This is a genomic window from Roseovarius sp., from assembly GCF_040223625.1.
GTDB lineage: Bacteria > Pseudomonadota > Alphaproteobacteria > Rhodobacterales > Rhodobacteraceae > Roseovarius.
On sequence record NZ_JAVKFX010000048.1, the window covers coordinates 55135 to 108219 of the forward strand.

General features: G+C 67.8%; 61 protein-coding genes and 1 tRNA gene (2 of these 62 cut by a window edge). 30 read left to right on the forward strand and 32 right to left on the reverse strand.

Features of this window, described 5'->3' with window-relative positions; genetic code table 11:
- On the forward strand, positions 1-592 hold the 3' portion of the coding sequence (gene rlmB / locus RLN94_RS14555; RefSeq protein WP_350132787.1) for a 23S rRNA (guanosine(2251)-2'-O)-methyltransferase RlmB. The gene continues 200 nt to the left of window position 1, outside the view; the window shows 592 of its 792 coding nt (coding positions 201-792); its start codon lies off the left edge, out of view; it ends in the stop codon at positions 590-592.
- On the opposite strand, the gene RLN94_RS14560 is transcribed toward rlmB, so the two are convergent.
- Positions 589-1482, reverse strand: coding sequence for a hypothetical protein (locus RLN94_RS14560; protein WP_350132785.1), 894 nt, complete (start codon positions 1480-1482; stop codon positions 589-591). The genes rlmB and RLN94_RS14560 overlap by 4 nt on opposite strands.
- A 129-nt stretch (positions 1483-1611) precedes the next feature.
- On the opposite strand from RLN94_RS14560, the gene RLN94_RS14565 reads away from it, so the two are divergent.
- The gene (locus RLN94_RS14565) at positions 1612-1959 is read left to right on the forward strand and encodes a hypothetical protein (RefSeq protein WP_350132783.1); all 348 of its coding nucleotides are present in this window, start codon (positions 1612-1614) and stop codon (positions 1957-1959) included.
- A gap of 231 nt (positions 1960-2190) precedes the next feature.
- Positions 2191-2664, forward strand: coding sequence for a CoA-binding protein (locus RLN94_RS14570; protein WP_350132835.1), 474 nt, complete (start codon positions 2191-2193; stop codon positions 2662-2664).
- Positions 2665-2746: 82 nt separating this feature from the next.
- Here RLN94_RS14570 and RLN94_RS14575 read toward each other — a convergent pair whose 3' ends face one another.
- The 4 genes from RLN94_RS14575 to RLN94_RS14590 all read right to left on the reverse strand — a co-directional run bounded on the left by RLN94_RS14575 (position 2747) and on the right by RLN94_RS14590 (position 4529).
- A complete protein-coding gene (locus RLN94_RS14575) occupies positions 2747-3043 on the reverse strand; it encodes a Dabb family protein (protein WP_350132781.1) in 297 nt (98 codons plus the stop codon).
- Entirely contained in the window at positions 3040-3351 is a 312-nt protein-coding gene (locus RLN94_RS14580; protein ID WP_350132779.1) for a phosphoribosyl-ATP diphosphatase, read from the reverse strand. The genes RLN94_RS14575 and RLN94_RS14580 overlap by 4 nt, the downstream gene beginning before the upstream one ends.
- A complete protein-coding gene (gene hisF / locus RLN94_RS14585) occupies positions 3348-4112 on the reverse strand; it encodes an imidazole glycerol phosphate synthase subunit HisF (RefSeq protein WP_350132777.1) in 765 nt (254 codons plus the stop codon). The genes RLN94_RS14580 and hisF overlap by 4 nt, the downstream gene beginning before the upstream one ends.
- A gap of 69 nt (positions 4113-4181) precedes the next feature.
- Positions 4182-4529 (reverse strand): hypothetical protein, encoded by a 348-nt coding sequence (locus tag RLN94_RS14590; protein ID WP_350132775.1) that lies wholly within the window; start codon positions 4527-4529, stop codon positions 4182-4184.
- Between the two features lie 181 nt (positions 4530-4710).
- Between RLN94_RS14590 and RLN94_RS14595 the strand changes: the two genes are divergently transcribed.
- Positions 4711-5172 carry a DUF302 domain-containing protein gene (locus tag RLN94_RS14595; protein ID WP_502949420.1) on the forward strand — a complete coding sequence of 154 codons (462 nt, stop codon included), beginning with the start codon at positions 4711-4713 and terminating at the stop codon, positions 5170-5172.
- On the opposite strand, the gene RLN94_RS14600 is transcribed toward RLN94_RS14595, so the two are convergent.
- From RLN94_RS14600 to RLN94_RS14620, 5 genes are read right to left on the reverse strand one after another with little or no spacing between them, the layout of a single operon-like run.
- Entirely contained in the window at positions 5173-5469 is a 297-nt protein-coding gene (locus RLN94_RS14600) for a hypothetical protein (protein ID WP_350132773.1), read from the reverse strand. It abuts the gene before it with no gap.
- A gap of 40 nt (positions 5470-5509) precedes the next feature.
- The gene (locus RLN94_RS14605) at positions 5510-6223 is read right to left on the reverse strand and encodes a proteasome-type protease (protein ID WP_350132831.1); all 714 of its coding nucleotides are present in this window, start codon (positions 6221-6223) and stop codon (positions 5510-5512) included.
- Positions 6224-6251: 28 nt separating this feature from the next.
- Positions 6252-7049 (reverse strand): transglutaminase family protein, encoded by a 798-nt coding sequence (locus RLN94_RS14610; protein ID WP_350132771.1) that lies wholly within the window; start codon positions 7047-7049, stop codon positions 6252-6254.
- 4 nt (positions 7050-7053) lie between these two features.
- Positions 7054-7995, reverse strand: a complete 942-nt coding sequence (locus tag RLN94_RS14615; RefSeq protein WP_350132769.1) for an alpha-E domain-containing protein — start codon at positions 7993-7995, stop codon at positions 7054-7056.
- 2 nt (positions 7996-7997) lie between these two features.
- The gene (locus RLN94_RS14620; protein ID WP_350132767.1) at positions 7998-9422 is read right to left on the reverse strand and encodes a circularly permuted type 2 ATP-grasp protein; all 1425 of its coding nucleotides are present in this window, start codon (positions 9420-9422) and stop codon (positions 7998-8000) included.
- Positions 9423-10026: 604 nt separating this feature from the next.
- Between RLN94_RS14620 and RLN94_RS14625 the strand changes: the two genes are divergently transcribed.
- The 5 genes from RLN94_RS14625 to RLN94_RS14645 all read left to right on the forward strand — a co-directional run bounded on the left by RLN94_RS14625 (position 10027) and on the right by RLN94_RS14645 (position 14573).
- The gene (locus tag RLN94_RS14625; RefSeq protein ID WP_350132765.1) at positions 10027-10686 is read left to right on the forward strand and encodes an NAD(P)H-binding protein; all 660 of its coding nucleotides are present in this window, start codon (positions 10027-10029) and stop codon (positions 10684-10686) included.
- Positions 10687-10873: 187 nt separating this feature from the next.
- On the forward strand, positions 10874-11335 hold the full coding sequence (locus RLN94_RS14630) for a (2Fe-2S)-binding protein (protein ID WP_350132763.1): 462 nt from the start codon (positions 10874-10876) through the stop codon (positions 11333-11335).
- Between the two features lies 1 nt (position 11336).
- Positions 11337-13577, forward strand: a complete 2241-nt coding sequence (locus tag RLN94_RS14635) for a xanthine dehydrogenase family protein molybdopterin-binding subunit (RefSeq protein WP_350132761.1) — start codon at positions 11337-11339, stop codon at positions 13575-13577.
- A gap of 20 nt (positions 13578-13597) precedes the next feature.
- Complete coding sequence (locus tag RLN94_RS14640) at positions 13598-14209, forward strand: hypothetical protein (protein WP_350132759.1); 612 nt, start codon at positions 13598-13600, stop codon at positions 14207-14209.
- A complete protein-coding gene (locus tag RLN94_RS14645) occupies positions 14202-14573 on the forward strand; it encodes a hypothetical protein (RefSeq protein ID WP_350132757.1) in 372 nt (123 codons plus the stop codon). Before RLN94_RS14640 ends, RLN94_RS14645 begins: the two co-directional genes overlap by 8 nt.
- Here RLN94_RS14645 and RLN94_RS14650 read toward each other — a convergent pair.
- The 3 genes from RLN94_RS14650 to RLN94_RS14660 form a co-directional block, all read right to left on the reverse strand.
- Positions 14547-16073 carry a methyl-accepting chemotaxis protein gene (locus RLN94_RS14650; protein WP_350169169.1) on the reverse strand — a complete coding sequence of 509 codons (1527 nt, stop codon included), beginning with the start codon at positions 16071-16073 and terminating at the stop codon, positions 14547-14549. The two genes, RLN94_RS14645 and RLN94_RS14650, sit on opposite strands and share 27 nt — an antisense overlap.
- An 89-nt stretch (positions 16074-16162) precedes the next feature.
- Positions 16163-16699 carry a chemotaxis protein CheD gene (locus RLN94_RS14655; protein WP_350132753.1) on the reverse strand — a complete coding sequence of 179 codons (537 nt, stop codon included), beginning with the start codon at positions 16697-16699 and terminating at the stop codon, positions 16163-16165.
- On the reverse strand, positions 16692-17690 hold the full coding sequence (locus RLN94_RS14660; RefSeq protein WP_350132751.1) for a chemotaxis protein CheB: 999 nt from the start codon (positions 17688-17690) through the stop codon (positions 16692-16694). The genes RLN94_RS14655 and RLN94_RS14660 overlap by 8 nt, the downstream gene beginning before the upstream one ends.
- Before the next feature lie 234 nt (positions 17691-17924).
- Between RLN94_RS14660 and RLN94_RS14665 the strand changes: the two genes are divergently transcribed.
- From RLN94_RS14665 to RLN94_RS14700, 8 genes are all read left to right on the forward strand, one after another.
- Entirely contained in the window at positions 17925-19382 is a 1458-nt protein-coding gene (locus RLN94_RS14665; RefSeq protein WP_350132749.1) for a methyl-accepting chemotaxis protein, read from the forward strand.
- A gap of 80 nt (positions 19383-19462) precedes the next feature.
- A complete protein-coding gene (locus tag RLN94_RS14670) occupies positions 19463-19753 on the forward strand; it encodes an STAS domain-containing protein (RefSeq protein ID WP_350132747.1) in 291 nt (96 codons plus the stop codon).
- Positions 19750-20130 (forward strand): response regulator, encoded by a 381-nt coding sequence (locus tag RLN94_RS14675; protein WP_350132745.1) that lies wholly within the window; start codon positions 19750-19752, stop codon positions 20128-20130. Before RLN94_RS14670 ends, RLN94_RS14675 begins: the two co-directional genes overlap by 4 nt.
- Positions 20127-22217 carry a chemotaxis protein CheA gene (locus RLN94_RS14680; RefSeq protein WP_350132743.1) on the forward strand — a complete coding sequence of 697 codons (2091 nt, stop codon included), beginning with the start codon at positions 20127-20129 and terminating at the stop codon, positions 22215-22217. Before RLN94_RS14675 ends, RLN94_RS14680 begins: the two co-directional genes overlap by 4 nt.
- On the forward strand, positions 22214-22687 hold the full coding sequence (locus RLN94_RS14685) for a chemotaxis protein CheW (RefSeq protein ID WP_502949419.1): 474 nt from the start codon (positions 22214-22216) through the stop codon (positions 22685-22687). The genes RLN94_RS14680 and RLN94_RS14685 overlap by 4 nt, the downstream gene beginning before the upstream one ends.
- Before the next feature lies 1 nt (position 22688).
- Positions 22689-23546, forward strand: coding sequence for a CheR family methyltransferase (locus tag RLN94_RS14690; protein ID WP_350132739.1), 858 nt, complete (start codon positions 22689-22691; stop codon positions 23544-23546).
- A 39-nt stretch (positions 23547-23585) separates the two neighbouring features.
- Positions 23586-23972, forward strand: coding sequence for a response regulator (locus tag RLN94_RS14695; protein ID WP_300892125.1), 387 nt, complete (start codon positions 23586-23588; stop codon positions 23970-23972).
- Complete coding sequence (locus RLN94_RS14700) at positions 23969-24283, forward strand: hypothetical protein (protein WP_350132737.1); 315 nt, start codon at positions 23969-23971, stop codon at positions 24281-24283. Before RLN94_RS14695 ends, RLN94_RS14700 begins: the two co-directional genes overlap by 4 nt.
- A 138-nt stretch (positions 24284-24421) precedes the next feature.
- Here the strand turns inward: RLN94_RS14700 and RLN94_RS14705 are convergent, their stop codons facing one another.
- The 5 genes from RLN94_RS14705 to RLN94_RS14725 form a co-directional block, all read right to left on the reverse strand.
- On the reverse strand, positions 24422-26152 hold the full coding sequence (locus RLN94_RS14705; RefSeq protein WP_350132736.1) for a methyl-accepting chemotaxis protein: 1731 nt from the start codon (positions 26150-26152) through the stop codon (positions 24422-24424).
- A 36-nt stretch (positions 26153-26188) separates the two neighbouring features.
- A complete protein-coding gene (locus RLN94_RS14710; RefSeq protein WP_350132734.1) occupies positions 26189-26770 on the reverse strand; it encodes a hypothetical protein in 582 nt (193 codons plus the stop codon).
- A gap of 138 nt (positions 26771-26908) precedes the next feature.
- Positions 26909-28099 (reverse strand): kynureninase, encoded by a 1191-nt coding sequence (gene kynU, locus RLN94_RS14715; RefSeq protein WP_350132732.1) that lies wholly within the window; start codon positions 28097-28099, stop codon positions 26909-26911.
- Entirely contained in the window at positions 28099-28929 is an 831-nt protein-coding gene (locus tag RLN94_RS14720) for a tryptophan 2,3-dioxygenase (protein WP_350132731.1), read from the reverse strand. The genes kynU and RLN94_RS14720 overlap by 1 nt, the downstream gene beginning before the upstream one ends.
- Complete coding sequence (locus RLN94_RS14725) at positions 28926-29750, reverse strand: hormone-sensitive lipase (RefSeq protein ID WP_350158796.1); 825 nt, start codon at positions 29748-29750, stop codon at positions 28926-28928. Before RLN94_RS14725 ends, RLN94_RS14720 begins: the two co-directional genes overlap by 4 nt.
- Positions 29751-29879: 129 nt before the next feature.
- Here RLN94_RS14725 and RLN94_RS14730 point away from each other — a divergent pair, with 129 nt between their 5' ends.
- From RLN94_RS14730 to RLN94_RS14780, 11 genes are all read left to right on the forward strand, one after another.
- Complete coding sequence (locus RLN94_RS14730) at positions 29880-32168, forward strand: bifunctional salicylyl-CoA 5-hydroxylase/oxidoreductase (RefSeq protein ID WP_350132727.1); 2289 nt, start codon at positions 29880-29882, stop codon at positions 32166-32168.
- On the forward strand, positions 32165-32920 hold the full coding sequence (locus tag RLN94_RS14735) for an SDR family NAD(P)-dependent oxidoreductase (protein ID WP_350132725.1): 756 nt from the start codon (positions 32165-32167) through the stop codon (positions 32918-32920). The genes RLN94_RS14730 and RLN94_RS14735 overlap by 4 nt, the downstream gene beginning before the upstream one ends.
- Complete coding sequence (locus RLN94_RS14740; protein ID WP_350132723.1) at positions 32917-33393, forward strand: MarR family winged helix-turn-helix transcriptional regulator; 477 nt, start codon at positions 32917-32919, stop codon at positions 33391-33393. The genes RLN94_RS14735 and RLN94_RS14740 overlap by 4 nt, the downstream gene beginning before the upstream one ends.
- Positions 33383-34183: an enoyl-CoA hydratase family protein gene (locus tag RLN94_RS14745; protein WP_350132721.1), complete on the forward strand. Its 801-nt coding sequence runs from the start codon at positions 33383-33385 to the stop codon at positions 34181-34183. Before RLN94_RS14740 ends, RLN94_RS14745 begins: the two co-directional genes overlap by 11 nt.
- Positions 34183-35334 (forward strand): acyl-CoA dehydrogenase family protein, encoded by a 1152-nt coding sequence (locus RLN94_RS14750; RefSeq protein ID WP_350132719.1) that lies wholly within the window; start codon positions 34183-34185, stop codon positions 35332-35334. The genes RLN94_RS14745 and RLN94_RS14750 overlap by 1 nt, the downstream gene beginning before the upstream one ends.
- A gap of 2 nt (positions 35335-35336) precedes the next feature.
- Positions 35337-36959 (forward strand): AMP-binding protein, encoded by a 1623-nt coding sequence (locus RLN94_RS14755; protein ID WP_350169175.1) that lies wholly within the window; start codon positions 35337-35339, stop codon positions 36957-36959.
- The gene (locus RLN94_RS14760; RefSeq protein WP_350132717.1) at positions 36956-37378 is read left to right on the forward strand and encodes an acyl-CoA thioesterase; all 423 of its coding nucleotides are present in this window, start codon (positions 36956-36958) and stop codon (positions 37376-37378) included. The genes RLN94_RS14755 and RLN94_RS14760 overlap by 4 nt, the downstream gene beginning before the upstream one ends.
- Entirely contained in the window at positions 37375-37770 is a 396-nt protein-coding gene (locus RLN94_RS14765; RefSeq protein WP_350132715.1) for a RidA family protein, read from the forward strand. The genes RLN94_RS14760 and RLN94_RS14765 overlap by 4 nt, the downstream gene beginning before the upstream one ends.
- Positions 37771-37787: 17 nt before the next feature.
- Positions 37788-39014 (forward strand): flavin-dependent oxidoreductase, encoded by a 1227-nt coding sequence (locus RLN94_RS14770; protein WP_350132714.1) that lies wholly within the window; start codon positions 37788-37790, stop codon positions 39012-39014.
- 127 nt (positions 39015-39141) lie between these two features.
- Positions 39142-39372: a type II toxin-antitoxin system CcdA family antitoxin gene (locus tag RLN94_RS14775; protein ID WP_350132712.1), complete on the forward strand. Its 231-nt coding sequence runs from the start codon at positions 39142-39144 to the stop codon at positions 39370-39372.
- Between the two features lie 3 nt (positions 39373-39375).
- Positions 39376-39675, forward strand: a complete 300-nt coding sequence (locus RLN94_RS14780) for a CcdB family protein (RefSeq protein WP_350132710.1) — start codon at positions 39376-39378, stop codon at positions 39673-39675.
- Positions 39676-39689: 14 nt separating this feature from the next.
- Here the strand turns inward: RLN94_RS14780 and RLN94_RS14785 are convergent, their stop codons facing one another.
- The 13 genes from RLN94_RS14785 to RLN94_RS14845 form a co-directional block, all read right to left on the reverse strand.
- Complete coding sequence (locus RLN94_RS14785) at positions 39690-40172, reverse strand: GNAT family N-acetyltransferase (protein ID WP_350132708.1); 483 nt, start codon at positions 40170-40172, stop codon at positions 39690-39692.
- A gap of 121 nt (positions 40173-40293) precedes the next feature.
- Positions 40294-40734, reverse strand: coding sequence for a cupin domain-containing protein (locus tag RLN94_RS14790; protein WP_350132706.1), 441 nt, complete (start codon positions 40732-40734; stop codon positions 40294-40296).
- Positions 40735-40762: 28 nt separating this feature from the next.
- The gene (locus tag RLN94_RS14795) at positions 40763-41470 is read right to left on the reverse strand and encodes an ABC transporter ATP-binding protein (protein WP_350132704.1); all 708 of its coding nucleotides are present in this window, start codon (positions 41468-41470) and stop codon (positions 40763-40765) included.
- On the reverse strand, positions 41467-42231 hold the full coding sequence (locus RLN94_RS14800) for an ABC transporter ATP-binding protein (RefSeq protein ID WP_350132702.1): 765 nt from the start codon (positions 42229-42231) through the stop codon (positions 41467-41469). The genes RLN94_RS14795 and RLN94_RS14800 overlap by 4 nt, the downstream gene beginning before the upstream one ends.
- Positions 42228-43208, reverse strand: a complete 981-nt coding sequence (locus tag RLN94_RS14805) for a branched-chain amino acid ABC transporter permease (protein WP_350132700.1) — start codon at positions 43206-43208, stop codon at positions 42228-42230. Before RLN94_RS14805 ends, RLN94_RS14800 begins: the two co-directional genes overlap by 4 nt.
- Positions 43205-44131: a branched-chain amino acid ABC transporter permease gene (locus RLN94_RS14810; protein ID WP_350132698.1), complete on the reverse strand. Its 927-nt coding sequence runs from the start codon at positions 44129-44131 to the stop codon at positions 43205-43207. Before RLN94_RS14810 ends, RLN94_RS14805 begins: the two co-directional genes overlap by 4 nt.
- A gap of 62 nt (positions 44132-44193) precedes the next feature.
- Positions 44194-45348 (reverse strand): ABC transporter substrate-binding protein, encoded by a 1155-nt coding sequence (locus RLN94_RS14815; protein ID WP_350132696.1) that lies wholly within the window; start codon positions 45346-45348, stop codon positions 44194-44196.
- A gap of 298 nt (positions 45349-45646) precedes the next feature.
- Positions 45647-45721, reverse strand: a tRNA-Glu gene (locus RLN94_RS14820).
- 213 nt (positions 45722-45934) lie between these two features.
- Complete coding sequence (recJ, locus tag RLN94_RS14825; RefSeq protein WP_350132694.1) at positions 45935-47677, reverse strand: single-stranded-DNA-specific exonuclease RecJ; 1743 nt, start codon at positions 47675-47677, stop codon at positions 45935-45937.
- On the reverse strand, positions 47674-48237 hold the full coding sequence (locus RLN94_RS14830) for a cysteine hydrolase family protein (protein WP_350132692.1): 564 nt from the start codon (positions 48235-48237) through the stop codon (positions 47674-47676). The genes recJ and RLN94_RS14830 overlap by 4 nt, the downstream gene beginning before the upstream one ends.
- A gap of 7 nt (positions 48238-48244) precedes the next feature.
- A complete protein-coding gene (gene glpX, locus RLN94_RS14835) occupies positions 48245-49207 on the reverse strand; it encodes a class II fructose-bisphosphatase (protein WP_350132690.1) in 963 nt (320 codons plus the stop codon).
- 97 nt (positions 49208-49304) lie between these two features.
- The gene (locus RLN94_RS14840) at positions 49305-50591 is read right to left on the reverse strand and encodes a homoserine dehydrogenase (RefSeq protein WP_350132688.1); all 1287 of its coding nucleotides are present in this window, start codon (positions 50589-50591) and stop codon (positions 49305-49307) included.
- 347 nt (positions 50592-50938) lie between these two features.
- Positions 50939-51268 carry a hypothetical protein gene (locus RLN94_RS14845; protein WP_350132686.1) on the reverse strand — a complete coding sequence of 110 codons (330 nt, stop codon included), beginning with the start codon at positions 51266-51268 and terminating at the stop codon, positions 50939-50941.
- Between the two features lie 104 nt (positions 51269-51372).
- Between RLN94_RS14845 and RLN94_RS14850 the strand changes: the two genes are divergently transcribed.
- Positions 51373-51960: a TetR/AcrR family transcriptional regulator gene (locus RLN94_RS14850; RefSeq protein ID WP_350132684.1), complete on the forward strand. Its 588-nt coding sequence runs from the start codon at positions 51373-51375 to the stop codon at positions 51958-51960.
- Between the two features lie 272 nt (positions 51961-52232).
- Positions 52233-52436, forward strand: coding sequence for a dodecin family protein (locus RLN94_RS14855; protein WP_350132682.1), 204 nt, complete (start codon positions 52233-52235; stop codon positions 52434-52436).
- Between the two features lie 79 nt (positions 52437-52515).
- Here RLN94_RS14855 and RLN94_RS14860 read toward each other — a convergent pair whose 3' ends face one another.
- On the reverse strand, positions 52516-53085 hold the 3' portion of the coding sequence (locus RLN94_RS14860; protein WP_350132680.1) for an NAD(P)H-dependent oxidoreductase. 327 nt of this gene lie beyond the right edge of the window; 570 of the gene's 897 nt are visible here — the last part of the coding sequence; its start codon lies beyond the right edge, outside the window — the gene reads right to left on this strand; its stop codon occupies positions 52516-52518.

Sequence of the window (53085 nt, forward strand, 5' to 3'; positions counted from 1 at the left end):
ACCCGAGATGGCGGATGCGCGGAAGTTTGCGGCGCCGCTCGACCCGCAATCGGTGCACCAGGGGGCGGCGCTGGAGGTGAAGCCGCTGGACTGGGGAAGCCTGGCGGATCGGTGTTTGGGCGATGGCGAGCGGGTGCCGCGGGTGGTGATGCTCGACCGGGTGACGGACCCCCATAACGTGGGGGCGATATTGCGCTCGGCCGAGGTGTTCGGGGCCTGTGCCGTGGTGGCGCCGCGGCATTACTCGGCGCCCGAGACGGGGGCGCTGGCCAAGACCGCGAGCGGGGCGCTGGAGCGGCAGCCCTACCTGCGGGTGCGGAACCTGTCGGATGCGATCACCGAGCTGCAGGGAATGGGATACGTGGTGCTGGGCCTCGATGGCGAGGCGGAGGCGACGATCGAACAGGCGCTGGAGGGGCGGCGGGACCGGCCCGTGGCGCTGGTGCTGGGGGCCGAGGGGCCGGGGCTGCGCGAGAAGACGCGGGAGACGGTGGACCAGCTTGTGCGGATCCCGTTTGCCGGCGCGTTCGGGTCGCTCAACGTGTCGAATGCCGCGGCGGTGTCGCTTTATGCCGCGCGGGCGGAGGGTTAGGCCAGCGGCGGCTCGTCGCGCAGGAGGCCGAAGAGCCGGCCCTTGAGGCACCAGGAGACGCCGAAGGCCACGAGCCCCAGCGCCTCGAACCAGAAGGTGAGATTGGCGCGGTTCCAGGCCGAGAAGCCCTGAAGCGGGTCTTCGAGGCCGAAGGAGCGGAGGAACTTGTAGAGGAGCGCGCCGATGGCCACGAGGATCAGGATGCCGCAGGTGCGGTAGGCGAGGTTGCGCAAGCGCTTGTTGCCATGGCAGAGGCCCGTGGCGGTGACCGAGGCGGGCGACTGGGGCCGGGGGAAGACCACGAGCGAGTAATAGGCCAGCACGAGGAACATGCCGGCGGCCGAGCCGTAATGCATGTAGGTGAGCAGGCCGTCGTTGATGCCGAGGGTCGCCCAGAAATCGAAACTGGCGGTTCCGGTGACGGGGGTGTCGGGGGCTTGCGTGGCGTGACCGCCCTGGGTGTTCGTGAGGAAGACGCGGGAGGCGAGGCCGCCGTAATCCTCGCAACCCTTGCCGGTGGTGGGCACGAGCGCCACGCCGAAGGCGCAGAGCCCGGCGAGGCGGGCGGCAAGGATGTCCCATTTGTTGTGACCGAGATAGCCGTCGACCGCCTGCTGTTGCCCGCCGGGGGCGGCAGGGAGGTGGTAGAAGAAGGTCATCTGAAGCCCGATGAAGCAGAGCGTGCCGACGAGGATGTCGCCGCCGAGGCGGGAATAATAGTAGTGGCTGATCGAATCGATGCCGGGGCAGGTGTTGCCGAGGGCGCTGACGAAGAGCAGCACGAAGGGCAGGAGGAGGGCGGCAAGGCCAATGCCCTTGTTGACCGATTCCAGCTTGATCCGGAAGGGCAGGCCGTCGTCGGCATGGGCCCTGAGCGAGACGATATCCATTGTATTGACCCCCGGCGGCTAAACCTATGGGCGAATGGTACGTCGCGGAGGCCGCGTGCGTCCAGCCGTTGCGGTTGCAACGGCGGGTGAGAGTGCCTTTATGGAAGAGGTGATTTTGACGGGGGACGGATGCCCGAAGGACGAAAGATTGCCACCTGCTGTTATTGCGGGACACGCGCCGTTCTGGTGTTTGACCGGGCGCGGCACGAGCTGACCTGCCAGGGGTGCGGGGCGCCGCTGCACAACATGAAGTCGATGCCGCAAGAGCCTGGCCGGGAACGGAAAACGACGTCTGGCCGCAATGTGGCGCGCGGCCGGCTGCCGGAATATCCGCGCGAGGCACCGCGGGAGGGCGGCCATGGCTATCACCGCGACTGGCACCCGGTGAAGCACAAGCAGAAGCGCAAGAAACGCAAGCCGATGCTGCGGCGGCTGGTTGAGGAGATCTGGGACGAGGTCGAGGATATCTTCGATTGACGGCGGGGCGCGTTAACGCGCCGTTCACAGCTATATTACATTCTCTTTTTATTCTTGGAATCGGACCTATCTAATGTCCCAGAGGCGCTGGTACGGAACACCGGCGTTTCTCTTCACTGTCCCTCGTTCCGCGACTGGCGCCCGGGAATTGCCCGGGCGCTTTTTTTTGTGCTGCGCGCCGGGGGCGCGGCGGGCTTCCCTCGCGGGCCGGGGCGGATTATGCCTGATGGCATGGACGAGCATTACTCCGATTCCCACCTGCGCCGCATCCTGAACCGCACCCGCCGGATCGCGGTGGTGGGCGTATCGATCAAGGAGGTGCGGCCGAGCTATTACGTGGCGCGCTACCTGTCGCTGAAGAAGTTCGAGGTCTTCCCCGTGAACCCCGCCTATGCGGGGCAGACGGTGTTCGGGCGGAAGGTTCATGCGAGCCTGTCCGATATCGGCGAGGGGGTCGACATGGTCGATATCTTCCGCCGGCCGGAGCATGTGCCGGAGGTGGTGGACGAGGCATTGGAGGCGTTTCCGGAATTGCAGACGATCTGGATGCAGATCGGCGTGTGGCACGAGGCAGCGGCGGAAAAGGCGCGGGCGCGCGGCGTCGACGTGATCATGAACCGGTGCCCGAAGATCGAATATCAGCGGCTGTTCGGGGAACTGCGCATGGGCGGGTTCAACACCGGGATGATTTCCTCGAAACTGTGAGCGTGGTTCGGGGCGCTGCCCCGTCGCGCCGGGGGCGCGACTCCCCGGGATAATTCTGGCCAGAAGAAACGCGGGCGTGGCGTTATGCCGGGGCGGCCTCGATATCGGCGGCGATGCGGGTTTCGCGGAGGGGTTTCACAATCGCGATGGAGCGCTGGTAGAGCGGGTGGGCCTTGTAGGCTTGCAGGGCGGCCTCGTCGGCGAATTCGGCGTAGACGACGATGTCAACCGGGGCTTCGGTGAGCGTGTCGGCGTTGAGGTTTGGGCTGACCTCCCAGTGGCTGGCATGGGGGATGTCGGCCAGAAGGGTGAGGCCCTCGCGCACGCGGTCGAGATCGGCCCTGTCGCGGACGGTGAAGAAGACGATGTGGCGGATCATGGTTTGCGGGCGGCTTTCTCGGCGAGGCCGGAGCGGGACTGGCGGCTTTCGAGCTCGGCCATCACGTCGGCCACGGAAACGCCGCGGGCGTGCAGCATGACGAGGAGGTGAAAGAGCACGTCGGCGGCCTCGGAGGTGAGGCGTTCGGGGTCGTTCTTCACCGCTTCGATGATGGCCTCGATGGCTTCCTCGCCGAATTTCTCGGCCACCTTCTCGGGGCCCTTGGCGAGGAGCTTGGCGGTCCAGCTTTCCTCGGGCGAGGCGGCGGCGCGGGTGGCGATGATCTGTTCGAGCTCTTCGAGGGTCATGCGCCGGTTCTCATCGGGATGCCGGCCTCGGCCATGTGGGCCTTGGCCTGGGCGATGGTGTAATCGCCGAAATGGAAGATCGAGGCGGCGAGCACGGCCGAGGCGCCGCCCTGGGTCACGCCGTCGACGAGGTGGTCGAGATTACCCACGCCGCCCGAGGCGATGACGGGGATCGAGACGGCGTCGGAGATGGCGCGGGTCAGCGGCAGGTTGAAGCCGGCGCGGGTGCCGTCGCGATCCATCGAGGTGAGGAGGATTTCACCGGCACCTTTGGCCTCGACCAGTCTGGCGAATTCGACCGCGTCGATGCCGGTGGGTTTGCGGCCGCCATGGGTGAAGATTTCCCACTTGCCGGGCGAGACGGTCTTTGCGTCGATGGCGACGACAATGCACTGGCTGCCGAAGCGGTCAGCGGCCTCGCGCACGACGTCGGGGTTGGCGACGGCGGCGGAGTTGAAGCTGACCTTGTCGGCGCCGGCGAGGAGGAGGGCGCGCACGTCTTCCGCCGTGCGTACGCCGCCGCCCACGGTTAGCGGGATGTAGCAGTTCTCGGCCGTGCGGCGGACCACGTCGAACATGGTGCCGCGGTTCTCGTGGGTGGCGTGGATGTCGAGGAAGCAGAGCTCGTCGGCGCCGGCGGCGTCATAGGCTTTCGCGGCATCGACCGGATCGCCCGCGTCGCGCAGGTTGACGAAGTTGACGCCCTTCACCACGCGGCCGTCGGCCACGTCGAGGCAGGGGATGATGCGGGTCTTGAGCATGGTGTGCCGCCTGTCGGGTGTGTCACCGGCTGTTTAGGGGCAAAGCGCGGGACATGCCAGAGGGGGCGGTCAGGCGGGACCGGCCCTGCGCCGCAGCAGATAGTTCGCGCCGTGGGCGAAGATCGCCAGCGGGATGCCGGCGAGGATATAGATCTTGCCGGCGAGGACCTGCAGGGGAAGCGTGCCGGTGACGGCCTCGCCGAGTGCGGCGCTGCCAAGGCAGGTGGGATAGCCCGTCATGAGCGAGCCGTCGCAGGCCAGGAGCGGCAGGATCACCATGGCGGCGAGGATCACTGCGACGCAGCCGCCCCAGAACATGAGCGCGCGGGCCGGCGGGAAGGTGAGGTTGCGGGCCGTGGCGACCGCGACGATGGCGGGCATGCCGAAGAAGAAGGACAGCAGGACGGCGTTCAGCATGGGGGCCCCTCTCGTGCCGGTGTGGCTGGGCGGTATTATGGGGGTGTTCGGTTTTCTGTCAACGCGGGGTGGCGGGCGGGGGAGCGCCGTTCGGGCCTGCCTCACGGGGATGTTGGTGGGCAACGACTGTCGTATCGGAGAGGATGGGGGGATTAGAGCACGGGATCGGAGGAGCGAAAAGATGCGGAAACTGTTGCAGGCGCTGGTGCTGGGCGGGGCGGTGTGGGCCGCGCCGGGATGGGCCGACGATGACGATATCGTGCGGGTGCAGGCCGCGGGCGATGTGGAGGCGACGATGGCGGCGCTGGAGCAGGCGGTGGAGGGCGCCGGGGCGACGGTGTTCGCGAAGGTCGACCATGGCGCCGGGGCGGAGGGCGCCGGTCTGGAGCTTGGCGCGTCGCAGCTTCTGATCTTCGGCAATCCGCAGCTTGGCACGCCGGCGATGCAGGCCAACCCGCTGGCGGGGCTTTACCTGCCGCTGAAGGTGCTGGTTTACGAGGATGCGGGCGGGCAGGTGTGGCTGGCCTATGAAGAGCCCGAGGAGACGCTGGACGAGCTGGACGGCATCGATGATGACGCCGAGTACATCGCCAAGATGACCGGCGCGCTGGCCAAGCTGACGGAAGCGGCGGCGGGCGGCTGATCAGCCGCGGCGAGCGCGCAGGCGCAGGTGGCGGATGAGGGCGAACAGGCCCCATGCCGCGCCGGAGGCCAGCACGAAGGGCCCGAAGATGAGCGGGCCCCAGGCGGCCAGCACGCCCAGCATGGCGGCGGTTTCACCCACGTCACGGCCGTGGAAATCGCACGGGTAGGCGCCGGCCTCGTCGATGCGGCAGCCGTAGAGCGTGCCGAGGATCAGCACGCCCGCGACGCAGCCGAGCCAGAGCAGCACGGGCATCAGCGTCATGAAGGCGAAGAAGCGATTGATCCAGCGGGACATCTTCAACTCTTAGCCCGGTGGCGCGAGGGTGTCACGCGGTTCAGAATTCGAAAGCGGGCAGGCGGTCGAGCGCGTCGGTGAGGGCGATGCCCCAGTCGCGGGAGACGGTCTGGAAATACGGGTCGTCCAGTTCGATCCGGCCGGTCCTGCCCTTTTTCAGGCTGTCGGTTTCGTAGACGTGGTAATCGATTGGCGCGCCGACGGTGAGATTGGCCTTCAGGGTCGAATCGAAGCTGACCAGCAGCAGGCGGAGGGCCTTTTCGAAGCTCATGTCGGGCCGGTAGGCGCGGACGAGGATCGGGCGGCCGTACTTGATTTCGCCGATCTGGAAATAGGGCGTATCCTCGCCGGTCTCGATGAAGTTGCCTTCGGGGTAGATCAGGAACATGCGCGGGGGGCCGCCCTTGATCTGGCCGCCGAGCAGCATGGTGGCATGAAAGGCGCTGTCGGCCTTCTGGCCGGTATTGGCATGGGCCTCGATCACCTCGCGCAGGACATCGGCGACCAGCCGGGCGGCCTGGAACATCGAGGGGGCCGCCATGATCGAGGGGTCGCGCTCGTCGGGGGCCTTGGTGCGTTCCTCGAGCAGGCTGATGACCGACTGGGTGGTGGCGAGGTTTCCGGCGCTGAGCAGGGTGAGCACGCGCTCGCCCGGGGCCTCGAATATCTTCATCTTGCGGAAGGTCGAGATGTTGTCGAGCCCGGCATTGGTGCGGGTGTCGGACATGAAGACGAGGCCGTGATCCAGCATCATACCCACGCAATATGTCATCTGTCGGCCCTTACTGCTGCGCCACCTCGATCTCGACCGACAGGCGTTCGCCCGATCCGCCGATCCGGGTTCCAGTTACAGGCGCGGCGTCGGCATAGTCCAGCCCGGTTGCGACGCGGACGTAGCGTGTATCCGGCGAAATGCCGTTGGAAATGTCGAATCCGACCCAGCCGAGGCCGTCGACATGGGCCTCGGCCCAGGCATGCATGGCCTCCTGCCGGATCGAATCGTTGAGCATGAGGTAGCCCGAGACGTAGCGCGCCGGGTAGCCCAGGCGGCGGGCGCCGGCGAGGAAGATGTGGGTGTGATCCTGACAGACGCCCTTGCCAGCGGTGATCGCGTCCTCGGCCGACCAGTTGGGCTCGGACGCCTCGAGCTGGTAGCTGACCTGATCGCGGATGACGGCGGAGAGGGCGTGGAGCTGGTCGAGATCGCCCTCGGCGTCGACCTGTCGGACGAGACCCGCCACGCCTTGCCCCGGCTTGGTCTGGCCCGTGGCGCGCAGGTAGAGCCAGAGCGGCGCCGGGCCGGGATGGGGACCGAGGATGCCGTGGCTGTCGGTGATGTCGAGCGTGCCGGAGGAGGTAATGGACAGCTCCTGCGTGCCCGGCTCGATGCTGAGCAGTTCGACCACGTTGTTGTGGTGATCCTGGAACGAGAGTTCCTTGCGCCCGCCGGTCACCTCGGTCGCCCAGCCCAGCACGTTTTGCTGGTGGCTGGTCTTGGGGGTCTTGCGCAGTTGTTGCAGGCCGAAGCTGACGGGCTCGGGGAACTGGTAGCGGGTGGTGTGGCTGATGGAGAGGCGCATGGGCTTACTTGTAGAACCTGTAGTCTAACTCGATCTGGCCGCCGAGATCTGAGAGCAGGCCGAGGATTTGTTGCAGGTATTCGTGGAGGCCGTAGTCGAAGATGGCGTCGATGTCGTGGCTGAGGAACTTGCGCTCGATATGGTCGGCCTTGGCGAAGGCGGGCGGGCGCGCGCCGTAGTTGGTGCAGAGATAGCCGAGATTGTCGCGCAGTTTGCAGATGCAGAAGGCGAGCGAGCGGGGCATGCGTTTGTCGAGGATGAGGAAATGGGCGATGTCGCGTGGTTCGTAATGACTGCCGTATTCCATGCGGAAACCGCCGCGGGCCGAGACCGAGCGCAGGATCGTCTCCCACTGCACGTTGTCGATGGAGGAGCCCACCGACATGACCGAGGGCAGCAGGACGTAGTATTTCACGTCGAGGATGCGCGCGGTGTTGTCGGCGCGTTCGAGGAAGGTGCCGATGCGGGCGAAATCGTAGATGTCGTTGCGGAGCATGGTGCCGTGGGTGGCGCCGCGCACCAGCGCGCTGCGCTGGCGCAGGTCGCCCAGCACGCCGGGCAGGTCGCGTTCGGAAACCTTGCGCGCCAGCAGGTCGCGGGCGGTCATGTAGGCGCTGTTGGTGGCTTCCCACACCTCGTGCGTGAGAGCGGTGCGGACCATGCGGGCGTTGAGGCGGGCGGCCTCGATGCAGGATCGGACGGAGGAGCCGTTCTCCTTGGAGCGCAGCATCCAGTCGATGGCGGCGTCCTTGGTGACCGTGTCATGATGGGCGTGGTACGCGCCATCGACACCGGCGGTCTGCATGATGGAACGCCATTCGTCGTCGGTGCTGCCCGAGCGGGTCAGCGCAATGCGCTGGCCGGTTTCGATCAGGCGGGCGGTGTTCTCGGCCCGCTCGAGGTAGCGGTACATCCAGAAGAGGCCGTTGGCGGTTTTTCCCAGCATCGTCAGTCCTCCAGCACCCAGGTGTCCTTGGTGCCGCCGCCCTGCGACGAGTTGACGACCAGCGAGCCTTTTTCGAGCGCCACGCGGGTCAGGCCGCCGGGGGTGATATGCACCCGCTCGGGGCTGCAGAGCACGAAGGGGCGCAGGTCGACATGGCGGGGCGTGAGGCCCGAGCGGCCGAGGATCGGCACGGTCGAGAGCGAGAGCGTGGGCTGGGCGATATAGTTGCCGGGGCGGGCCCTGAGCTTCTTGCGGAACTCGGCCAGTTCCTTTTTCGAGGAGGTGGGGCCGATCAGCATGCCGTAGCCGCCGGAGCCGTGTACCTCCTTGACCACGAGATCGGCGAGGTTGTCGAGCACGTAGGCGAGCGAGTCTTCCTCGGAGCAGCGCCATGTGGGCACGTTTTCAAGCAGGGGCCGTTCGCCGGTGTAGAATTCCACGATATCGGGCATGTAGCTGTAGATCGCCTTGTCGTCGGCGATGCCGGTGCCCGGCGCGTTGGCGATGGTGATGCCGCCCGCGCGGTAGACATCCATGATGCCGGGCACGCCCAGGGCGCTGTCGGGGTTGAAGTTGAGCGGATCGAGGAAATCGTCGTCGACCCGGCGGTAGAGCACGTCGATGGGCTTGTACCCTTCCGTGGTGCGCATGGCGACGCGGCCGTCGGTGACGCGCAGGTCGTGGCCTTCGACCAGTTCGACGCCCATCTGGTCGGCCAGGAAGGCGTGTTCGAAATAGGCGGAGTTGTAGATGCCAGGCGTCAGGATCGCCACGGTCGGCTTTCGCCCGGTCACGGCCGGGGCGCAGGCGGCGAGGGACCGGCGCAGGTCGGAGGGGTAGTTCTGCACAGGCTGGACGCGGTTGCGCGAGAAGAGCTCGGGGAACATCCGCAGCATGGTTTCGCGGTTTTCCAGCATGTAGCTGACGCCCGAGGGGGTGCGGGCGTTGTCCTCGAGCACATAGAATTGGTCGTCGCCGGTGCGCACGAGGTCGATGCCGACGATATGGGTGTAGATGCCGCCGGGGGGTGTCACGCCGATCATGTGCGGCAGGAAGGCGGCGTTGCGGCTGATCATCTCTTCCGGGATGCGGCCGGCGCGGACGATCTCCTGCTTGTGGTAGATGTCGTGCAGGAAGGCGTTGATCGCGCGGACCCGCTGTTCGATGCCGCGGCCGAGCTTCTGCCATTCGCGGCCCGAGATGATGCGGGGCACGATGTCGAAAGGGATCAGCCGTTCCTCGGCCTCGGCCCGGCCGTAGACGTTGAAGGTGATGCCGGTGAGGCGGAAGAGTTCCTCGGCTTCGCGCTGCTTGGCGCGCAGGCGCTTGGGCTCTTCGCCGTCGTACCAGGTCTTGAAATCGGCATAGGGCGGGCGGAGCGTCTCGGACGTGCCCCACATCTCGTCGAAAATGTCCTGCGTGTTCATGGGACGATTAAGACACGGATTTCCGTTTCCGCAAAGTGTCTTGCTGGGGGTGGGGCCCTTGGGGCGTGCGAAAAGGTTAAAATTCAGTCGGTTGGGCGAGGCGATATCGGTGGGCGGTGCGGCATGTGGCAGTGGTGGACCGTGGCTGCCAGCAAAGCCGCAAGATCGGTGCCGGCGCAGCAATTCTCGTGTCGCAGGCTTCCAGAGCGCTCGCTAGGTTTCACGGGCCCGAACGGTTCTTGCAGCCAAGTGGCGAGGGAGCAACGCGGAATGGACCAGACATGACCCCAGTCCATCGACCATTTCCGCCATGCTATAAACGGGGCATTCGGCTGGCCTATGCGCGCGCGGCGGCAGTGACGCTGACCGAGCCCCTTCCGCAGCGTGCGCCGGAGGCGATCGGCCCCGACTTCGGGGAGGCCGTCCGCGCGGAGGGGGTTTCCCGACATCCGACGGCAGGAGGACAGAAAGGACCTGAGCAACGCCGAGATCCTGTCCCTCCTCAATTCATCGGCATGGCGGATGTGGATCGGGGGATAGAGGCGCGGCGGCATGGATCGCCCTCTCTCGGGTCGCTTCTCGAGACCACCAACGGAGAATGGAGATGAAGGTTTTCATCGTCGGAATGGCGGGCGGCGTCGGTCGCCGGGTGGCACGCATGCTGGCCGAGCGGAGGGAAGAGGCGACCGGCCTCGTCCGGCGACAGGAGCAGGTCGACGCGTTGGCCGGGCAGGGTGTGTCCGCCCGTCTGGGCGACATGCTCGCGATGTCGGTCGAGGAACTGGCCGAGGCGATGCGCGGGGCCGATGTCTTCGTGTTCACCGCGGGGGCCGGCGGCGGCGGCCTGGAGGCCACGACCGCGATCGACGGCGACGGCCCGGGCAAGCTGGCGCAGGCGGCGGCGCTGGCGGGCATCCGGCGGTTCCTGCTGGTGTCCGTCTTCCCCGAAGCCTGGCGCGAGCGACACATGAACGAGGATTTCGAACATTACATCCAGGAGAAGAAGCGGGCCGAAATCGCGCTTGTGGCCACGGATCTCGACTGGGTCATCCTGCGCCCCTCGGCCCTGAGCGACGATCCCGGCACGGGACGGGTCGATCTGGGACTAGCCAAGGTCCATCGGGAAATCACCCGGGATGACGTGGCCGCGACCGTCGTCGAACTGCTGCATGCGCCCGAGATCAGCCGGACCATTCTGGAAGTCACAGGCGGCGCGGTGCCCATCGAGGAGGCGGTTTCGGCGATGAAGCCTCGCGTGTCCTGAGGGCCCGGCCGAAAGGTGATCCATCGCGCCAGTCAAGTGTCAGCCAACCTTGAAACGGGTTGGTCAGGACGATTACGACTGGGCCAGCGCCCGAACAAGACCTATGGGGTGTCAAATGGAGCACACTGACACGGCGAAACTGCTATCGTCAGGCGTGTCGGAACCCTGAGGGAGGGGCAGTAAGGCCATGAAACTGACGGTCAACGGGGTGGAGCACGAGGCGGATGTCGAGCCGGAGATGCCGCTTCTGTGGGTGCTCAGGGATGAGTTGCGGATCAGGGGCCCGAAATACGGTTGCGGGATCGCCCAGTGCGGGGCCTGCACGGTGCATATGGACGGGATCGCCGTGCGGTCCTGCCAGATTGCCGCCGGGGATGCCGAGGGCGCCGAGGTTGTGACGATCGAGGGGCTGGGCACGCCCGAGAGCCTGCACGCGGTGCAGGCGGCGTGGATCGAGCACCAGGTGGCGCAGTGCGGGTATTGCCAGTCGGGGCAGATCATGCAGGCGGCATACCTGCTGGAGATGACTCCGGAGCCCTCGGATGAAGAGATCGACAAGGTGATGGGCGGGAACCTGTGCCGCTGCGGGACCTATCCGCGTATCCGGGCCGCGATCAAGGCGGCCGCTGCGGCGATGAAGGGGGCTTGAGATGAGCCGGGTGAAGACGCTCACGCGCCGCGCCTTCCTCGTGGGCTCCGCCGCCGTGGCGGGCGGGGTGGCGTTCGGCGTTTATACCGTGCGCAAGCCGCATGCGAACCCTCTGGCCGAGGGGCTGGGCGAGGGGGAGGCGGCGCTGACGCCCTATGTGCGGATCGACGGGGACGGCGTGACGTTGATCACCCCTCGGGCCGATATGGGGCAGGGGGCCTATCACGTGCAGGCGGCTTTGCTGGCCGAGGAGCTGGACGTGGCGCTCGAGGATATCCGGGTCGCTCCCGGCCCGCCGAGCGGGGCCTACTGGAACACCGCGATGGCAGAGGAGGCGGCGGAGTTCATGGTGCCCTCGCAGGGGATCATGCAGGCCGGGGCGGCGAATGTCGTGGGCGCGGCGATGAAGGTGATGGGGCTGCAGATCACCGGCGGGTCGACCACGGTGCCGGACGGGTTCGACAAGCTGCGCGCGGCCGGCGCCTCGGCGCGGGAGACGCTGAAGGCGGCGGCCGCGGCGAAGGCGGGCGTTCCGGTGGGCGAGGTGACGACCGAGGCGGGGCAGGTGGTGCTGCCAGACGGGGCGAGGGTGTCCTATTCGGATCTGGCGGCGGATGTGGCGGGCATGGAGGTGGTGCAGGACGTGCCGCTGCGCGATCCGTCCGAGTGGCGCTATATCGGCAAGCCGATGCGGCGGATCGACGTGGTGGCGAAATCCACCGGCACGCAGGCCTACGGCATCGATGCCGAGGTCGACGGGATGGTGCATGCCGCCATCCGGCTGAACCCGGCGCAGGGCGGGCCGGTCAACGGCTTCGACGCGAGCGAGGCGGAGGCCATGCGCGGGGTGAAGGCGGTGGTGCCGGTAACGGGCGGCGTGGCGGTGGTGGCGGACAACACCTGGCGCGCCTTCCGGGCGGCCGAGGCGGTGAAGGTGGAGTGGGGCGAGGCGGCCTTTCCGGCCTCGATGGACGAGCATTGGGCGGCGCTGGGCCGGGCCTTTGCCGACGAGACGCAGGACAGCCGGAACCGCGACGACGGCGATGTCGAGGGGGCGCTGGGCGGTGGCGAGGTGATCGAGGCGGAGTATCGCGCGCCCTACCTGGCCCATGCGCCGCTGGAGCCGATCAATGCCATCGTCCGGGTGGATGACGATGGCGCCGAGGTCTGGACCGGTACGCAGATCCCGCGCTTCGTGCAGCAGAACGTGGCACGGGTGGCCGCGTTGGAACCGGACAGGGTCGTGGTTCACGTGCTGATGATGGGCGGGAGTTTCGGGCACCGGCTGGAGGACGATGTGGTCAAGCAGGCGACCGAGATCGCGATGACGATGAAGGGCACGCCCGTGAAGCTGACCTATTCGCGGGAGGAGGACATGATGCACGACTTCCCCCGCCAGATCGCCATGGGCCGGTTGCGGGGCAGGGTGGCGGAGGGCCGGGTCGAGACGCTGGACCTGTCGATCGCCATGCCGTCGGTCATGGGCTCGCAGATGGGCCGGCAGGGGCAGCCGGTGCCGGGGCCGGACAGCCAGATCGTGGCAGGCGCCTGGAACGCGCCGTTTGCCATTCCGAACCACCGGGTGACCGGCTATCGTGCGCCGGAGCTGGCGCCGGTGTCGTCGTGGCGGTCGGTGGGGGCCTCGACGAACGGGTTTTTCTACAATGCGGCGCTGGATGAGCTGATCCATGCGGCGGGGGCCGATCCGATGGAGGAGCGGTTGCGGTTGTGCGACGATCCGCTGTCGCGGCAGGTGCTGGAGGCGGTGGCGGAGATGTCCTCGTGGGACGGACCGTTGGGCGACGGTCGCGGGCGCGGTGTGGCCTTCGTGCAGAGCTTCGGGGTGCGCTGTGCCGAGGTGGTCGAGGTCAGCCGGGGCGAGCGGGGGCTCCGCATCGACAAGGTCTGGGTGGCGGCCGAGGTGGGCCGGGTGGTCGACCCGGTCAATTTCGAGAACCACGTGCAGGGCGCGGTGATCTGGGGGCTGGGGCACGCGATGAATTGCGAAACGACCTATGCCGGTGGCCGGGTCGAACAGGACAATTACCATGCTTTCGAGGGCATGCGGATATGGCAGGCGCCCGAGATCATGGTGCGGGGACTGGAGAATGGCGCGCGGGTGACCGGGGTGGGCGAGCCGCCCGTGCCGCCCGCCGCGCCGGCACTGGCGGGGGCGATCTTTGCCGCGACGGGGCAGCGGTTGCGAGAAATGCCGTTCAGCAAGTTCGTGGAGTTCGCATGAGGGGCGGTGTGAGAGGTGCCGTGTTGGTACTCGCTCTGGCCCTGCCGGTTCAGGCGACGGGCGAGGAGCTGGTGATCGAACCGCCAGCGGAAGGGTCGGTCAGCCGGGCGGACGGGCTGGCGGCGTGGGCGCGGATCTACGAGGTCACCTCGCACCCGCGTTGTGCCAATTGCCACGTGGGGCCCGACAACCTGCCGATGTGGTCGGGGCCGAGCTATGGCAAGACGCGGCCGCATGGCATGAATATCGACGCGGGCGAAAGCCGGGTCGGCGCGGAATTCGTGCCGTGCCAGGCGTGTCATGCGTTCAGCGAAACGGGCGGCAACAGGGGCGCGCACGAGGCGCCGCAGGTGGCGGATGCTTGGCACCTGGCGCCGGTCGAGATGGAATGGTTCGGCAAGAGCTCGGTCGAGATCTGTCACCAGTTGCGCGACCCGGAGCGCAATGGCGGCCAGGATTACATAGAGCTGGCCGAACACCTGGGGCACGGGCCGCTGGTCGCCTGGGGCTGGGCGCCAGGCGGCGGGCGGGAGCCGGCGCCCTACAGCCTGCAGGCGCATATCGACGACATGCTGGCCTGGGGCGCGGCGGGGTTTCCCTGCGAGGATGACGGGGGAGAGGGAGATGAGTAGCGGGTTCTTGCGGATGGCCGCGGCGCTGATGCTGCTGATCGGCGGGCTGCACGCCATCGCGGCGGTGTTCGCCGGCGTGGCGGCGGCGGGCCTGGGCGGGGTGCTTCCGACGGTGGCGGCGATGATCGTGGCGGTCGGCCTCATGCGCGGCTGGCGCTGGCTTGCGTGGCTGGCGATGCTGGGCGCGATCGTGGCGATCGGTTGGGTGCTGGGCCGGGTCGGGGCCGGCCCGGTTCCGGACCTGATCCATTACCTTCTGCTGGCGGCCTATGCGGTCTTCGTGGCGCTTACCTTTGCCGCGCTCTGGCAGGGGCGGGAGGCGCCCCCGGCCGGCCGGTCAGAACCCGTCGAAATCGGAAAGTGACGGCAGCGCAGGGCCGCCGGTGCCGGTGGCCATTGCGGGCGGAGAGGCGGGACGCGGGGCCGGCTTGGCCGCTGGCCGGGCGGCAGGTGCCGGCTCCGGGCCCTGCGATGGGGGTTTCGGCGCCGGCAACCTGTCGGTGCGGCGGGGCTGGCCAGGTGCCTTGCGGGGCGGCTCCCCGGCAGGCCGCGCCGCCGGCGCGCCGGACAGGCCTTCCGTGTCCCGGGTCAGCCGTGCGGCGGCGGCGGTGACCTGATCGGCGATGCCTGCCGTGGCCTGTGTGGCGGCGCCGAGCTGACCGATATGGTCGTTGATCTCGCGAATGCCCGCCGCCTGATCGCGCGCGGCGCGGGCGGTCTCGGAAATCACGGTTTCGAAGCTGATGGTATTCTCGAGGATCGCCTCGAGCCGTTCGCCCGAGGTGGTGACCAGCCGGCTGCCGGTGCTGACATGCGTGGCGCTATCGGTGATGAGGGCCTTGATCTCCTTCGCGGATTCCGAGGCGCGCTGGGCGAGGGACCGAACCTCGGAGGCGACGACGGCAAAGCCCTTGCCGGCCTCGCCCGCGCGGGCGGCCTCGACCCCGGCGTTGAGCGCGAGCAGGTTGGTCTGGAACGCGATCCCGTCGATCACGCCGATGATGTGGCGGACGTTGTCGCTGCTTTCCTCGATCCGGTGCATCGCTTCCATCGCCTCGCGCACGGTGGCGGCGCCGCTCTCGGCTTGGGTGCGGCTGTCATGGGTGACGGTTTCGGCATGGTCGAGCCGTTCACTGGCACCGCGGATGTTCTCGGTCAGTTGCGTGAGGGCGGATGTGGATTCGCCCAGGATGGAGGCTTGCGAGCCGGCATGGGTTTCGAGATCGGCGGCGGCGCGGTGGATTTCCGCCGCACCCTCGCGCAGGGCACCGACCGTGGCCAGCAGCGGCCCGTACCGGTTCTCGAGCGCGGCGCAGGCCGTGTTGACGCCTTTGCAGAGGGTCTCGACCTCGGGCGGCAGGGCGGTTCGGGGGGGAACGGCGACCCGGGCGGAGACATCGCCCGTGGCGAGCCGTTCGAGCGCCTGCGTGATCTCGCGGCAGGCGTCAGCCGTGTCGCGGGCCTGGTCCCCGGCGGGGACGGGCATGGCCGGGGCTTCTGATGGGGCAGCGCGTGCAGACCGGGCCCTGAGCAGGCTTTCCTGCAGCGCCAGGAGGCTGCGGGCAAGATCGCCGGTGGTGCCTTGGAGGTCGGCATGGGGGATGACGGTGCCCGTCTCGCCCTGACCGAGCCGCCTGGCGGCCGCCGCGATATCCTCCAGCTCGGGGCGGGGCCGATTGGTGAGACGGGTGAGGACAGCAAGGGCCAGCGCGGCCACGGCCCCGGCAGGGGCGAGGATTGCGAGAAGCGGCGCGGAGCGCGCCTCCGGACTGGTCAGGAAGAGGGTCAGGAGCGCGACGCTCAGGAGAGCGCAAGCCAGGAGGGCAGCGGTCGCGGTGCGGGGGCTGGTGGCGGAGCGGGGCATTGCGTCATCCTTCACGCTGGGCGGTTTGGGAGGTTGGCGCCGGATAGGCCAAGATTTCGTTTCAGGGCAGGGGCGAGAGGTTGCCCTTGTCAGAACAGTTCGACACTGCAGGCGGGCGGGGCCGGGCGGCGGACCGGCTGTTCGGCTTGCGGGATATTCGCGCGTGCTGGATCGACCCGTTCGACCCGGGCGGCGCCGGTTGCGGGGCGGAAGCGCAGGCGCCGGCCGAACGTGCCGCCGGTGTCGTCGCCGCGGAGGATGAAGCCTTCCTGCCGGACGAAATCGCGCGCGAAGAAGGCGTTGCTGTCGCCGATCCGGCTGAGCCCCTGAACCACGTTGGCGCCGCCGAAAAGCTGAACCTCGAGCCGGTTGCGATGGGCGCCCGCGCGCAGCATGGCGTTGATGAGCTGTTCCATGGAATGGGCGCCGTACCGGATGTTGTTCCCGGCCGAGGGGTCGTTGCCGGGCAGAAGGAAATGGTTCATGCCGCCGACCTTCCGGAACGGATCGAAGAGGCAGGCCGCCACGCAGGAGCCCAGGACGGTGGTCATCTCGGTATCGGCGGCGTCCGAGACGCGAAACTGACCCTGGATGATGTGGATGACGTTCAAGGGTAGGTCAGCCATGTCGGCTCCTTTCGGTGGTTTGCGCGGCGGCGGAGAGGAGGGCGGAGCCGACGCGCGATATCGGAAGCTGCTGGGCCACGGCGCCGATGTCGAAGGCGGCGCGGGGCATGCCGTAGACGGTGCTGCTGGCCTCGTCCTGGCCGATGGTCCAGCTTCCGGCGCGGCGCATGGCGGCGAGGCCCTCGGCCCCGTCGCGGCCCATGCCCGTCAGCAGAACGCCCACCGCCGCGGACCCGAGGGCGGCGGCCGAGTGGAACAGCACGTCGACCGAAGGGCGGTGGCCCGAGACCGGGGCGCCGGGCGACAGCCGGCACCGCCGCCCGGGCGAGATGAGCGAGAGGTGCCGGTCGTTGCCGGGGGCCAGCAGCACCAGCCCCGGCGCCAACACGTCCGTCAGGCCGGCCGGGCGCACCGTGGCGGCGCAGTGCCGGTCGAGGCGCTGGGCAAGGCCGGGCAGGAAATTGGCGCTTATGTGCTGAACGATCAGCGTGGGCGGGCCGGTTTCCGGATAATCCGACAGCACGCGGATCAGGGCCTCGACCCCGCCGGTCGAGGCGCCGATGACCACGGTCTTCCACCCGTCGGCCGGCCCGCTCTCCGGTTCGGGGAGGCGGGCCCGGGGCCGCAATCCGCAGCGGGCGGCGAGGAACGGGCCCATGCCGCCCGCCCGGTCGATCTCGGGGTCGTTGGTGACGGCATAGGGCCCCGGCGCCGCGCGCGGCCCGGCGGCGATGACGATACAGTCAACCTCGAGCGCCGCCAGCATGGCCGCATACATGGGAAAGTTGCCGAGCCGCGTGACCTCTTCCGACAGCAGCACCAGGTCGGGATGTTCGTGTTCCGTCAGGTTGTACGCCTGTGTCAGGTCACGGGCGCATCCGATCAGGGAAATCTCGGGCGTTTCGGCGATCGACAGCAGGTAGCGATTCGACCGGTGCCGGCGCGGATCGAGCAGAAGCACGGAGAGGCAGGACGATCTTCTGGACGGCAAGGAACACCTCTGGCGCGGCGCCCGGCCTGTCCGGGCATGGGGCGATGTTTACAGCCAGAGGGTTAAGAGCCGGAAAACAGGTGTCGCGCATTTTAGAGGTTTGCCCCTCGGATGCCGGGGCCGGTGTTAACTGATTGTTCTTTGTTGATGCCTAACGTCCGGACCTGACCGGGGCCCGAAGCTGGCCGCCCGGCCCGGCCGTCGAAGGCAGAACGATCTGAAACGAGGTAGGACATGGAAGCTCGGAACATCGTCGAGGACATAGCGGAAGAGCGGTTTGCCGGATTCGGGCTCGATCCCGCCAACAGGGCGACGCTGAAGCGGCTGCGGCCGACGATCGAAACCGCCTTGGGGCCGGCCCTCGACGGGCTGTATGTCAGCATCCGGGCGAATCCGAACCTGAGCGGGTTTTTCGAGGACGACACGCGGATGGCCGGCGCGAAGGAGGCGCAGCGGCGGCACTGGCTGGCGATGTGCAACGGCCGGTTCGACGACGACTACCAGGACCGCGCCCGCCGGATCGGCAAGGCGCATGCCCGGATCGGCCTGCGCCCGCTCGATTACATCGGTGGGTATTCGCATGTCATCGATCACCTGATCGCCGCCGTGGTGGCCGGGCACATGGGCCGGCCGCGGCGGCTGTTCCGGTCGGGCGTGCCCGATGCCGACGAGCTGACGCTGGATATCTGCACGCTGGTCAAGGCCACGCTGATCGACGTCGGCGCCTCGATTTCCGTCTACACCGACAGCGTCGAGGGGATGAAGGACGAGGCGCAGACCTGCCTGGAGTTCTCGCTCGACAAGCTGGCGGACGCGCTGGGGGCGCTGGCGGATGGCGACCTGACCGTGTCGGTCGATACCGGGGAATTCAACGGCAACGAGCGGCTGGCCAATGCGCTGAACCTGGCGGTGACCAACCTGAGCGACCTGATCTCGGAGACGCGCCGGAGCGCCGAGACCATCAAGTCGAGCTCGCGCGAGGTGGCGCAGGCGGCCGACGACCTGGCCAAGCGGACGGAGCAGCAGGCCGCCAATCTCGAGCAGACCACCGCCGCGGTTAACACGCTCAACGTTTCGGTGCGCGAGACGGCGTCCTCGGCCAAGACGACGAACCAGACCGTCGATCATGCGCTGCGGGATGCAGAATCCGGCGGCCAGGTGGTCGAGGACACCCAGAAGGCGATGGCGCAGATCGAGTCCTCGGCGCACGAGATGAGCCAGATCATCGGCGTGATCGACGAGATCGCGTTCCAGACGAACCTGCTGGCCCTGAACGCCGGGGTCGAAGCGGCCCGCGCGGGCGAGGCCGGGAAGGGCTTTGCCGTGGTGGCCTCGGAGGTGCGGACGCTCGCACAGCGCTCGGCGGAGGCGGCGAAATCCATCAAGTCGCTTATCGGGGCCAGCTCCGACCATGTCTCGGCCGGGGTCGAGCTGGTGCAGAACACCTCGGACGTCCTGAAACGCACCATCGCGGCTTTCGGCGAGGTCAGCGACCAGGTGACCGCGATCACCGAAGCCACGCAGACCCAGGCGTCGAATATCGAAGAGATCAACGCCGCCGTCTCCTATCTCGACCAAATGACCCAACAGAACGCCGCCATGGTCGAGCAGACATCGGCCGCCGGTGCGTCGCTGGCGAACGAGGCCGACACCATGGCCGGTCAGGTCGCGGAGTTCAGGCTGAACGGATGAGGCACCGGGCCATCGCCCGACCGCCGCAAAGACGAAGCGAGACACGGATGTTCATGTTCCGATCGAGAAGGACCACGAGAATGGACGAAAAGCTATTGTTGCCCGCGCGACTCGACAGTGCCGCCGTTCGCGCCGTCGCGGACGATATCCAGGCAAGGCGCGGACACCCCCTGACGATCGACGCGGGACAGGTGGAATTCGCCGGGGCGCTGGGGCTGCAGGTTCTGGTCGCCGCGCGCCGGCAGTGGCAGGAGGCCGGAAACGCGTTCGAGGTGACGGGCGCGGGCGCGGCCCTGCGCGACATGTGCTGGATGCTTGGCGTGCCCCTTGGCGAAATCGGCGCGACCGCCGGAGAGGGGGCGCCGGCATGACGGTTCAGGTTCTCGCGATCGACGATTCCCGCACCATGCGCAACCTGCTCAACGCGACGCTCAGCTCGGCCGGGTTCGATGTCGATCTCGCGGAGGATGGCGAGGACGGGCTGCGCCGGTTCGACCAGACCGATCCGGATGTCGTCATCACCGACATCAACATGCCGCGGCTCGACGGGTTCGGCTTCATCGAGGCGGCGCGCGGCCGCAATCGCAACCGGGTCGTGCCCATTCTCGTGCTGACCACGGAAAGCGCCGCAGAGCTCAAGAGCCGCGCCCGGGCCGCGGGCGCCTCGGGCTGGATCGTCAAGCCGTTCGACGAGGAGAAGCTGCTCTGGGCCATCGCCCGGGTCGCCGGGCCGGAGGTGCAGCGATGAGCTCCGGCGGGACAGAGGATTTCCGCAGCTCGTTCTTCGAGGAATGCGAAGAGCTGCTCGAGTCGATGCATGACGGGTTCGACCTGCTGGCCGACGGGGCGCAGGACAGCGAGACGATGAACGCCATCTTCCGCGCCGTGCATTCCATCAAGGGCGGGGCGGGGGCGTTCGGGTTCACCGATCTCGTGACCTTCGCGCACCAGTTCGAGACCGCGCTCGACCACGTGCGCTCGGGCAAGTGCGACGCGGACGAGGAGCTTCTGGACCTGTTCCGGCATTGCGGCGATCATCTCTCCGACCTCGTGGCTGCCGCCCGCAGCGACGGCGAGGTGCCGCCGCGCGGCGAGGAGTTGCTGGAGCGGCTGGGCGAGGCGACCGGCACCGGCGGTGCCAGCGCCGAGGAGGAGCCGCCGGATTTCGAGCCGGTGACGCTAAATATCGGCCTCGGGGCGTCGGAAGAGCGGGTGTACACGATCCGCTTCGCCGCCGAGCCGGGCCTGTTCGCCTGCGGAAACGAGCCGCTGGTCCTGTTCCGCGCGCTGGCCGGGCTGGGCATGCTCGAGGTCGGGGCCGACCTGTCGGCCGTGCCGCCGCTCGACGGGCTCGACCCGATGGACTGCCGGCTGGACTGGACGGCGACCCTGGCCACGTCGGCCCAGGAAAGCGAGATAATGGAGGTGTTCGAATTCGTCGATGGCCTGTGCCGGCTGGACATCGAGGCACCCGGCGTTCCGGATTTGCCCGAGGTGCCGCCGGCTGGCGGTTTGCCGTCGCTGTCCGAGTTGATCGGCACTGACGGGGGCAGCGACACCGCGGCCACCGGCGCCGAAGCGCCCGGGCCGGAACAGGCGGCTGTGCGGCCCGACGCGAACGCGCCGCGGCCCGGCGGGACCATCCGCGTGGATCTCGACAAGATCGACAAGCTCATCAACCTGGTCGGCGAACTGGTGATCAAGGAGGCGATGCTGTCGCAGTCGATCGCCGACCTGCCCGGGCATACGGAAAGCGACCTGTCGGCGGCGCTGGAAAGCCTCAAGCAGCTGGCGGGAGAAATCCAGGAGGGGGTGATGGCCGTCCGGGCCCAGCCGGTCAAGCCGATGTTCCAGCGTATGGCCCGGATCGTGCGCGAGGCCGGAACCGCCACGGGCAAGCGGGTGAAGCTTGTCACCAACGGCGAGTTCACCGAGGTTGACAAGACCGTCATCGAACGGCTGGTCGATCCGCTGACCCACATGATCCGCAACGCCATCGACCACGGGCTCGAACCGGGGGACCGGCGCGAGGCCGCCGGCAAGCCGCGCGAGGGCACGGTGACGATTTCCGCGGCGCACCGGTCGGGCCGGGTGATGATCGACGTTGCCGACGACGGCGGCGGGATCAATCGCGAAAAGGTCAGGTCGCTCGCCATCGAGCGCGGTCTGATTTCGGCCGCCGATACGCTGTCGGCCTCCGAGATCGACAACCTGCTGTTCCTGCCGGGGTTTTCCTCGAAGGACGAGGTGTCGGAGTTGTCGGGCCGCGGGGTCGGGCTCGACGTGGTGCGCAGCGAGATCCAGACACTGGGCGGCCGGGTGGCGATCCATTCGGAACCGGGCGAGGGCACTGTGTTTTCGATCAGCCTGCCGCTGACGCTGGCGGTGCTCGAGGGAATGGTCATCCGGGTCGCGAACCAGACCATGGTGGTGCCGATCTCTGCCATTCACGAAACCCTGCAGCCGCGCTCCGCCGCGATCCACGCGATCGGCGCCGGCGGCTGGGTGCTCAAGAACCGCAGCGGCCTCGTGCCGGTCATCGATCTCGGCCATTTCTTCGGGTTCCGCAGCCCGGTGACCGATATCGATTCCCATGTCCTGTTGCTGATCGAATCCGACGCCAGCCAGTATTTCGCGCTGATCGTCGACGACATCCAGGAACAGCGGCAAGTCGTGATCAAGAGCCTGGAGACTAACTACCAGCAGGTTCAGGGCGTTGCCGCGGCCACGATCCTTGGCGACGGCCGCATCGCGCTCATCATCGACCCCGACAACATCACGCGCGGCAGCGTCGGGTTGGGCGGGGCGCATTCCTCTATCCAGATGGCGGTATGACCATGAAACAAACGGCACCAGAACAGTCGAAAACCTACCAGGAAGTGGTGGCCTTTCGCGTGGCGGACCAGGATTTCTGCTTCGATCTCACCTCCGTGCGCGAGATACGCGGGTGGACGGAAACGACGATCCTGCCCCGCGCCCAGAGCTATGTGAAGGGCGTGATCAACCTGCGCGGATCGGTCGTTCCGGTTGTGGACCTATCGGAGCGGCTGGGTCTCGGCCCGACCGAGCCGCATCCGCGCAACGTGATCATCATCACCGTGCTCGGCAACCAGACCGTCGGGCTGCTGGCGGACGTGGTCTCAGACATCCTGACCGTGTCGCCGAGCGACCTGCAGCCCATTCCGGATATCGTCGACGACATGGTGCGACGGTTCATTTCCGGCGTGCTGGTGATCGAGGACCGGATGATCCGGAAGATGGACCTGGCCGAGGTTCTGCCCTCGGGCCAGATCGAGGCGGCATGACGTGAGCGGCATCCTGAGCCCTGCGGCCGGGGCCGCGATCAACGAGGTCGACGACCGCTCGTTCCGGCGCCTGGCCGACCGGGTCTATGCCGATTGCGGCATCGTCCTGAGCGATGGCAAGCGGAACCTGGTGACCTCGCGGCTGGCGCGGCGGTTGCGCGACCTGGGGTTGGAGGATTTCGATGCCTATTGCCGGTTCATCGAGGCGCCAGACGGGGCCGAGGAACGGCGGCAGATGATCTCGCTTCTGACCACGAACGTGACCAAGTTCTTTCGTGAGGCCCACCATTTTACCAGTCTCGAACAGCAGGTTCTGCCGCCCTTGGCCGAGCGGGCGCGCGCCGGTGGGCGGGTGCGGATCTGGTCGGCGGGGTGTTCCTCGGGGCAGGAGCCCTACAGCATCGCGGCGACGCTCAGGAAAGTCATGCCGGACGCGGCGAAACATGACGTGCGCATCCTTGGCACCGATATCGATCCGGAGATGATCCGGCTTGGCCGGGCGGCGGTCTATCCGGATGCCGCGGAGGCGCCGATCCCGCCGGAGATGCGCCGGCTGATGTTCGGCCCCGCGCAGCCATCGGACAAGGTCTGGCGGATCGTGCCGGACCTCAAGGCACTGGTCACCCTGACCGAGTTGAACCTGATGCAGGACTGGCCCATGCGCGGGCGCTTCGACGTGATCTTCTGCCGCAACGTGGTGATCTATTTCGACGCGCCGACGCAGGCCCGTCTGTGGACCCGGTTTGCCGAGGTGCTGGCGCCCGGCGGGTTCCTTTTCGTCGGGCATTCGGAACGGGTGTCAGGCCCGGCGGCCAGCCAGTTCGGCCCCGCCGGCGTCACGCAGTACCGCCGTTTGTGACCCCGGTCCGCGGCCATTCGAGCAAAACAGGAGAAGATGGTGAGTCTGAAGGAAAGATTGAGCGTGATGGTGGTGGATGACATGTCGGTCAGCCGCGGCCTGATCATCCAGGCGCTCGAGGATATCGGCATCAAGACGATCGATTTCTGCAACGACGGCGAAGCGGCGTTCCGCAAGCTGGCGGTGAAGCCCGTGCACCTGGTGATCTCGGATTACAATATGCCGGGGGCGAACGGGCTGCAGCTTCTGGCCGGGCTGAGGCAGTACCAGGCGACGCAGAAGATCGGGTTCATCCTGATCACTGGCACGGCCTCGCAGGAGATCGTCGACAAGGGGAACCAGCTTGGGATGAACAACTACCTCAAGAAGCCCTTCTCCTCGGCCGATCTCAAGGCCTGTATCGAGCGCGTCGTGGGGCCGCTATGACGGTGGGCGAAGAGGACCGGATCCCGCTGGCCGCGGTTCTGTCGAACACGGCGCAATTGCTCGAGGTGCTGTCGGCCAAGGCGGCCGAGATCGACGAGGCGGTGGGCGACTGGCTGGTCAGCGGTGACGGGACGCGGCCGCCGCTGGCGCTGTTGCAGGATGTCGACCTGATGCGGCAATCGGTGGATTGCCTGCGGATCCTCACGGCGAACCTCGCGCGACAGGGGCTTGAAGATTGCATCATTTCCGTGCCCGAGGCGGTGGACGGCATCTATCTTGAATCCATCCGCAGCGGGTGCCGCCGGGCCTGACTTCCCGCAGCAGCCGGTTGCCAGCACGATTTGCGCCGCCGCCCTGAAGAGGGCGGCGGCGCTTTCGTTGTTGCTGTGGAGTGGTCCGATGGCACCGCCTGGCCCGTGGCAGGCGCGGGCCAGGGGGCGGCGGAGCGGTCAGGCGACGCGCGCGGTCTGGCCGTGCCGGTCGGTGCGGAAGCTTTGCACCGCCGCGTTGAGGTCGCGCGCATCCTGGTCGAGCTGGTGGGTGGCGGCGGTCGATTGTTCGACCATGGCGGCATTCTGCTGGGTGACCCCGTCGAGCTGACCGACACCGGTGTTGATCTCGGTCAGGCCGACCGACTGCTCCTGCGTGCGCTCGGCGATCCGGCCGATATGCTCGGAAATCTCCGAGACCTGCCGCACGATGGCCTGCAGCGCGTCGCCGGCCTTGCGGACGAGAGACACACCTTCCTCGACATGGGTGGCGGAGCCGTCGATCAGGGACTTGATCTCGAGCACGGCCTCGGACGAGCGGTGCGCGAGCGCGCGCACCTCGGTGGCCACCACGGCGAAGCCCTTGCCGGCCTCGCCGGCGCGGGCGGCCTCGACCCCGGCGTTGAGGGCCAGGAGGTTGGTCTGGAAGGCAATATCCTCGATCACGCCGATGATCTGGTGGATCTGGGCCGAGCTTTCCTCGATCGTGCTGACCGCGTCGACCGCGCGGTTCACCACGTTGCCGGTGTCGTTGGCATCGCGTCGCGCGGTTTCGGCGATATCGGCCACTTCGCGGCTTTCGCTGGCGGTTGTGGCGATGCTGCGGGTGAGTTCGTCGAGCGCCGCGGCCGTTTCCTCGAGCGTGGCGGCCTGACCCTCGGTGCGCTGCGACAGGTCGTCGGAGGAGCGGGCGATCTCGGTCGAGCGCTGGCTGATGAAGCCGGCATTGTCGCGCACCTTCTCGACCGCGGTCGACAGGAGCGTGGTGGCACGGTTGAAGTTCTTGCGCAGCGCGTCGTAATCGGGCGCGAAGGGAATGTCGATCCGGCGGGTCAGGTCGCCCTCCGCCAGCCCGTCGAGACCCACGGTCAGCGCGTCGACGACCATGCGCTGCTCCTTTTCCTTCTGGGCGATGACGGCCGCGGTGTCGCGCGCCTTGGCGTCGGCCTCGCGCGCGGCGCGTTCGGTTTCCTGCGCGCGGACGAGCTTCTCGCGCTGGCCGTCGAGCGCCCGGGCGATGCGCCCGATCTCGTCGCCCTTGCCGAGATGCGGAACCGGGGTTTCCAGTTCGCCCTCGGCGACGCGGGTCATGGCTGCCGTCACGTCTTCGAGCGGGCGCGAGAGCCAGTGCCGCAGGAGATAGGCCGAGACGACGAGCAGGATGACGAGAACGCCGAACGCCCAGAGCCAGGCCTCGCGGCTGGCGTCGTGGACGATCTGCATCTGCCCCTCGGACGACCAGAGGCTGCTGACCGCGCCGACGATCGTGGCCTCCTCGCCCATCATGACCGGAACGGCGACGGCAAGGCCGTCATCGCTGAGCTGCGCCTCGCCGGTTTGCATGGCGGCCAGGGCCAGCGGCCGCAGGTCCGCGGCCGGATCGAACCCGACGACCCCTGCGCGGGCAGCCTCCTTGGCGCCTGGACGGTAGGCGGCAAGCCCGATGATATCGCCGTGCTCCTTCTCGAGAAGCGTGGCCATTTCGGCGTTGATGCGGTCGAACTTGCCGAAGCGAATGGCGCCCGCCGACCGGTCGGCGAGCGCCGATGTGGTGGAGGAGGCGCGCATCGTGAGCTGGTCGCCGACCAGGTCCTTCAGCATGGACGAATAGTGAAACGCCGGTATCGTCGCGACGCAGACCGCCGTGAAGAAGACCATGGTGATGGCTTTTAAGAACACGTTGACTTGCATCCGGACCTCCAGTTCCTCGACGCTGTCCCGGGGGACTTACATCAGGGCTTCGGCGTTGATGCCGACGGTGAGCGCGCCGAGTGCGGCGCCGGTTTCCGGGTCTGTCAGGGTCACGGAAATCTGGCCCTGGTAGGTCTGCGTCGATTCATCGAATTCGACATCGCCCAGGTGGGTGGCGCCGGCGCCTCGAGTATAGGTTTCGGTGAACTTCGCCTCGTCCCCCTGCCACATGTCGGAGGTCACGGCGGTGGCCGCGACGTTGAGCCCGTTGGCATCCATGGTGAACGCCTCGGTGATGACGCCGCCGGATGCCTCGACCCGGGCGCGGAGGAAGTCGGCGGCGGGGTTGTTCAGCACGGGATCGATCGCCGGGGCGTCGGCCGCGCCAACCTGCGACCGCCATTCGCCGTCCATCGCGTCGATCTCGGCCTGGGTCAGGCCGGAGCGGGCGGCGTTCTGTTCCCTGACCGCGGCGATCAGCGCCGGGTCGTTGGCCCATGTGGCGATCTGGCTGTCGTAATAGTCCGACAGGGCCTGCGAGAATTCGTCCGCCGCGGCGGGCGGGGTGGCAAGAGACAGGCCCGCCATGGCGGCGAGGGCGAGGACGTGTTTGTGCATGGAATGCCTCCGTTCAAGAGTGGACGTTGAACAGGGCTAGAGAAAATTAGCTTACATGCGGTTAAAACCGGCCGGGCCGGTCGAACGGGTCAAGCACCGGGCGTGTGGTATTTGACTAGAATTGTGCGCAACACCGGTTCAGGTGACCCGGTTCGTGCGGCGGTATTCCGGCCTGTCCCAAGCCCGCGTGTCGAGGATTTCGGCGAGGATGGCCACTGCGGCGGAGACGTCGGCGCTGTCGATATAGAGCGGCGTGAAGCCGAAGCGCATGACGTCCGGCGCGCGGAAATCGCCGATGACGCCGCGGGCGATGAGGGCCTGCATGGCGGCATAGCCGTGTTCGAAGGCGAAGGAGACCTGGCTGCCGCGGGCCTGCGGGTCGCGTGGGCTGACGAGGCGGAGGGCGGGGCAGGCCGCTTCCACCTCGGCGATGAACTGTTCGCAGAGGGCGACGGAGGCGGCACGGATGTCGGCCATGTCGATGCCGTCCCAGACTTCGAGCGCGGCTTCGAGGGCGGTCATTTGCAGGACGGGGGGCGTGCCGACGCGCATTCGCTCGATGCCGGGGGCGGGGCGGTAGCCCTGTTCGAAGGCGAAGGGCGCATCATGGCCCAGCCAGCCGGAGAGGGCGGGCTGCGCCGTGGCGGCGAGGTCGGGGCGGATGTAGATGAAGGCCGGGGCGCCGGGGCCGCCGTTGAGGTACTTGTAGGTGCAGCCGACGGCGAAATCGCAGTTGGAGCCAGCCAGATCAACCTCGAGCGCGCCGGCGCTGTGGGCGAGGTCCCAGATCATCACGGCGCCGGCGGCGTGGGCTTTCGCGGTGATGGCGTGCATGTCGTGGCGGCGGCCGGTGCGGTAGTCGACCTCGGTCAGCATCACGGCGGCGACGCTGTCGTCGATGGCGTCTGCCACTTCCTCGGGGGCGACGGTGCGCAGCTCGTAGCCTGCGTCCTTCAGCGCGATCAGCCCGTCGGCCATGTAGAGATCGGTGGGGAAGTTGCCGGTGTCGGACAGGATCACCCGGCGGTCGGGGCGCATGGCCAGCGCGGCGGAGAGGGCCTGGAAGACCTTGATGGACAGCGTGTCGCCCATCACGACGGAGCCCTCGGGCGCGCCGATCAGCCGGGCCACGGCATTACCCACGCGCAGCGGTTGTTCCATCCAGCCGCAGGCATTCCACGCGCGGATCAGCTCCTGCCCCCATTCGCGGGTGACGGCCTCGGCCACGCGGGGGGACACGTGTTTGGGGAGCGGCCCGAGCGAGTTGCCGTCGAGGTAGATCACGCCGTCGGGCAGGTCGAACAGGTCTTTCCGGGGCAGGGTGGGCATCACAATCCTCCGCGCATGTGCCAGAGTTCGGGGAAGAGCTCGACCTCGAGCATGCGGCGCAGGTAGGCGACGCCGCTGGTGCCGCCGGTGCCGCGCTTGAGGCCGATGACGCGCTCGACGGTGGTCACGTGGTTGAAGCGCCAGCGGCGGAAGTAGTCTTCGAGGTCGACGAGTTTCTCGGCCAGTTGGTAGAGGGTCCAGTGCTTGTCGGGGGCGCGGTAGATGGTGGTCCATGCGGCGATGACGGCGTCGTCGGCCTCGTGCGGTTCGCGCAGGCGGAAGGTGGCGGGGTCGAACCGCTGGCCAAGGTGGTCTTCCAGCAGGTGCAGGGCGACGTGGTAGAGGGTGGGTTTGTCGAGCTCCGCCTCGAGCAGCGCCAGAAGGTCGGGGCGGTGGTCGTGGACCTTCATCATCGCGGTATTGCGGTTGCCGAGGAGGAATTCGATCAGCCGGTACTGGTGCGACTGGAAACCGGAGGAGGCACCGAGGCTTTCGCGGAAGGTGGTGTAATCGCTGGGCGTCATGGTGCGCAGCACGTCCCAGGCGCCGTTCAGTTGCTCGAAGATTCGGGCGACGCGGGTGAGGAGCTTGAAGGCCTGCTCGGGCTGGCCCTGTTGCAGCAGGTCGCGGGCGGTGCCGAGCTCGTGGAGCGCCAGCTTCATCCAGAGCTCCGAGGTCTGGTGCTGGATGATGAAGAGCATCTCGTCATGGGCGTCCGACAGCGGGTGCTGGGCCTCGAGGAGCGTGTCGATGGAGAGGTAGTCGCCATAGCTCATGTCGCCCGCGAAGGCGGTCCTGGCGCCGTCGCTGGAGGGGTCGTAGCCGCTCATCGCAGGATTTCCTTCGTGAGCGGGCTGTCGGGCTGTTCCAGTGCGCCGATGACGGTGAAATGGTTGTGGCCGGGGTCGTAGATTGCGGTGACGTCGGCGCCCTTGAGGGCCCAGACCTCCTCGATCAGGCGGGTCTGGCGGAGGAATTCGGGGCGCTCCTGCGAGCCGACCCAGGCGGAGAGGGGGACGTTCGGGAGCGGGTCGTGGGCGGCGGGGCTTTCGGCGTCGGCCTCCTCGGGGGTGAGGCGGAGAGTGTCGTTCAGCTTGATGCCGACGAGCGGGCCCAACTGGTGCAGGCCGGAGATGGAGGTGACGCGGGCGAGGCGGGTGGCCACGGCGTCGGGCAGCACGCCCTGGCACATCATGCGCGTCACGAGGTGCCCGCCGGCGGAATGGCCGGCGAGGCGGATCGGGCCGGAGACTTGGCCCGCGGCGGTGGTCACGGCGCTTGTGATGCAGGCGGTGATCTCGCTGATCCGGGCCTCGGGAGCGAGGGGGTAGGAGGGCAGGGCAACGGTCCAGCCGTTTTCGACACAGCCGCGGGCGAGGTGGGACCAGGAGGATTTGTCGAAGGCGCGCCAGTAGCCGCCATGGACGAAGACCACGAGGCCGCGGCTGTCGCCTTCGGGGGCGAGGATGTCCATCACCTCACGGGCCCCGTCGCCATAGGCCAGGTTTTCCTGCAGACGGCCGGCCCTGGCCATCTCGGCCCTGTAGGCCGCGGCCGCCTCGGCCCATTGGCCGGGCATGGCGGCGCCGCCGGGGATGTAGGCCATGTTTTCGAACGCGTCGTCCCAGTCGATCATCTCGTTCCTCCGCATCTTGTTCCGCCTTGGCGGAACACTACCCATGCGCCGATATATTTCAAGCTTGAAATTTCAGGCTTGAAATAAATTCGGGCTGGGCCTATCCTGACCGGGAAACGTCATGCGGGAAAGGGAGGATGTGCGATGCGTGTTGCCTGTCTGGGCGGGGGGCCGGCCGGTCTCTACTTCGCGATCTCGCTGAAGCTGCGCCAGCCGGACGCGCATGTGGTGGTGATCGAGCGCAACAGGCCCGACGACACGTTCGGCTGGGGCGTGGTGCTGTCGGACGAGACGCTGGACAACCTGCACCAGAACGACGCCAAGAGCGCCGAGGCGATCCGCGCGCATTTCGCCTATTGGGACGATATCGCCGTGCATTACCGGGGCGAGAAGGTGGTTTCGACCGGGCATGGCTTCTGCGGCATCGGGCGCAAGCAACTGCTTTTGTTGCTGCAGGAGCGGGCGCGGGAGCTGGGCGTCGAGCTGCGGTTCGAGACGGAGGTGGAGAGTGCCTCGGCCTATGCCCAAGATTTTGACCTCGTGGTCGCCTGCGACGGGCTGAATTCCAAGACCCGGACCGAGTTTGCCGACACGTTCAAGCCGGATATCGAGCCGCGCGCCTGCAAGTTCGTCTGGCTGGGCACGCGCCAGAAATTCGACGACGCCTTCACCTTCATCTTCGAGGAGACCGACAAGGGCTGGGTCTGGGCCCATGCCTACCAGTTCGACGAGGACACCGCGACCTTCATCGTCGAGACCGACGAGGCGACGTGGGAGGCCTATGGTTTCGGAAATATGAATCAGGAGGAGAATATCGCGGTCTGCGAGGAGATCTTCCGCGATTACCTCGACGGGCACAGCCTGATGTCGAATGCCAAGCATATTCGCGGCTCGGCCTGGCTGAACTTTCCCCGGGTGTTGTGTGAGAAATGGTATCACGAGAATATCGTGCTGATGGGCGATGCCTCGGCCACGGCGCATTTCTCGATCGGGTCGGGCACGAAGCTGGCGGTGGAAAGCGCCATCGCGCTGGCCGAGTACCTGACGACGAAGCCTTCGATGGAGGCCGCGTTCGAGGCCTACCAGGACGAGCGGCGGCTGGAGGTTCTGCGGCTGCAATCGGCGGCGCGGAATTCGCTGGAGTGGTTCGAGGAGGTGCATCGGTACCTGCACCTTGATCCGGTACAGTTTAACTATTCCCTGCTGACCCGGTCGCAGCGGATCAGCCACGAGAACCTGCGCCTGCGGGATGCCGCATGGCTGGAAGGGGCCGAGAAGTGGTTCCAGACGCGGGCGGGCGGGCCGGAGAGGCCGGTGCGGTCGCCGATGTTCGCGCCTTACAAGCTGCGCAAGATGGGGCTGAAGAACCGGATCGTGGTCTCGCCGATGGCGCAGTACAAGGCGGTGGATGGCTGCCCGACCGACTGGCACCTCGTGCATCTGGGCGAGCGGGCCAAGGGCGGGGCCGGGCTGGTTTACACCGAGATGACCTGTGTCAGCCCCGAGGGGCGGATCACGCCGGGCTGTCCGGGGCTTTATGCGCCGGAGCATGAAGAGGCGTGGCAGAGGGTCGTCGATTTCGTGCATGGCGAGACGGATGCGAAGATCTGCTGCCAGATCGGCCATTCGGGGCGCAAGGGGTCGACGCAGGTCGGCTGGGAGGAGATGGACGCGCCCCTGGCGGAGGGGAACTGGGAGACGATGTCGGCCTCGGCGATTGCGTGGTCGGAGCGGAACGCGGTGCCGCGGGAGATGACGCGGGAGGATATGGACCGGGTCAGAGACGAGTTCGTGGCGTCGGCGGAGATGGCCGAGCGGGCGGGGTTCGACATGATCGAGCTGCACGCGGCGCATGGGTACCTGATTTCCTCGTTCATTTCGCCGGTGTCGAACATCCGGGAGGACGAGTATGGCGGAAGCCTCGAGAACCGGCTGCGCTATCCGCTGGAGGTGTTCGAGGCGATGCGGGCGGTGTGGCCAGAGGGCAAGCCGATGGCCGTCAGGATTTCCGCCAATGACTGGGTGGGCGACGATGGCGTGACGCCGGAAGAGGCGGTGGAGATCGCCAAGGCGTTCCATGGGGCCGGGGCCGATATCATCGACGTCTCGGCCGGTCAGACCAGCACGCAGGCCAAGCCCGTTTATGGCCGGATGTTCCAGACGCCGTTCTCGGACCGGATCCGCAACGAGACCGGCATCGCGACCATGGCGGTGGGGAATATCTACGAGGCGGATCACGCCAATTCGATCCTGATGGCGGGGCGGGCGGATCTGGTGTGCCTGGCGCGGCCGCACCTGGCCGATCCCTACTGGACGCTGCGCGCGGGCGCCGCGATCGGCGACCGGCATGCCGACTGGCCGCTGCCCTACGAGCCGGGGCGCGATCAGCTTTGGCGGCTTTCCGACCGCGAGGCCGAGGCGGTGCGGGTATGAGCGTTTCCGGTCAGCATGTCGTGATCAGCGGTGGCGGCTCGGGCGTGGGGGCCGAGATGGCCCGCGTCTTTGCCGCCGAGGGGACGAAGGTCACGATCCTCGGGCGGAGCTATGCGCCGTTGAAGGCGGTGGCGGAGGAGACGGGCGCGCTGCCGCTGGCGGCGGATGTGACGCAGCGCGACAGTCTCGACGCGGCATTGGGGCAGGCGCGGGAAGTGAACGGGCCGGTGGCCATTGCCATCGCCAATGCGGGCGCCGCGCCGTCGGCGCCGTTTCGCAAGGTCACGCCGGAAGATTTCCGAGCCTCGCTGGCGGTGAACCTCGAAGGGGTGTTCCACCTCTGGCAGGCCTGTCACGAGGAGATGGCGGCGGCGGGCTGGGGACGGTTGATCGCGATTGCCTCGACGGCGGGGTTGAAGGGCTATCCTTACGTCTCGCCCTATTGCGCGTCGAAACACGGGGTGGTGGGCCTGACCCGGGCGCTGGCGCAGGAGCTGGGGCGGACGGGGATCACCGTCAATGCCATCTGCCCCGGCTTCATCGACACGCCGCTTCTGGAGAAATCCATCGAGGCCATCACCGCCAAGACCGGCAAGACGGATGATGAGGCGCGGGCGCAGCTTTGTGCGGGCAACCCGCAGAAACGGTTCGTGGAAACGGGCGAGGTGGCGGGCGCGGCATTGTGGCTGTGCTCGGACGCCGCTGCCTCGGTCAGCGGGCATGCGCTGGCCCTTTCGGGAGGAGAGATATGACCAAGGCCAAGGAACGCCCGGCGCCGTCGCCCGCTTCGAAGGAAAGCCTGCGGCTGTGGCTGCGCATCCTGAAGGTGCAGCGGATGGTCGAGGCGGAGTTGCGGGAGCGGCTGCGCGTGGAGTTCGACACCACGCTGCCGCGGTTCGACGTGATGTCGGCGCTTTACCGTTACCGCGACGGCATGAAGATGAGCGAGCTGTCGCGGGCGCTGAAAGTGTCGAACGGCAACGTGACCGGGATCGTCGACAGGCTGGCCGAGGACGGGCTGGCGCTGCGGGTGCCGGTGCCGGGGGATCGGCGGGCGGCGATGGTGCGGCTGACGAAACGCGGCGTCGAGCTGTTCGAGGCGCAGGCCGCCGCGCACGAGGTCTGGGTGCACGAGGCGCTGGGCGGGCTGGAAGGCGAGGAGAGCGCCATGGTGGCCCGGATGCTCGACCATGCTTTGACGGAAGGAGACGACGATGCGGAGTGACGTTGAGCATTTCCAGTGCACAATCGAGAACGGGATCGCGCGCGTGGCGCTCGACCGGCCGGAGCGGAAGAACCCGCTGACGTTTGAGAGCTATGCCGAGCTGCGCGATTGGTTCCGGGACCTGCATTACGCCGATGACGTGGATGCGGTGGTGTTCGCGGGGAGCGGCGGGAATTTCTCCTCGGGCGGCGATGTGCACGAGATCATCGGGCCGCTGACCAAGATGAACATGAAGGAGCTGATGCGGTTCACCCGGATGACCGGGGATCTCGTGAAGGCGATGGTGAATTGCGGCAAGCCGGTGATCGCGGCGGTCGATGGCATCTGTGCCGGGGCGGGGGCGATTATCGCCATGGCCTCGGACATGCGGATTGCCACTCCGGAGGCGAAGACGGCGTTCCTGTTCACCCGCGTGGGGCTTGCGGGGTGCGACATGGGGGCCTGCGCGATCCTGCCCCGGATCATCGGCCAGGGACGGGCGGCGGAGCTACTTTACACCGGCCGGGCGATGAGCGCCGAGGAGGGGGAGCGCTGGGGGTTCTACAACCGGCTGGTGTCTCAGGAGGAGCTCGAGGCGGAGGCGATGGAGATGGCCCGCCGCATCGCCGCGGGCCCGAACTTCGCCCACATGATGACCAAGACGATGCTGGCGCAGGAATGGTCGATGTCGATCGAACAGGCCATCGAGGCGGAAGCGCAGGCGCAGGCGATTTGCATGCAGACCGGGGATTTCACGCGGGCGTTCAATGCGTTCGTGGCGAAGGAAAAACCGGTCTTCGAGGGGGATTGATGGCAGACCGCAGCTATCTCGACTGGCCGTTCTTCGAACCGCATCACAAGGCCCACGCGGATGCACTGGCTGGGTGGTGCGGATCGCTGGAGGTCGACCATTCCGACACCGATGCCGCCTGCCGCAAGTTGGTGGCCGACCTTGGCGCCGATGGCTGGCTGAAACCGACCGCCAGCGTCGATGGCAGCCCGCTCGACGTGCGCACGCTGGCCCTGTCGCGGGAGACGCTGGCGCGGCATGACGGCTTGGCGGATTTCGCCTTTGCCATGCAGGGCCTCGGCACCGGGGCACTGTCACTTTTCGGCTCGGACAAGCAGAAACAGGCCTGGCTACCACTCACGACCGCCGGACAGGCGATCTCGGCCTTTGCGTTGACCGAGCCTCAGTCGGGCTCTGACGTGGCGGCATCGACGATGACCGCCACGAAGGACGGAGAGGATTTTATCCTCAATGGCGAGAAGACGTGGATCTCGAATGGCGGGATCGCGGATCTCTACACCGTCTTTGCCCGGACGGGGGAAGCGCCGGGGGCCCGCGGGCTCTCGGCCTTTCTTGTCACGCCGGACATGGCCGGGTTCGAGGTGGTGGAGCGGTTGCAGGTGATCGCGCCGCACCCGCTGGCCCGGCTGCGGTTCAATGATGTGCGCGTGCCGGCCGCGAACATGATCGGCGCGCCGGGGCAGGGGTTCAAGGTGGCGATGGCGGTGCTGGACGTGTTCCGCACCACGGTGGCCGCCGCCGCGCTGGGCTTTGCCCGGCGGGCGCTGGACGAGGCGGTGGCGCGGGTGACCGAGCGGCATATTCAAGGCGCTCCGCTTAGTGACTTGCAGATGGTGCAGGGGCATATCGCCGACATGGCGCTTGACGTCGATGCCAGCGCCCTGCTGGTCTATCGCGCGGCCTGGACCAAGGACAGCGGCGCGCCGCGCGTGAGCCGCGAGGCGGCGATGGCCAAGCTCTTCTCGACCGAACAGGCGCAGAGCGTCATCGACCGGGCCGTGCAGCTTCATGGCGGCGACGGGGTGCGAAGCGGCGAGACCGTCGAGGCGCTTTACCGCGATATCCGGGCGCTGCGCATCTACGAGGGCGCCTCGGACGTGCAGCGCGTGATCATCGCGCGCGCCACATTGGATCAACTGAAAGGGAAATGACGATGCTTGGCCCTTCTGCTCATGTCGATACGTTCACCCGTGACAACCTGCCGCCCGAGGAGATGCAGCCCGCCTTCCTGCTGGACGGGTTCGAGTACCCTGAGCGGTTGAATGTCGGGGTGGAGCTGACCGACCGGATGGTCGAGCGTGGCATGGGCGACCGCACCGCGTTGATCGGCAACGGGCGGCGGCGGACCTACAAGGAGCTTTCCGACTGGACCAATCGGCTGGCGCATGTGCTGGTCGAGGACCTGAAGGTGCAGCCCGGCAACCGGGTGCTGATCCGGTCGGCCAACAACCCGGCGATGGTGGCGGCGTGGCTGGCGGCGACCAAGGTAGGGGCGGTGGTCGTGAACACTATGCCGATGCTGCGGGCGGGCGAGCTGTCGAAAATCGTCGACAAGGCCGAGATTACCCATGCGCTGTGCGACACGCGGCTGATGGACGAGATGGTGACCTGTGCCAAGGGGTCGAAATTCCTGAAATCGGTGGTGGGGTTCGACGGGACGTCGAACCACGATGCGGAGCTGGACCGGCTGGCGCTGGAGAAGCCGGTGACGTTCGAGGCGGTGGAGACGGGCCGGGATGACGTGGCGCTTCTGGGCTTCACCTCCGGCACGACGGGCAATCCGAAGGCCACGATGCATTTTCACCGCGACCTGCTGATCATCGCGGATGGCTATGCCAAGGAAGTGCTGAACGTGGTGCCGGACGACATCTTCATCGGCTCGCCGCCGCTGGCCTTTACCTTCGGGCTTGGGGGGCTCGCGGTCTTCCCGCTGCGCTTCGGCGCGACGGCGACGTTGTTGGAGGCGGCCTCGCCGCCCAACATGATCGAGATCATCGAGAAGTATCGCGCGACGGTCTGTTTCACCGCGCCCACCGCCTATCGCGCCATGCTGCGGGCGATGGAGGAGGGGGCGGACCTTACCAGCCTGCGCGCGGCGGTGTCGGCGGGCGAGACCCTGCCGGGGCCGGTCTATGATGAGTGGATGAAGAAGACCGGCAAGCCGATGCTCGACGGGATCGGTGCGACCGAGATGCTGCATATCTTCATCACCAACCGGTTCGACGATCACCGGCCCGCCTGTACCGGGCGGCCGGTGACGGGCTACGAGGTGAGGATCGTTGATACTGACGGCAACGAACTGCCCGTGGGCGAGCCCGGGCGGCTGGCGGTAAGGGGGCCGACCGGCTGCCGCTACCTCGCCGACGACCGGCAGGCGGAATACGTGCAGGACGGCTGGACCATCACCGGCGATACCTTCGTGATGGACGAGGGCGGCTATCTGCATTTCGCCGCGCGGAACGACGACATGATCGTCTCGTCCGGCTACAACATCGCGGGGCCCGAGGTGGAGGCGGCGCTGCTGTCGCACGAGGCGGTGGTGGAATGTGCCGTCGTGGGCGCCCCGGACGAGGAGCGCGGCGCCATCGTCGAGGCGCATGTGGTGCTGGCCGAGGGGTACGAGGGCGACGCGCTGACGATCAAGACGCTGCAGGATCACGTGAAATCCATGATCGCGCCTTACAAGTATCCGCGCTCGGTCAAGTTCTGCGCCGAGCTGCCCAAGACCCAGACCGGCAAGATCCAGCGGTTCCGGCTGCGGGAGGGCGCGGCATGAGCGCGCCGGCCTGCGCCTTCCGGCGGGACGCGAAGGTGATGTTCAAGCATTGCGACCCGGCCGAGCTGGTGTTCTTTCCGCGGTTCTTCGAGATGATGAACGACCTAGTGGAGGAGTTCTTCGACAGCATCGGATACCCGTTCGAGGCGTTTCACCATCAGGGCGCCATCCCCACCGTGCAGGTCGAGGCCGGGTTCCCGAAGCCCAGCCGGCATGGCGACCGGCTGCAATTCTCGCTTTGGGTCGAGAAGATCGGTCGGACGAGCAGCACCATCCGCATCCTGACGGAAAGCGGGGGCGAGACGCGGATGAGCTATCGCGCGACGATGGTGCTGGTGGGCGAGGACGGGCGGCCCAAGGGGTTTCCCGACGCCCTGAGACAGGCAATGATGCCCTACATGGAAAGCGAGGACGCATGACACACCAGGTGATCTCTCCCGAAGGCTGGGCGCCGGCCAAAGGCTATGCCAACGGCATCCTGACCAAGGACGGCACGCTCTATGTCGGCGGCCAGATCGGTTGGACCGCAGAGCAGGTGTTCGAGAGCCACGATTTCATCGGCCAGATGGAGCAGGCCCTGCGGAACATCCTGGCCGTGGTGGAGGCGGCCGGCGGCGCGGCGGAAGACCTGACGCGGCTCACATGGTATGTCACCGACAAGCAGGAGTACCTGGCCCGCCAGCGTGAGGTGGGCGAGGTCTATCGCCGTGTGCTGGGCCGGCATTTCCCGGCGATGACCATGGTGGTGGTCGCGGGCCTTGTCGAGGACGAGGCGCTGGTGGAGATCGAGGCGACGGCGGTGATCGGTTGACAGGGGGGAACGGGTTTATGAAGGTTCTGATCGCGGGCGGAGGGATTGGCGGGCTGACGCTGGCGCTGATGCTGCATCAGCGGGGGATCGCGGCGCAGGTGTTCGAGCAATCGAGCCAGGTGCGCGAGCTGGGCGTGGGGATCAACACGCTGCCGCATGCGATTGGCGAGCTGGAGCAGCTGGGGCTGTTGCCGGCGCTCGATGCGGCGGCGATCCGGACGCGGCGGCTGATCTACAAGACGGGGCAGGGCCTCGATATCGTGGCGCAGCCGCGGGGGCTTTGGGCCGGGCTGGACGCGCCGCAGTTTTCGATTCACCGGGGGCGGTTGCAGAAGCTGATCCATGACGCGGTTCTGGAGCGGCTGGGCGAGGGCGGTGTGCAATGCGACCGGCGGCTGGCGTCGTTCGAGGATACCGGGGAGGGTGTGAGCGCGGTGTTCGAGGCGCGCGATGGGACGCGGTACGAGGAGAGCGGCGATATCCTGATCGGCGCGGATGGCATCCATTCCACCGTGCGTAGCCATTACTACCCCGACCAGGGGCCGCCCTCGTGGAACGGCGTGCTGATGTGGCGGGGGGCGGCGTGGTGGCCGCAATTCCTCGATGGCGCGTCGATGATCGTGGCAGGCGGGTTCCGGCACAAGCTGGTGCTCTACCCAATCGCGCATGACCCCGACCGGCCCGGTGAGGCGCTGACCAACTGGGTGGTGTGTTCGAAGCTGGGCGATGCGGACACGCCCATTCCGGGGCGGGACGACTGGTCGCGCAAGGCCTCCGCCGAAGAGGCGCTGGAGATGGCCGAGGGGCACCTGAGCGTGCCGGAGATGGATATCCGCGAGCTGATCCGCGCGACGGAGGAGATCTTCGTCTACCCGATGTGCGACCGTGACCCGCTGCCGCGCTGGACGCATGGGCGGGTGACGCTGCTGGGGGATGCGGCGCATCCGATGTACCCTGTGGGCTCGAACGGGGCGAGCCAGGCGATCTTGGATGCCCGCGACCTGGCCGACCGGCTGGCCGAGGGGGGCGATCCGGCCGCGGCGCTGGAGGCCTATGACGCGGTGCGCCGCCCGGCGACGGCGGCGATCGTGGCGGCGAACCGCAAGGGCGGGCCGGAAGGGGTGATCGACTTCGTCGAGGAGCGCGCGCCGGAAGGGTACGAGGACGTTTACGATGTGGCGACCGAGGCGGAGCTGCGGGCCATCGTGGGCGATTACGAGGTGTTGCAGGTGGCGGGGCGTTAGAGGCGGGGGTGCCCCGGAGTTTGCGCAGGAAACAGCGGTCCGGACGCTTGGAGGAAGCTGCGTATCGACCATTTCGGAAATTGCGGTATAATTTGCGGTATATTCCACAGCCTTCCATGAGGCCGACATGTCCAGGACGCCGCGCAAATCCACTTCCATGACCCTCGATGCCGCCACGCTGGAAGAGGCACACCGGCTGGGGATCAATGTCTCTCGCGCCGCGGAGGAAGGCGTGCAGGCGGCCATCCGGGCCGAGCGGGCCCGGCAATGGCGCGCGGAAAACGCTGATGCCATCGCGGATTACAACGCCTTCGTCGAGGCCGAGGGCGTGCCCTTGTCTGGCTATCGCAAGTTCTGAAGCATGGCGGCTCAGTACGACGTCTACCGCCTTCGGGATGGCGCCCTCGTCGTCGTGATACAAGGCGATCTGCTCGACCAGCTTCAGACGCGCGTGGTGGCGCCGCTTGTTCCCGCTGGCAAGGTCAAGCGCGTGTTGCGCAGCCTGAACCCCACTGTTTCTCTGGGAGAGGAAACCTACCTCATCATGCCGCAATTGGCCGCCACGCTGACATTGGCCGAGCTTGGTGAACGCATCGGCTCTCTCTCCATGATGCGGGATCAGATCACACGGGCGGTGGATGCGCTGTTGTCGGGCGTATAACGCAAGGTCGCCGTTTACCCGGTCTCCAACCTGTATTTCAGAAACTCGCAACCCTCGTGGTCAACCCGCCCGGCATACCGGGCTCGCAGCCTTTCCAGCGGGCGCAGGTGCCGGCGGGATGGCGGCAGCAGGAAGGTCACGTAGGGAATGCGGGCATCGGCGCGGGCGAACGCCAGAGCCTGCCGGGTGACGGCCATGCCGAGGCCGAAGTGCTGGGGCGTCAGGACCAGCCCGAAATCCCACTCCTCGCCCTCCTTCTGGAACCCGCCCCAGCCGGCATAGGCGCCGTCGGCGAGGATGGCCCAATGGCCCAGCCCGTCACGCTGCCAGCAGGCTTCCTTGGCCATGACGAACTCCGCCACGGTGTCGGGCGTCCAGCCGCCTTTCAGGAGCGGCATGTGCCGGGCGGTCACCGGGTGGGACATGTGGGCGAGGATCGCCTCGGGGGCGATGTCGGGCAGGCGGGTGAAGATGATGGCGGGGCGCGGGCGGGTCATGCCGGGTATAGACCCCGGATGGCGCGGGAAAGGCAAGGGGGCGCCGGTCACCATGTGGCGACGGGGCAGGGGATCGGCCCCGGCGCACCGGGGCCGAGAGGGACACAGGAGCGCGCGCCGCCTATTCGGGCGGGGGCAGGAAATCGACCTCGTGCTCGGCCGAGATGCGCACCAGCTCCTCGGGATCGGTGACGCCGTCGAGCTTGCCGAAGAGCGCGAAGAGCTTCCGCGAGGGCGCCACGCCGAAGAGGCAGGTGGCCGTCTTGCCGGAGCGGTTGTAGATGCCGTGCGCCAGCCCCATGGGCATGCGGATCGTGTCGCCCGCGCGGCCGATGTGTTTCTCGTTCTCGAACTCGACCTCCAGCTCGCCCTCCAGCATGCAGATCCACTCGTCCTGCGTGGGGTGAATATGCGGCGGCACGAAGGTGCCGTCGGGGATGTCGGCATGCCAGATCATGGCGTTCTCGGAATGCAGTTTCGGCGTGTAGGTGTGGCCGACGACGTTCCAGGACAGGCCGTCGAGCCCGTCTTTCTCAGGCGTTATTCCGGGGGTCAGTGTCATCTTTCGGGTCTCCCTCATTGGCTCCGGATCAAAGATGCAGGTGGCGTTCGAGCGTGGCGGTGATGGTCTGGCCTTCCTCGGCGGCGGTGACGGTGGTGATGATCTCGCCCTTCTCGATCACGTAATGGCGGTCGGCGAGGCCGGCGAGCGCGCCGACGTTCTTGTCGATCAGCAGGATCGCCTCGCCTTCCGCCTTCAGCGTGGCGAGGCGGGCCCATATTTCCTCGCGGATGAGGGGGGCGAGGCCCTCGGTCGCCTCGTCGAGGATCAGGAGGCGCGGGTTGGTCATCAGCGCGCGGGCAATGGCGACCATCTGTTGCTCGCCGCCGGAAAGCTGCGCGCCGAGATGGGTGCGGCGTTCCTTGAGGCGGGGGAAGAAGTCGTAGACCGAGGTCAGATCCCAGCGGTTGCGGCCCTCGGGCGTCTTGGCGGCGGCGAGGAGATTTTCCTCGACCGTGAGCGTCGGGAAGACCTGCCGGCCTTCCGGCACGAGGCCCACGCCCGCGCGGGCGATGGCATAGGGGGGCTGCCCGGCATAGTTCATGCCGTCGACCTGCACCTCGCCCGACCACGGCTTGATGAGGCCCATGATGGCGCGCACGGTGGTGGTCTTGCCCATGCCGTTGCGGCCCAGCAGGGTGACGACCTCGCCCTCGCCGATCTTCAGGTCGATGCCGAAAAGCACCTGCGCGGCGCCGTAGCCGGCGGTGATGTTCGTCAGTGACAGCAGGCTCATGCCGCGCCCTCCGCATGGTCTTCGCCGAGATAGGCGGCGCGGGCCTTGGGATCGGCGCGCACCTCGTCCGGCGTGCCGGTGGCGACGATGGCACCGGCGACCAGCACCGAGACCCGGTCGGCGAGGCGGAAGACGGCCTCCATGTCATGCTCGATCAGCAGCATGGGATAGGTCGCCTTCAGTTCCAGAAGGGTGGCGGTGAGGCTTTCGCTTTCGGCGCGGCCCATGCCCGCCATCGGCTCGTCCAGCAGCAGGGCGCGGGGCTTTCCGGCGATGGCGATGGCCAGTTCCAGCATCCGCTTCTCGCCATAGGACAGCGCGCCCGCCATGGTGGCGGCGCGGGGGGCGAGGCCGATGCGGGCGAGCGCCGTCATGGCGGCGGCGTTCAGCGCCTCTTCGCGGTCGGCGCGCCGGAAGAACCGCATGCTCGAGCCTGCGCGCATCTGGGCGGCGAGGGCCACGTTTTCCAGCACGGTGAAGTCCGGCAGGATCGAGGTGATCTGGAAGGATCGGCCGAGGCCCGCCACGGCGCGTTCGTGCTGTTTCTGGCCCGTCACGTCGCGGCCTTCGAAGGCGATGCGGCCCGCGTCGGGTTGCAGGAGGCCCGAGACCTGGTGGATCAGGGTGGATTTGCCCGCGCCGTTGGGGCCGATCAGCGCGTGGCATTCGCCGTGGCGCAGGTCGAGATCGACCTTGTCGGTGACAATGAGCGCGCCGAAGGCCTTTTGCAGGCCCTTGAGTTGGAGGACGGCCTCGGTCATTGCGGCCCCCTGACGCGGTCGAGCAGGCCCACGAGGCCGCCGCGGGCGAAAAGTGCGATCAGCACCAGCAGGGGCCCGAATATGAGCCTCCAGTCATGGGTGATGGAGGAGAGCGTCTCCTCGATCAGGATGAAGAAGAGCGCGCCGATCAAGGCCCCGTTGCGGGTGGCCATTCCGCCGAGGACGACCATCACGATCAGGTCGCCCGAGCGCTGCCAGGCGCCCAGCGAGGGCGAGATGAAGGCGGCGTGGGTGGCCCAGAGCACGCCCGCGATGGCGGCGATCACGCCGGCGATGACATAGGCCGTCAGGCGGTAGCGGAAGACCGAGTAGCCCATCGAGGCGACCCGCGTGGGGTTCTGGCGGGCCGCGCGCAGGACGCGGCCGAAGCGCGCCCCGGTGATGCGGTGGACCAGCGCCCATGTGCCCAGCAGCACGGCGAAGACGGTGACATAGACGCCCATTTCGGAGCCGAGCCAGCGCGTGCCGAGGAAGTCCGGCCCCGACCACAGCGTCAGCCCGTCATCGGCGCCGTATTGCGCGAGCGAGCCGAGGGCGAAGTAGATCATCTGCCCGAAGGCCAGCGTGATCATGATGAAGGAGACGCCCGAGGTGCGCAGGCAGATCGCCCCGCTTACCAGGGCAAAGAGCCCCGCCGCGGCGATGGCCACGGGCAGGATCAGGGCCATCTCGTAGACCCCTTCGGTGATCATGATCCCGCAGGCATAGGCGCCGATGGCGACGAAGGCGGAATGGCCGAAGCTGACCATGCCGCCCTGGCCCATCAGCAGGTCGAGCGAGATGGCGACGATGGCGAGGATCATGGCGCGCACCGCCAGCGAGGTGAGCCAGGCGCCGCCCCAGGCCTCGGCCAGCACAGGGATAAGCGCCAGCGCGGCGAAGATCACGCCCGCGACGATCAGCGGCGCGCGGGGGGTGGCGGCGACGGGGGCCTGGATGTCGGTCTGGTCGGTCATCGCGCCACCTTGGGGGCAAAGAGGCCCTCGGGCCGCCAGAAGAGCACCAGCGCCATCAGCACGTAGATCAGCATCGAGGCGATCGCCGGGCCGATCTGGTTGGCCGAGGACGGGTCCATGACAAGGCGCAGCCCGTCGGTGACCAGCGTGCGGCCGAGCGTGTCGACCAGACCCACCAGCAGCGCCGCCACGAAGGCGCCGCGGATCGAGCCCGCGCCGCCGATGATGATGACGACGAAGGCCACGATCAGGAGGTTGTCGCCCATCCCCGGCTCGACCGAGTAGAGGGGCGCGGCCATGACGCCGGCGAAGCCCGCGAGCATCGCGCCGAAGCCGAAGACGACCAGGAACAGCCGGCGCACGTTGACGCCGAGGGCCGAGACCATGTCCGGGTTGGTGGCGCCCGCGCGGATCAGCATGCCGACCCGCGTGCGGGTGATGACCAGCCAGAGGCCGAGCGCCACCAGCAGGCCGGCCGCGATGAGGGCCACGCGGTAGGCCGGGTAGAGGAGGCCGTCGACCAGCACGAAGGAGAAATCGAGGAAGGCGGGCGGCGGCACCGAGAGGGAGGCGGGACCGAAAAGCACCTTCATGAGCTGGTTGAGGAACAGGATCACCCCGAAGGTGGCCAGCACCTGGGAAAGGTGATCGCGGTCATAGAGATGTCGAAAGACGAGGAACTCGAGCACCAGCCCCAGCAGGAGCGCCAGCGGCAGGGCCAGCACCAGCGCGGCGAGGAAGCTGCCCGTCAGCCCGTAGAGGTAGACGGCGAGGTAGGCGCCCAGCATGTACTGCACCCCATGGGCGAGGTTGATGAAGCCCATCACCCCGAAGACGAGCGTCAGACCGGCCGCGATCAGGAACAGGATCACGCCAAGTTGCAGCCCGTTCAGGAGCTGGATCAGGATCAGGATCGAGGACATGGGAGGCCTTTACCGCCGGAGCCGCGAATGGCGGGGCCGGTGACCGGCCCCGCCGCATCGGCTTACATGCTGCATTCTTCGGCGAAGCTGTCGCCGTAATTCTCGAACACCAGTTCGCCCGTCGCGGTGGCCCACTGGCCGTCTTCCCGCTCTTCCACCGAGAGCTGGTAGAAGTTCTGGGTCGGGTAGTGGTTGGTGTTGAAGGCGAAATCGCCGCGCAGCGAGGTGAAATCGGCCTTCTCCATCGCGGCGCGCACGGCGTCCTTGTCGGAGAGGTCGCCGCCCACGGCGGCCACGGCGCTGTCGATCAGCAGGGCCGCGTCATAGGCCTGCATGGCATAGCCGCCGGGGACGTAGCCGTATTTCTCCTCGAAGGCGGCGACGAAGTTCTGGCTGGCCTCGTTCTCGGCATCCGGCGCCCAGTTGCCCGCGGCGATGAAGCCCTCGGCGGCCTCCTTCTGGGCGGGCAGGGTGGTCTCGTCGGTGGTGAAGACCGACATGAACTGGATGCGGTCGGCAAGCCCCGCGTCGCGGAACTGGCGAACGAAGCGCACGCCCATGCCGCCCGGGGTGAAGGCGAAGACGGCGTCGGCCTCGGAGGTGGCGATGCGGGCGATCTCGGCCGAGTAGTCCTGGTGGCCGAGCGGCACGTAAACCTCGTCGACGATCTCGCCCTCGTAATGCATGCGGAAGCCTTCGAGATTGTCGCGCCCGGCCTGGTAGTTGGGGGCGATCATGAAGACCTTTTCATAGCCCGCCGCCTGGGCGTGGGCGCCCATCACCTCGGCGTTCTGGTTGTTCTGGTAGGAGGTGACGAAGAAATAGGGGTTGCAGTTGCGCCCGGCAAAGGTCGAGGGGCCGGCATTGGGGCTGATCAGGAAGGTTTCCGACTCGATCACCGGCTTGAAGATCGCCTGAAGCATGTTCGAGAAGATCGTGCCGACGACGAAATCGACCTCTTCCTGCACCATGCCGTTGGCCTTCGAGAGGGCCACTTCGGGCTTCAGCTCGTCATCCTCGACGATGAGCGTGGCCTCTTCACCGCCGAGCTTGCCGCCGAGGTCATCGAGGGCGAGGTTGAAGCCGTCGACGGCCTGCTGGCCGAGGGCCGCGGGCGGGCCGGAAAGGGTGACGATCATGCCGACCTCGATCTCGGCCGAGGCGGAAGTGCCGAGGCCCAGAAGACCGGCGGCGAGGGTTGTGCCTAGTTTTTTCATCCGTACTTCTCCCTGTTCGCGCGTTTTTGCGCGTATTTTTCCAGTCCGCATGGGCGGGCCCTGGTGCGCGGGCGTCACGGGCGGCGGTCCTGCGGCTGGCTGGTCCCCAACTCTGAGCAGGACGCCCCGCTGCCGTCAACGCCTCATTGGCCGGGCCGGGGGACCTGGGGGAAGGATAGGCAGAAGCTCGGTGATATTTCAAGCTTGAAATTTCAAGCCTGAAGTAACCGGCCGCAAGACGCGCGGAATCGGTCGGTGGCGCCGGGGTGATGGTTAACAAAACGTGAAGGGAGGGGGGTGGCAGCCCGTAGGGGAATCGAACCCCTCTTTCCAGGTTGAAAACCTGGCGTCCTAACCGATAGACGAACGGGCCATGCCTTGGCGTGAGGCGTTTCCTATGAAAAAGCCGGTCCCTGCGCAAGAGGCAAAATGCAAAATTTTCGCGTGGCGCGCCGTTGTTGTGGCCTGCCGGTGGCGAACGTGGCGTCAGGTGTGGCGGAGGCGGGTTAAGGCCGGGTGAATGGCCCGGGCCGGGCCGATCGGGAGGGGGAACCGGGCCGGGTATGGGCGGCACGATTCGGGCGGCTCAGCCGGCGCGGGCCGCGTCCTCGAGGCGAAGCTGCACGGTCTGGCGCCCGCCCCAGGTGTTGAGGTCGAGCCGGCCGGCGAGGTGGAAGCGGGCGCCGCCGTGCTCTTCCAGCGTGGCGCCGATCTCGGTGTCGTAGGCGCTAAACGCGATGGCGTCGAGCTTCGGGCCCGTGCCGTCGCCGAAGCGGAGCTTGAGGTGGTTGGCGCCGACCCGCTTGGCGAAGCCGATCTGCATGTCGGGGAAGGCATAGCGCGGCCCCGGCGCGCCCGCGCCGAAGGGGCCGGCGGTCTCGATCTGGGTGACCAGTTCCGGCGTGGCGGCGCCCGGCATCAGGAGGCCGTCGAGGGCGAGGTCGCGGGGGCCGGTGGTGCCGGCGCCCTGGCGTTCCAGCAATTCGGAGAGGCGCTCCATCGCCGCCTCGAGCTTGTCGCGGGCGACGGTGAGGCCCGCGGCCATCCGGTGGCCGCCGCCCTTGATGAGGAGACCTTCCGCCGCCAGCCGCTGGATCGCCGCGCCGAGGTCGACGCCCGAGACGGAGCGGCCCGAGCCCTTCCCCTCGTCGCCGTCGAAGCCGATGACGATGGCGGGGCGGTTGGTGGCTTCCTTGAGGCGGGAGGCGACGATGCCGACCACGCCGGGGTGCCAGCCGTCTTTCGCGGCCCAGACGAGGGGGGTGTCGAGCCCGCGCGCCTCGGCCTGTTCGAGGGCGGCGTCGCGCACCGCGGTCTCGATCTCGCGCCGCTCGGTATTGAGCTGGTCGAGGCGGTCGGCCATGGCCCTGGCCTCGTGCGGGTTGTCGCAACACAGGAGCCGCGCGCCGAGGTCGGCCTTGCCGATGCGGCCGCCGGCGTTGACGCGGGGACCGAGGACGAAGCCGAGGTGGTAGGAGGTGGGCGCGCTGTCAAGGCGGGAGACGTCGGACAGCGCCACGAGGCCGGGGCGGTGGCGGCCGGCCATGACCTTGAGGCCCTGTTGCACGAAGGCGCGGTTCACGCCCTTGAGCGGCGCCACGTCGGCCACGGTGGCCAGTGCAACGAGGTCGAGCATGGCCATCAGGTCGGGGCCTTTCCGGCCCGCCTCGCGCAGCTGGCGGCCGGCCTCGACCAGCATCAGGAACACCACGGCGGCGGCGCAGAGATGGCCGAGATCGCCCGGCTCGTCCTGCCGGTTGGGGTTCACCACAGCCAGCGCGTCGGGCAAGGTTTCGCCGCCGAGGTGGTGGTCGAGGATGATGACGTCGGCGCCCTTGGCCGCCGCCACCGCGTCGTGGCTGAGCGTGCCGCAGTCGACGCAGACGATGAGGTCATGCGCGGCGGCAAGCTCGGCCATGGCGGGCTCGTTCGGGCCATAGCCTTCGTCGATGCGGTCGGGGATGTAGAGCGTGGCGGCGAGGCCCATCTGGCGCAGCCAGTCGATCAGCAGCGCGGCGGAGGCGCCGCCGTCAACGTCGTAATCGGCGAAGATGGCGATGCGGCCCTTGCGGTGCACCTCTTCGAGGAAGCGGGCGGCGGCCTTCTCCATGTCCTTGAGGCGGCGGGGGTCGGGGAGGAGGTCGCGGAGCTTCGGCTCGAGGTAGCCCGCACAGGCCTCGGGCGCGACGCCCAGCCGGGCGAGGGTCTGGCACAGCGCGCGGGGCAGGGCGGCGGATTGCACCAGCGCCTCGGCCAGTCGGTCGGTTTCGGCCGTGGGGCCGATCCAGCGGCGGCCGGTCAGCGAGGATTCGACGCCGAGGAAGCTCATGCCCGGCCGTGCAGGATGTCGGCCACGGCGCGGGCGGTGGCGAATTCGCCGTGGAGGTGGGAGATGGCGGCCTGGTGGATGGCTTCGGCGGTCATCGGGGCAAGACCCGCCTGCCAGCCCGTGTCGGCATTGGCGGCGAAGCTGGCGCAGGCGTCATGGGCGAGGGTGACGGTGAAGCCCAGGTTGGCGGCCATGCGCACGGTGGTCGAGACGCAATGCGGCGTGGTGAGGCCGCAGATCACGAGGTCGGTCACGTCGCGCTCGCGCAGGTGCGCTTCGAGGTTGGTGCCGATGAAGGCGGAGTTGACGGATTTCTCGAAGACCGGTTCGCCCGGGCGCGGTATGACCTGCGGTTTGAAGGTGGTGCCGCCGGTCCTGGGCCCCAGCGGGCTGTTCGGTTCCGTGCTGACATGGAGGACATGGCAGACCGGGTCGCCCGCCGCCCGCCAGGCGGAGAGCAGCGCGCCGGCGGCGTCTTCGGCGCCGGGGTTGTTGCGCTCCCCCCAGGCCGGGTGGTCGAACCCCGTCTGGATATCGATCAGGATCAGCGCCGCCGCCATGGCCCGGTCAGAGCGGGTGGCGGCAGGTCATCCGGCGGCGTTCCCCGGTCTTCGACCTGAGCAGCAGGGTTTCCGTCTCGATGCTGTCGCCGCGCGGCTTGAGCCCGGCCACGAGAGAGCCGGTGGTGACGCCGGTGGCGGCGAAGATCACGTGGTCGGTGACCATTTCGTCGCGGGAATAGACGCGGTCGAGATCGGTGATCCCGGCCTTCTCGGCGCGGCCCTTCTCGTCATCGTTGCGGAAGAGGAGCCGGCCCCAGATCTGGCCGCCGAGGCACTTGAGCGCGCCCGCCGCCAGCACGCCCTCGGGCGCGCCGCCGGAGCCCATGTACATGTCGATGCCGGTGGCCTCGGGGTCGGTGCAGTGCATGACGCCCGCCACGTCGCCATCGCCGATCAGGTAGACCGAGGCGCCGACCTCGCGCAGCTCGGCGATGGTGTCCTGGTGGCGGGGGCGTTCGAGCACGCAGACGGTGATGCCCGACGGCTCGCAGCCCTTGGCCTTGGCCAGCGCCTCGACCCGCTCGCGCGGGCTCATGTCGAGCGAGACCACGCCCACGGGATAGCCGGGGCCGATGGCGAGCTTGTCCATGTAGACATCGGGCGCGTGCAGCATGGTGCCGCGCGGGGCCATCGAGATGACCGTCAGCGCGTTGGGCATGGCCTTGGCGGTGATGGTGGTGCCTTCGAGCGGGTCGAGCGCGATATCGACGCCGGGGCCGTTACCGGTGCCCACTTCCTCGCCGATATAGAGCATCGGCGCCTCGTCCCGCTCGCCTTCGCCGATCACCACGACACCGGCGATGTCCAGCTTGCCCAGCTCCTCGCGCATGGCGTTGACGGCGGCCTGGTCGGCGGCTTTCTCGTCGCCGCGGCCAATGAGCGGGCGGCAGGCCAGCGCGGCCTGTTCCGAGACCCGGGCGAGGGCGAGCGACAGGATCGTGTCGTCGAATTGGGCGGCGTCGGACATGGAAACTCCTCAAGGAAAGGGCCGGGGACGTGGCCCGGACGGTCGGGCAACAGAATTAGCGGCGGGGTCGGCCCGGCACAAGGGCCGGGCAGCGGGGTCAGACGGATTCGATGCGCAGGGCGACGGGCTGGACGGCCATGACGTCGAGCCGGCCCATGGCGTCGAGCGCCTCGTCGAGCGCGCTGCGGGTGGTGCGGTGGGTGACGATCAGCACCGGCGCGGTGTTGTCCTTGTGCTTGGTCTGGCGCATCCGGTCGATGGAGATGCCGGCATTGCCGAGGGCCGTTGCCACCTTGGCCAGCGCGCCCGGCTTGTCGTCGAGCGCCATGCGCAGGTAGTAGGGCGCGGGCGTGGCCGTTTTCGCCGGGGTGGCGCGGGTGAGCGCGGCGGCCGGCACGCCGAAGGTGGTGCAGCGGAAGCCGCGGGCGATGTCGAGCACGTCGCCCATCACCGCGCTGGCGGTGGGGCCTTCGCCCGCGCCGGGGCCGCGCAGGACGATCTGCTGCACCTGGTCGCCTTCGAGCACGACCATGTTGGTGCCGCCCTCGAGCTGGCCCAGCGGGCTTTTCTTCGGCACGAGGCAGGGCGACATGCGCTGTTCCAGCCCGCGGCCGGTCATCTGGGCGACGCCCAGCAGCTTGATGCGGTAGCCGAGGTCGTCGGCATGGCGGATATCGGCGATGGTGACCTGTTCGATGCCTTCCAGTTCCACGGCGTCGAAATCGACCTGGCAGCCGAAGGCGATGGCCGAGAGGAGCGACAGCTTGTGGCCCGCGTCGATGCCGCCCACGTCGAGCGTCGGGTCGGCCTCGAGGAAGCCCAGGGCGTTGGCCTCCTCGAAGACCTCTTCATAGGGCAGGCCGCCCGATTGCATCCGGGTGAGGATGTAGTTGCAGGTGCCGTTCATCACGCCCATGACGCGGGTGATCTCGTTGCCGGCAAGGCCCTCGGTGAGGGATTTGACCACCGGGATGCCGCCGGCGACGGCGGCCTCGAAGCGCAGGACGGCGCCGTTCGCCTCGGCCAGTTCGGCGAGGGATTGACCGTGATGGGCGAGCATCGCCTTGTTGGCGGTGACCACGTGTTTGCCGGCCTTCAGCGCGGCCTCGGTCGCGGCCTTGGCGGGGCCGTCGCTGCCGCCCATGAGCTCGACGAAGAGGTCGACATCGTCGCGGGTGGCCAGTGCCACGGGGTCGTCTTCCCAGGCATAGTTCGACAGGTTCACGCCGCGGTCCTTGTCGCGGGTGCGGGCCGAGACGGCGGAGATGGTGACCGGGCGGCCGGCGCGGGTCTCGAGCAGCTGGGCTTTCTGGCGGATGATCTTGACGACACCGGTGCCGACGGTGCCGAGCCCGGCGATGCCTAGGCGCAGGGGGGTGGTCATTTGGGCGCTCCGATCAACAACTCAACTTCGCGGAAAGGTCTGGAATGGGCGTGTAAACGCTTGGTGCGGGGCTTGCAACGCGGGTTTTGTACGGAGGGTGGCGGGGAGGTTGGTGAGCAGCTTTGCCAAGTGTGGGGTTCGGAGTGGCAGATTCCCTTTGGAAGCCTGGCTTGGCCCGGAATCCAGGCGAGCCCCGGGCTCGCCGCCGGGCAGCGCCCGACCGCCCCCCGGGCGGGCGCTTCTGCAATTTGGCCATGCAGAACAGACGTCGGATGTGGGCCGCGCCATAAATCAACCAACACGTCCGTTGGTGCGCCCACCCGCGGTCGGGCGCTGCCCGGCGGGGCTCAGCCTTCGTCCTCGTCCATTTCGATGGTCTGGTTCAAGCGGTCCCGGTCCTGTGCGCCGATCACCTCGCCCCTGAGCGCGGCGGCGCGGGCCTTGAGCCTTGCGGCGCGGGCGTCGATCTCGGGGGCGGGGGAGGCGGCGGCGAGGGTCGTGCCGTCCGCCGAGGGGGGGCGCGCCGTGGCGCGGGCGCGGAGGGTTTCGGCGGGGACAAGCGCCGGGTAGTCGGACGCCCAGGCCTCGTCGCTGACCACGGCGTCGAGCTGCGGGATCGAGCCGCAGCCCGCCGCCAGTGCGGCGGCGCAGAGGACGAGGGAGAGGCGCAGGGGCATCGGCGCTGTCCTTGGAAATCACACTGTCTCTTCCTTGCCACTTTTGCGTGGGGGAGGGCAAGTCGGGCGTTGATCTGAACAGGCGTTCAATTATGCTGCGCGACATGGCAAGAACCCAAGGCTCTCATTCCGGGATCACCGGCCCCAAGGTGCGCGAGGCGGCGCTGAAACTCTTTGCGGACAAGGGGTTCGCCGCCGTGTCCATGCGCCAGATCGCGGCCGAGGTGGGGGTGCAGGCGGGCGCGCTTTACAATTACACGCCCGACAAGCAGAGCCTTCTGTTCGACCTGATGAAGACCCATCTGGAGGACCTGCTGGCCGCGCAGGAGGCGCAGGCGGCGCGCGAGATGCCCTTTCCGGCGCTGCGGGAATTCACCCGGTTTCACATCAATTTCCACAACGAACGGCCCGAGGAGGTGTTCATCGCCTACATGGAGCTGCGCAACCTGAGCCCCGGGAATTTCGCGGTGATCGAGACGCTGCGCCGGGCCTATGAGCGGCGGCTGGAGGACATCCTGCAGCGGGGCATCGACAAGGGGGTCTTTGCCATTGCCGACACGCGGATCGCGGCGATGGCGCTGATCGCGATGCTGAACGGGGTGAATACGTGGTTCCGGGAAGGCGGGCGTTTGTCGCTGGCGGAGGTGCAGGAGTTGTACTGGGACATGGTGCGCAAGTCGGTTTCGGCCTGAGGGGCGCGAATCGGGGTTAACGGACTGATTTGGCTGGGAAACCGGTTTTCGGTATCGCGTCGGTATAACGTCGGTATTTTGTCGGTGTTTTTCACGGTGCCGGGCCGGGTTGATGTGGCGCGCGTTGGGGAATGGCGCAAGATGTGGTTCGGAACGCAACGGGGCGGGGGCGGCGGTTGCGCTCCGGCGGCATCCCGCCTTCGCCCGCCCGGTCGGCGGAACAGGTCCGGCGGGGGTTTTGTTGACCTCATGCAATGAAAAGGAGGATTTCCATGACCGTTGCACGCGTAACAGAACTTTCCGCGACATCCCCCAAGAGCTTCGACGACGCCGTCGAGCAGGGGATCAGCCGCGCCTCCGAAACCCTGCGCAACGTGAAGAGCGCCTGGGTCAAGGATTCGAACGTCGAAGTGGAGAACGGCAAGATCTCGGCCTACCGGGTCAACCTTGCGGTGACCTTCGTTCTCGATGACTAGGATCTCCGGCGATGCCGGAGGGGAAAGCAGGCCGCGCCCGGAGGGGTGCGGCCTGTTTTCGTGTGGCGGGGTTGCGGCGTCATCCGGCGCGGCGGGCGGTGCGCAGGGCGCGGGCCCACCAGTCGAGCTGTGCCAGCATCCTGTCGGCGGAGCCTTCGAGATGGAGGAGATCGGAAAGCTGCGTCTCGCCCTTCGAGACGGGCAGGTAATCGGACATGGTGATGTGGACGGCCGCCTGCATGGTGGGCATTTCCAGCTCGACGGCGATGCCGCGGACATGCTCGACCGCGCGCGCCCCGCCGACCCCGCCATAGCCCACCAGACCGGCCGGGCGGCGCGACCAGTCGCCGTGATCGAGCGCGTTCTTCAGCACGGCGGTGGGGGCGTGGTTGTATTCGGCTACGGTGAAGAGGAAGGCGTCGAACGCGGAGAGGCTGGCGGCGAAATCCGTGGCGGCCCGTGTCTGGGCGTCGGTCGCCGCCGGGTCGCCGAGGAAGGGCAGGGGCACGTCGCGCAGGTCGATTACGGTCACGTCGAACCCGGCCTGCCGCGCCTTGCCGGCGATCCAGTCGGCGGGTTTGTCGCCGAACCGCCCCTCGCGGGTGCTGCCGAGGATGACGGCGAGCCGGAGCGGGGTGTCGTCGCCCGC

What these genes read in the sequence shown, in the direction of transcription:
- RLN94_RS14570 (WP_350132835.1), top strand. Translation starts at nt 2,191, where the DNA reads ATGGACGAGCATTACTCCGATTCCCACCTGCGCCGCATCCTGAACCGC.
- RLN94_RS14635 (WP_350132761.1), top strand. Translation starts at nt 11,337, where the DNA reads ATGAGCCGGGTGAAGACGCTCACGCGCCGCGCCTTCCTCGTGGGCTCC.
- RLN94_RS14615 (WP_350132769.1), bottom strand. Translation starts at nt 7,995, where the DNA reads ATGCTGGGAAAAACCGCCAACGGCCTCTTCTGGATGTACCGCTACCTC.
- hisF (WP_350132777.1), bottom strand. Translation starts at nt 4,112, where the DNA reads ATGCTCAAGACCCGCATCATCCCCTGCCTCGACGTGGCCGACGGCCGC.
- RLN94_RS14575 (WP_350132781.1), bottom strand. Translation starts at nt 3,043, where the DNA reads ATGATCCGCCACATCGTCTTCTTCACCGTCCGCGACAGGGCCGATCTC.
- RLN94_RS14705 (WP_350132736.1), bottom strand. Translation starts at nt 26,152, where the DNA reads ATGCAAGTCAACGTGTTCTTAAAAGCCATCACCATGGTCTTCTTCACG.
- RLN94_RS14765 (WP_350132715.1), top strand. Translation starts at nt 37,375, where the DNA reads ATGACACACCAGGTGATCTCTCCCGAAGGCTGGGCGCCGGCCAAAGGC.
- RLN94_RS14840 (WP_350132688.1), bottom strand. Translation starts at nt 50,591, where the DNA reads ATGACCACCCCCCTGCGCCTAGGCATCGCCGGGCTCGGCACCGTCGGC.
- RLN94_RS14770 (WP_350132714.1), top strand. Translation starts at nt 37,788, where the DNA reads ATGAAGGTTCTGATCGCGGGCGGAGGGATTGGCGGGCTGACGCTGGCG.
- RLN94_RS14805 (WP_350132700.1), bottom strand. Translation starts at nt 43,208, where the DNA reads ATGACCGACCAGACCGACATCCAGGCCCCCGTCGCCGCCACCCCCCGC.
- RLN94_RS14725 (WP_350158796.1), bottom strand. Translation starts at nt 29,750, where the DNA reads ATGCGGAGGAACGAGATGATCGACTGGGACGACGCGTTCGAAAACATG.
- RLN94_RS14735 (WP_350132725.1), top strand. Translation starts at nt 32,165, where the DNA reads ATGAGCGTTTCCGGTCAGCATGTCGTGATCAGCGGTGGCGGCTCGGGC.
- RLN94_RS14685 (WP_502949419.1), top strand. Translation starts at nt 22,214, where the DNA reads ATGACCATGAAACAAACGGCACCAGAACAGTCGAAAACCTACCAGGAA.
- RLN94_RS14630 (WP_350132763.1), top strand. Translation starts at nt 10,874, where the DNA reads ATGAAACTGACGGTCAACGGGGTGGAGCACGAGGCGGATGTCGAGCCG.
- RLN94_RS14815 (WP_350132696.1), bottom strand. Translation starts at nt 45,348, where the DNA reads ATGAAAAAACTAGGCACAACCCTCGCCGCCGGTCTTCTGGGCCTCGGC.
- RLN94_RS14580 (WP_350132779.1), bottom strand. Translation starts at nt 3,351, where the DNA reads ATGACCCTCGAAGAGCTCGAACAGATCATCGCCACCCGCGCCGCCGCC.
- RLN94_RS14790 (WP_350132706.1), bottom strand. Translation starts at nt 40,734, where the DNA reads ATGACACTGACCCCCGGAATAACGCCTGAGAAAGACGGGCTCGACGGC.
- RLN94_RS14645 (WP_350132757.1), top strand. Translation starts at nt 14,202, where the DNA reads ATGAGTAGCGGGTTCTTGCGGATGGCCGCGGCGCTGATGCTGCTGATC.
- RLN94_RS14745 (WP_350132721.1), top strand. Translation starts at nt 33,383, where the DNA reads ATGCGGAGTGACGTTGAGCATTTCCAGTGCACAATCGAGAACGGGATC.
- RLN94_RS14785 (WP_350132708.1), bottom strand. Translation starts at nt 40,172, where the DNA reads ATGACCCGCCCGCGCCCCGCCATCATCTTCACCCGCCTGCCCGACATC.
- RLN94_RS14730 (WP_350132727.1), top strand. Translation starts at nt 29,880, where the DNA reads ATGCGTGTTGCCTGTCTGGGCGGGGGGCCGGCCGGTCTCTACTTCGCG.
- RLN94_RS14830 (WP_350132692.1), bottom strand. Translation starts at nt 48,237, where the DNA reads ATGGCGGCGGCGCTGATCCTGATCGATATCCAGACGGGGTTCGACCAC.
- RLN94_RS14700 (WP_350132737.1), top strand. Translation starts at nt 23,969, where the DNA reads ATGACGGTGGGCGAAGAGGACCGGATCCCGCTGGCCGCGGTTCTGTCG.
- RLN94_RS14750 (WP_350132719.1), top strand. Translation starts at nt 34,183, where the DNA reads ATGGCAGACCGCAGCTATCTCGACTGGCCGTTCTTCGAACCGCATCAC.
- RLN94_RS14665 (WP_350132749.1), top strand. Translation starts at nt 17,925, where the DNA reads ATGGAAGCTCGGAACATCGTCGAGGACATAGCGGAAGAGCGGTTTGCC.
- RLN94_RS14595 (WP_502949420.1), top strand. Translation starts at nt 4,711, where the DNA reads ATGCGGAAACTGTTGCAGGCGCTGGTGCTGGGCGGGGCGGTGTGGGCC.
- RLN94_RS14680 (WP_350132743.1), top strand. Translation starts at nt 20,127, where the DNA reads ATGAGCTCCGGCGGGACAGAGGATTTCCGCAGCTCGTTCTTCGAGGAA.
- RLN94_RS14655 (WP_350132753.1), bottom strand. Translation starts at nt 16,699, where the DNA reads ATGGCTGACCTACCCTTGAACGTCATCCACATCATCCAGGGTCAGTTT.
- RLN94_RS14710 (WP_350132734.1), bottom strand. Translation starts at nt 26,770, where the DNA reads ATGCACAAACACGTCCTCGCCCTCGCCGCCATGGCGGGCCTGTCTCTT.
- RLN94_RS14855 (WP_350132682.1), top strand. Translation starts at nt 52,233, where the DNA reads ATGACCGTTGCACGCGTAACAGAACTTTCCGCGACATCCCCCAAGAGC.
- RLN94_RS14720 (WP_350132731.1), bottom strand. Translation starts at nt 28,929, where the DNA reads ATGAGCGGCTACGACCCCTCCAGCGACGGCGCCAGGACCGCCTTCGCG.
- RLN94_RS14625 (WP_350132765.1), top strand. Translation starts at nt 10,027, where the DNA reads ATGAAGGTTTTCATCGTCGGAATGGCGGGCGGCGTCGGTCGCCGGGTG.
- kynU (WP_350132732.1), bottom strand. Translation starts at nt 28,099, where the DNA reads ATGCCCACCCTGCCCCGGAAAGACCTGTTCGACCTGCCCGACGGCGTG.
- recJ (WP_350132694.1), bottom strand. Translation starts at nt 47,677, where the DNA reads ATGAGCTTCCTCGGCGTCGAATCCTCGCTGACCGGCCGCCGCTGGATC.
- RLN94_RS14740 (WP_350132723.1), top strand. Translation starts at nt 32,917, where the DNA reads ATGACCAAGGCCAAGGAACGCCCGGCGCCGTCGCCCGCTTCGAAGGAA.
- RLN94_RS14565 (WP_350132783.1), top strand. Translation starts at nt 1,612, where the DNA reads ATGCCCGAAGGACGAAAGATTGCCACCTGCTGTTATTGCGGGACACGC.
- glpX (WP_350132690.1), bottom strand. Translation starts at nt 49,207, where the DNA reads ATGTCCGACGCCGCCCAATTCGACGACACGATCCTGTCGCTCGCCCTC.
- RLN94_RS14775 (WP_350132712.1), top strand. Translation starts at nt 39,142, where the DNA reads ATGTCCAGGACGCCGCGCAAATCCACTTCCATGACCCTCGATGCCGCC.
- RLN94_RS14675 (WP_350132745.1), top strand. Translation starts at nt 19,750, where the DNA reads ATGACGGTTCAGGTTCTCGCGATCGACGATTCCCGCACCATGCGCAAC.
- RLN94_RS14810 (WP_350132698.1), bottom strand. Translation starts at nt 44,131, where the DNA reads ATGTCCTCGATCCTGATCCTGATCCAGCTCCTGAACGGGCTGCAACTT.
- RLN94_RS14850 (WP_350132684.1), top strand. Translation starts at nt 51,373, where the DNA reads ATGGCAAGAACCCAAGGCTCTCATTCCGGGATCACCGGCCCCAAGGTG.
- RLN94_RS14760 (WP_350132717.1), top strand. Translation starts at nt 36,956, where the DNA reads ATGAGCGCGCCGGCCTGCGCCTTCCGGCGGGACGCGAAGGTGATGTTC.
- RLN94_RS14610 (WP_350132771.1), bottom strand. Translation starts at nt 7,049, where the DNA reads ATGCGCCTCTCCATCAGCCACACCACCCGCTACCAGTTCCCCGAGCCC.
- RLN94_RS14600 (WP_350132773.1), bottom strand. Translation starts at nt 5,469, where the DNA reads ATGTCCCGCTGGATCAATCGCTTCTTCGCCTTCATGACGCTGATGCCC.
- RLN94_RS14620 (WP_350132767.1), bottom strand. Translation starts at nt 9,422, where the DNA reads ATGAACACGCAGGACATTTTCGACGAGATGTGGGGCACGTCCGAGACG.
- RLN94_RS14605 (WP_350132831.1), bottom strand. Translation starts at nt 6,223, where the DNA reads ATGATGCTGGATCACGGCCTCGTCTTCATGTCCGACACCCGCACCAAT.
- RLN94_RS14800 (WP_350132702.1), bottom strand. Translation starts at nt 42,231, where the DNA reads ATGACCGAGGCCGTCCTCCAACTCAAGGGCCTGCAAAAGGCCTTCGGC.
- RLN94_RS14650 (WP_350169169.1), bottom strand. Translation starts at nt 16,073, where the DNA reads ATGCCCCGCTCCGCCACCAGCCCCCGCACCGCGACCGCTGCCCTCCTG.
- RLN94_RS14560 (WP_350132785.1), bottom strand. Translation starts at nt 1,482, where the DNA reads ATGGATATCGTCTCGCTCAGGGCCCATGCCGACGACGGCCTGCCCTTC.
- RLN94_RS14795 (WP_350132704.1), bottom strand. Translation starts at nt 41,470, where the DNA reads ATGAGCCTGCTGTCACTGACGAACATCACCGCCGGCTACGGCGCCGCG.
- RLN94_RS14780 (WP_350132710.1), top strand. Translation starts at nt 39,376, where the DNA reads ATGGCGGCTCAGTACGACGTCTACCGCCTTCGGGATGGCGCCCTCGTC.
- RLN94_RS14590 (WP_350132775.1), bottom strand. Translation starts at nt 4,529, where the DNA reads ATGCTGAACGCCGTCCTGCTGTCCTTCTTCTTCGGCATGCCCGCCATC.
- RLN94_RS14755 (WP_350169175.1), top strand. Translation starts at nt 35,337, where the DNA reads ATGCTTGGCCCTTCTGCTCATGTCGATACGTTCACCCGTGACAACCTG.
- RLN94_RS14845 (WP_350132686.1), bottom strand. Translation starts at nt 51,268, where the DNA reads ATGCCCCTGCGCCTCTCCCTCGTCCTCTGCGCCGCCGCACTGGCGGCG.
- RLN94_RS14670 (WP_350132747.1), top strand. Translation starts at nt 19,463, where the DNA reads ATGGACGAAAAGCTATTGTTGCCCGCGCGACTCGACAGTGCCGCCGTT.